50 protein-coding genes and 1 tRNA gene (1 of these 51 running past the window's edge) are annotated in these 56467 nt (G+C 67.3%); 25 read left to right on the forward strand and 26 right to left on the reverse strand.

The window, feature by feature from the left end; genetic code table 11:
* Window positions 1-24: 24 nt before the first annotated feature.
* Together B0920_RS08305 and B0920_RS08310 are read right to left on the reverse strand one after the other, a co-directional pair.
* Window positions 25-816, reverse strand: a complete 792-nt coding sequence (locus tag B0920_RS08305) for a LytTR family DNA-binding domain-containing protein (RefSeq protein WP_078032053.1) — start codon at window positions 814-816, stop codon at window positions 25-27.
* Window positions 809-2074, reverse strand: a complete 1266-nt coding sequence (locus B0920_RS08310) for a sensor histidine kinase (RefSeq protein ID WP_078032054.1) — start codon at window positions 2072-2074, stop codon at window positions 809-811. Before B0920_RS08310 ends, B0920_RS08305 begins: the two co-directional genes overlap by 8 nt.
* A gap of 169 nt (window positions 2075-2243) precedes the next feature.
* Between B0920_RS08310 and B0920_RS08315 the strand changes: the two genes are divergently transcribed.
* The 3 genes from B0920_RS08315 (at window position 2244) to B0920_RS08320 (ending at window position 4473) form a co-directional block, all read left to right on the forward strand.
* Window positions 2244-2915: a hypothetical protein gene (locus tag B0920_RS08315; protein ID WP_229455288.1), complete on the forward strand. Its 672-nt coding sequence runs from the start codon at window positions 2244-2246 to the stop codon at window positions 2913-2915.
* Between the two features lie 100 nt (window positions 2916-3015).
* Window positions 3016-3141 carry a hypothetical protein gene (locus B0920_RS26395; protein WP_267873362.1) on the forward strand — a complete coding sequence of 42 codons (126 nt, stop codon included), beginning with the start codon at window positions 3016-3018 and terminating at the stop codon, window positions 3139-3141.
* An 84-nt stretch (window positions 3142-3225) separates the two neighbouring features.
* Window positions 3226-4473 carry a DEAD/DEAH box helicase gene (locus B0920_RS08320; protein WP_078032055.1) on the forward strand — a complete coding sequence of 416 codons (1248 nt, stop codon included), beginning with the start codon at window positions 3226-3228 and terminating at the stop codon, window positions 4471-4473.
* A gap of 12 nt (window positions 4474-4485) precedes the next feature.
* Here B0920_RS08320 and B0920_RS08325 read toward each other — a convergent pair whose 3' ends face one another.
* The 3 genes from B0920_RS08325 to B0920_RS08335 all read right to left on the reverse strand — a co-directional run bounded on the left by B0920_RS08325 (window position 4486) and on the right by B0920_RS08335 (window position 8676).
* The gene (locus B0920_RS08325; RefSeq protein ID WP_078032056.1) at window positions 4486-5328 is read right to left on the reverse strand and encodes a DUF817 domain-containing protein; all 843 of its coding nucleotides are present in this window, start codon (window positions 5326-5328) and stop codon (window positions 4486-4488) included.
* 57 nt (window positions 5329-5385) lie between these two features.
* Entirely contained in the window at window positions 5386-8064 is a 2679-nt protein-coding gene (locus B0920_RS08330) for a bifunctional acetate--CoA ligase family protein/GNAT family N-acetyltransferase (protein WP_078032057.1), read from the reverse strand.
* Window positions 8065-8295: 231 nt separating this feature from the next.
* Complete coding sequence (locus tag B0920_RS08335) at window positions 8296-8676, reverse strand: hypothetical protein (RefSeq protein WP_143745677.1); 381 nt, start codon at window positions 8674-8676, stop codon at window positions 8296-8298.
* 120 nt (window positions 8677-8796) lie between these two features.
* On the opposite strand from B0920_RS08335, the gene B0920_RS08340 reads away from it, so the two are divergent.
* A complete protein-coding gene (locus tag B0920_RS08340; protein ID WP_078032059.1) occupies window positions 8797-9225 on the forward strand; it encodes a hypothetical protein in 429 nt (142 codons plus the stop codon).
* 68 nt (window positions 9226-9293) lie between these two features.
* On the opposite strand, the gene B0920_RS25920 is transcribed toward B0920_RS08340, so the two are convergent.
* Window positions 9294-9860: a hypothetical protein gene (locus tag B0920_RS25920; protein WP_179119119.1), complete on the reverse strand. Its 567-nt coding sequence runs from the start codon at window positions 9858-9860 to the stop codon at window positions 9294-9296.
* Window positions 9861-9865: 5 nt separating this feature from the next.
* Here B0920_RS25920 and B0920_RS08350 point away from each other — a divergent pair, with 5 nt between their 5' ends.
* Together B0920_RS08350 and B0920_RS08355 are read left to right on the forward strand one after the other, a co-directional pair.
* The gene (locus B0920_RS08350; protein ID WP_078032061.1) at window positions 9866-11248 is read left to right on the forward strand and encodes a TolC family protein; all 1383 of its coding nucleotides are present in this window, start codon (window positions 9866-9868) and stop codon (window positions 11246-11248) included.
* Complete coding sequence (locus B0920_RS08355) at window positions 11245-12621, forward strand: multicopper oxidase family protein (protein WP_078032062.1); 1377 nt, start codon at window positions 11245-11247, stop codon at window positions 12619-12621. Before B0920_RS08350 ends, B0920_RS08355 begins: the two co-directional genes overlap by 4 nt.
* A 104-nt stretch (window positions 12622-12725) precedes the next feature.
* Here B0920_RS08355 and B0920_RS08360 read toward each other — a convergent pair whose 3' ends face one another.
* Together B0920_RS08360 and B0920_RS08365 are read right to left on the reverse strand one after the other, a co-directional pair.
* Window positions 12726-13694, reverse strand: coding sequence for an IS1595 family transposase (locus tag B0920_RS08360; protein ID WP_078032063.1), 969 nt, complete (start codon window positions 13692-13694; stop codon window positions 12726-12728).
* A gap of 125 nt (window positions 13695-13819) precedes the next feature.
* Window positions 13820-16282, reverse strand: a complete 2463-nt coding sequence (locus B0920_RS08365) for a heavy metal translocating P-type ATPase (protein ID WP_078032064.1) — start codon at window positions 16280-16282, stop codon at window positions 13820-13822.
* 336 nt (window positions 16283-16618) lie between these two features.
* On the opposite strand from B0920_RS08365, the gene B0920_RS08370 reads away from it, so the two are divergent.
* Window positions 16619-17143 carry a nuclear transport factor 2 family protein gene (locus B0920_RS08370; protein WP_078032065.1) on the forward strand — a complete coding sequence of 175 codons (525 nt, stop codon included), beginning with the start codon at window positions 16619-16621 and terminating at the stop codon, window positions 17141-17143.
* 29 nt (window positions 17144-17172) lie between these two features.
* Here B0920_RS08370 and B0920_RS08375 read toward each other — a convergent pair whose 3' ends face one another.
* From B0920_RS08375 to B0920_RS08385, 3 genes are all read right to left on the reverse strand, one after another.
* Window positions 17173-19923, reverse strand: coding sequence for a winged helix-turn-helix domain-containing protein (locus B0920_RS08375; protein WP_078032066.1), 2751 nt, complete (start codon window positions 19921-19923; stop codon window positions 17173-17175).
* A gap of 97 nt (window positions 19924-20020) precedes the next feature.
* Window positions 20021-20890, reverse strand: a complete 870-nt coding sequence (locus tag B0920_RS08380; protein WP_078032067.1) for an alpha/beta fold hydrolase — start codon at window positions 20888-20890, stop codon at window positions 20021-20023.
* Between the two features lie 87 nt (window positions 20891-20977).
* Complete coding sequence (locus B0920_RS08385) at window positions 20978-21439, reverse strand: DoxX family protein (protein WP_078032068.1); 462 nt, start codon at window positions 21437-21439, stop codon at window positions 20978-20980.
* Window positions 21440-21622: 183 nt separating this feature from the next.
* On the opposite strand from B0920_RS08385, the gene B0920_RS08390 reads away from it, so the two are divergent.
* The gene (locus B0920_RS08390) at window positions 21623-22915 is read left to right on the forward strand and encodes an aspartyl/asparaginyl beta-hydroxylase domain-containing protein (RefSeq protein ID WP_078032069.1); all 1293 of its coding nucleotides are present in this window, start codon (window positions 21623-21625) and stop codon (window positions 22913-22915) included.
* Window positions 22916-22955: 40 nt separating this feature from the next.
* On the opposite strand, the gene B0920_RS08395 is transcribed toward B0920_RS08390, so the two are convergent.
* Window positions 22956-24263 carry an aminotransferase class V-fold PLP-dependent enzyme gene (locus B0920_RS08395; RefSeq protein ID WP_078032070.1) on the reverse strand — a complete coding sequence of 436 codons (1308 nt, stop codon included), beginning with the start codon at window positions 24261-24263 and terminating at the stop codon, window positions 22956-22958.
* A gap of 131 nt (window positions 24264-24394) precedes the next feature.
* On the opposite strand from B0920_RS08395, the gene B0920_RS08400 reads away from it, so the two are divergent.
* Complete coding sequence (locus tag B0920_RS08400) at window positions 24395-25351, forward strand: LysR substrate-binding domain-containing protein (protein ID WP_078032071.1); 957 nt, start codon at window positions 24395-24397, stop codon at window positions 25349-25351.
* 4 nt (window positions 25352-25355) lie between these two features.
* On the opposite strand, the gene B0920_RS08405 is transcribed toward B0920_RS08400, so the two are convergent.
* Genes B0920_RS08405 through B0920_RS08415 form a run of 3 tightly spaced genes read right to left on the reverse strand, consistent with a single transcriptional unit; the run spans window position 25356 to window position 27056 of the window.
* Window positions 25356-26432, reverse strand: a complete 1077-nt coding sequence (locus B0920_RS08405) for an acyl-CoA dehydrogenase family protein (RefSeq protein ID WP_078032072.1) — start codon at window positions 26430-26432, stop codon at window positions 25356-25358.
* Complete coding sequence (locus B0920_RS08410) at window positions 26432-26623, reverse strand: DUF2970 domain-containing protein (RefSeq protein WP_373887875.1); 192 nt, start codon at window positions 26621-26623, stop codon at window positions 26432-26434. The genes B0920_RS08405 and B0920_RS08410 overlap by 1 nt, the downstream gene beginning before the upstream one ends.
* A gap of 25 nt (window positions 26624-26648) precedes the next feature.
* Window positions 26649-27056 carry a hypothetical protein gene (locus B0920_RS08415; protein WP_078032074.1) on the reverse strand — a complete coding sequence of 136 codons (408 nt, stop codon included), beginning with the start codon at window positions 27054-27056 and terminating at the stop codon, window positions 26649-26651.
* A 138-nt stretch (window positions 27057-27194) separates the two neighbouring features.
* Between B0920_RS08415 and B0920_RS08420 the strand changes: the two genes are divergently transcribed.
* Entirely contained in the window at window positions 27195-28595 is a 1401-nt protein-coding gene (locus B0920_RS08420) for a PLP-dependent aminotransferase family protein (protein ID WP_078032075.1), read from the forward strand.
* A gap of 15 nt (window positions 28596-28610) precedes the next feature.
* On the opposite strand, the gene B0920_RS08425 is transcribed toward B0920_RS08420, so the two are convergent.
* On the reverse strand, window positions 28611-29192 hold the full coding sequence (locus B0920_RS08425) for an ABATE domain-containing protein (protein ID WP_078032076.1): 582 nt from the start codon (window positions 29190-29192) through the stop codon (window positions 28611-28613).
* Between the two features lie 161 nt (window positions 29193-29353).
* Here B0920_RS08425 and B0920_RS08430 point away from each other — a divergent pair, with 161 nt between their 5' ends.
* Window positions 29354-30280, forward strand: a complete 927-nt coding sequence (locus tag B0920_RS08430) for an alpha/beta fold hydrolase (protein WP_229455578.1) — start codon at window positions 29354-29356, stop codon at window positions 30278-30280.
* A 19-nt stretch (window positions 30281-30299) separates the two neighbouring features.
* Here the strand turns inward: B0920_RS08430 and B0920_RS08435 are convergent, their stop codons facing one another.
* The 3 genes from B0920_RS08435 to B0920_RS08445 form a co-directional block, all read right to left on the reverse strand.
* On the reverse strand, window positions 30300-31598 hold the full coding sequence (locus B0920_RS08435; RefSeq protein WP_078032078.1) for a hemolysin family protein: 1299 nt from the start codon (window positions 31596-31598) through the stop codon (window positions 30300-30302).
* Between the two features lie 319 nt (window positions 31599-31917).
* Window positions 31918-34803: a hypothetical protein gene (locus B0920_RS25520; protein ID WP_143745678.1), complete on the reverse strand. Its 2886-nt coding sequence runs from the start codon at window positions 34801-34803 to the stop codon at window positions 31918-31920.
* On the reverse strand, window positions 34796-35386 hold the full coding sequence (locus tag B0920_RS08445; RefSeq protein WP_143745679.1) for a hypothetical protein: 591 nt from the start codon (window positions 35384-35386) through the stop codon (window positions 34796-34798). Before B0920_RS08445 ends, B0920_RS25520 begins: the two co-directional genes overlap by 8 nt.
* A gap of 894 nt (window positions 35387-36280) precedes the next feature.
* Between B0920_RS08445 and B0920_RS08450 the strand changes: the two genes are divergently transcribed.
* Entirely contained in the window at window positions 36281-37030 is a 750-nt protein-coding gene (locus tag B0920_RS08450) for an SDR family NAD(P)-dependent oxidoreductase (protein ID WP_078032081.1), read from the forward strand.
* Here the strand turns inward: B0920_RS08450 and B0920_RS08455 are convergent.
* Complete coding sequence (locus B0920_RS08455) at window positions 37027-38046, reverse strand: LysR substrate-binding domain-containing protein (RefSeq protein ID WP_078032082.1); 1020 nt, start codon at window positions 38044-38046, stop codon at window positions 37027-37029. The genes B0920_RS08450 and B0920_RS08455 overlap by 4 nt on opposite strands.
* A 70-nt stretch (window positions 38047-38116) precedes the next feature.
* On the opposite strand from B0920_RS08455, the gene B0920_RS08460 reads away from it, so the two are divergent.
* From B0920_RS08460 to B0920_RS08475, 4 genes are all read left to right on the forward strand, one after another.
* Window positions 38117-38974 carry a transketolase gene (locus tag B0920_RS08460; protein ID WP_078032083.1) on the forward strand — a complete coding sequence of 286 codons (858 nt, stop codon included), beginning with the start codon at window positions 38117-38119 and terminating at the stop codon, window positions 38972-38974.
* A complete protein-coding gene (locus B0920_RS08465) occupies window positions 38971-39972 on the forward strand; it encodes a transketolase family protein (protein ID WP_078032084.1) in 1002 nt (333 codons plus the stop codon). Before B0920_RS08460 ends, B0920_RS08465 begins: the two co-directional genes overlap by 4 nt.
* 114 nt (window positions 39973-40086) lie before the next feature.
* A complete protein-coding gene (locus tag B0920_RS08470) occupies window positions 40087-41403 on the forward strand; it encodes an MFS transporter (RefSeq protein ID WP_078032085.1) in 1317 nt (438 codons plus the stop codon).
* 138 nt (window positions 41404-41541) lie between these two features.
* Window positions 41542-42624, forward strand: coding sequence for a porin (locus tag B0920_RS08475; protein WP_078032086.1), 1083 nt, complete (start codon window positions 41542-41544; stop codon window positions 42622-42624).
* Window positions 42625-43099: 475 nt separating this feature from the next.
* On the opposite strand, the gene B0920_RS08480 is transcribed toward B0920_RS08475, so the two are convergent.
* The 6 genes from B0920_RS08480 to cysS all read right to left on the reverse strand — a co-directional run bounded on the left by B0920_RS08480 (window position 43100) and on the right by cysS (window position 49256).
* Window positions 43100-43193, reverse strand: a tRNA-Ser gene (locus B0920_RS08480).
* Window positions 43194-43289: 96 nt separating this feature from the next.
* Complete coding sequence (locus tag B0920_RS08485; RefSeq protein WP_078032087.1) at window positions 43290-44537, reverse strand: aspartate kinase; 1248 nt, start codon at window positions 44535-44537, stop codon at window positions 43290-43292.
* Window positions 44538-44672: 135 nt separating this feature from the next.
* Complete coding sequence (gene tilS / locus B0920_RS08490) at window positions 44673-46082, reverse strand: tRNA lysidine(34) synthetase TilS (RefSeq protein WP_373887876.1); 1410 nt, start codon at window positions 46080-46082, stop codon at window positions 44673-44675.
* Window positions 46079-47056 carry an acetyl-CoA carboxylase carboxyltransferase subunit alpha gene (locus tag B0920_RS08495; protein WP_078032088.1) on the reverse strand — a complete coding sequence of 326 codons (978 nt, stop codon included), beginning with the start codon at window positions 47054-47056 and terminating at the stop codon, window positions 46079-46081. Before B0920_RS08495 ends, tilS begins: the two co-directional genes overlap by 4 nt.
* 89 nt (window positions 47057-47145) lie before the next feature.
* Window positions 47146-47862: a DNA-3-methyladenine glycosylase gene (locus B0920_RS08500; protein ID WP_078032089.1), complete on the reverse strand. Its 717-nt coding sequence runs from the start codon at window positions 47860-47862 to the stop codon at window positions 47146-47148.
* Window positions 47862-49256, reverse strand: a complete 1395-nt coding sequence (gene cysS, locus B0920_RS08505; protein WP_078032090.1) for a cysteine--tRNA ligase — start codon at window positions 49254-49256, stop codon at window positions 47862-47864. The genes B0920_RS08500 and cysS overlap by 1 nt, the downstream gene beginning before the upstream one ends.
* Before the next feature lie 252 nt (window positions 49257-49508).
* Between cysS and B0920_RS08510 the strand changes: the two genes are divergently transcribed.
* From B0920_RS08510 to B0920_RS08550, 9 genes are all read left to right on the forward strand, one after another.
* Window positions 49509-50147 carry a peptidylprolyl isomerase gene (locus tag B0920_RS08510; protein ID WP_078032091.1) on the forward strand — a complete coding sequence of 213 codons (639 nt, stop codon included), beginning with the start codon at window positions 49509-49511 and terminating at the stop codon, window positions 50145-50147.
* A gap of 20 nt (window positions 50148-50167) precedes the next feature.
* Entirely contained in the window at window positions 50168-50659 is a 492-nt protein-coding gene (locus B0920_RS08515) for a peptidylprolyl isomerase (protein WP_078032092.1), read from the forward strand.
* A gap of 49 nt (window positions 50660-50708) precedes the next feature.
* A complete protein-coding gene (locus B0920_RS08520) occupies window positions 50709-51452 on the forward strand; it encodes a UDP-2,3-diacylglucosamine diphosphatase (protein WP_078032093.1) in 744 nt (247 codons plus the stop codon).
* Window positions 51453-51456: 4 nt separating this feature from the next.
* Complete coding sequence (locus B0920_RS08525; protein WP_078032094.1) at window positions 51457-51786, forward strand: hypothetical protein; 330 nt, start codon at window positions 51457-51459, stop codon at window positions 51784-51786.
* 116 nt (window positions 51787-51902) lie between these two features.
* Window positions 51903-53471: a TerC family protein gene (locus B0920_RS08530; protein ID WP_078032095.1), complete on the forward strand. Its 1569-nt coding sequence runs from the start codon at window positions 51903-51905 to the stop codon at window positions 53469-53471.
* A gap of 223 nt (window positions 53472-53694) precedes the next feature.
* Window positions 53695-54075: a GntR family transcriptional regulator gene (locus tag B0920_RS08535; protein ID WP_078032096.1), complete on the forward strand. Its 381-nt coding sequence runs from the start codon at window positions 53695-53697 to the stop codon at window positions 54073-54075.
* A complete protein-coding gene (locus tag B0920_RS08540) occupies window positions 54072-54941 on the forward strand; it encodes an ABC transporter ATP-binding protein (RefSeq protein ID WP_078032097.1) in 870 nt (289 codons plus the stop codon). The genes B0920_RS08535 and B0920_RS08540 overlap by 4 nt, the downstream gene beginning before the upstream one ends.
* On the forward strand, window positions 54938-55918 hold the full coding sequence (locus B0920_RS08545; RefSeq protein ID WP_179119120.1) for a hypothetical protein: 981 nt from the start codon (window positions 54938-54940) through the stop codon (window positions 55916-55918). Before B0920_RS08540 ends, B0920_RS08545 begins: the two co-directional genes overlap by 4 nt.
* 4 nt (window positions 55919-55922) lie before the next feature.
* A protein-coding gene (locus tag B0920_RS08550; protein ID WP_078032098.1) for a hypothetical protein crosses the window boundary here: on the forward strand, window positions 55923-56467 show its 5' portion. 232 nt of this gene lie beyond the right edge of the window; the window shows 545 of its 777 coding nt (coding positions 1-545); it begins with the start codon at window positions 55923-55925; its stop codon lies beyond the right edge, outside the window.

Below are 56467 nucleotides of genomic sequence, written 5' to 3' on the forward strand. Positions count from 1 at the left end.
GTCTGTGCGTGTTCTCACATTTGCTTACATATGACGGAACAAATGCATGAAAGGCTGGCTCACCGGCAACTGCTCTGGCCGGTTCTTCAGGCGGATGATGCCGCGCCCGCTTTCATCACGGGTCACGGCCGCCACCGCGCGCAGGTTGACGATGGTCGAGCGGTGCACCTGCTTGAACATGCTCGGGTCGATCACTTCGAGCAGGTCGCGGATCGGCTTGCGCAGCAGCGACTCGCCCTCAGCCGTCATCACCACCGTGTACTTGGAGTCGGCCTGGAAGTAGGCGACGTCGTCGACCAGAATGAGGCGCGTCTCTACCCCGCGGCTGGCGGTCAGCCAGACCAGGGGCTCGGCGCGCGGCGCCGGCGGCGCCACCTGGGCCAGGCGCTCCAACAGGGCTGCCAGTTGGGCCCCGTCCACGCCGCCGCGCCCAAGGCGCTCGCGGACCCGGGCCAGGGTCGCCGCCAGGCGCTCGCGCGCCACCGGCTTGAGCAGGTAGTCCACGGCGCCGCGCTCGAAGGCCTCGACCGCGTACTGGTCGTAGGCGGTGACGAACACCACCTCGGTCTTCAGGCCGGCGTCGAGCATGGCGGACGCGACCTCCAACCCGCTCAGGCCCGGCATGCGAATGTCGAGGAAGGCCAGGTCGGGGCGCTCGCTGGCGATGGCGTCCAGGGCGCTGCCGCCGTCCTCGCACACGGCCACGATCTCGAGTTCCGGCCAGGCTTCGCGCAGCAACTGGACCAGGGCGTCGCGCAGCAGGGCCTCGTCCTCGGCCACCACGCAGCGGAAAGTAGTACGCATCGGCTCAGGCATGCTGCTTCCCTCCTCCCTGGAGCGCCAGCGGGACCGTGATGGTGGCCGCCACCCCGCTCGGGAAATTCGACACGATCGAGAACGAGGCGGCGCTGCCGTAGGCCAGGCGCAGGCGCTCGCGCACGTTGCGCAGGCCGATCCCGGTGCCGCCGCCCTCGGCGCTGAAGCCGCGACCGTCGTCCGCCACCGTCACCGACAGCGTGCTGTCGAGCGCGCGCGCCAGGATCCAGACCGTGCCGCCGCCCGGCTTGGGCTCGATGCCGTGCTTGATCGCGTTTTCCACCAGGGTCTGCAACATCATGGTCGGGAACAGCGCCTTGTTCAAGGCCTCGGGCAGGTCGACCTGCAGGTTCAGGCGCGGTCCCATGCGGATCTTGAGGATGTCGAGGTAGTTGCGCGCCCTTTCCAGCTCTTCGCCCAGGGTCGAGGGCGCGTCCTCGGTGCGCGGCAGCGAATGGCGCAGGTAGGAGATCAGGTTGCCCAGCATTTCGTCGGCGCGCGCCGGGTCGCTGCGGGTCAAGAGCTGGGCGCTGGCCAGGGTGTTGTACAGGAAATGGGGCTCGACCTGGGCGTGCAGCAGGTTCAGGCGGGCCACCGTCAGCTCCTTCTCGGTGACGGTGTCGCGCACCTGAGCCTGCTCGCAGCGGCGGCGCTCGGCCACCCGGCGGGTGATGGCGCGCACGATGGCCTCGGCGTTCTCGAGGTTGGTGCCGTGGTCGACCAGGAACCAGTCGGTCCAGGCCGGCCCTTCCGGCTCGCAGATCAGGGTCACGCTGCCGGCGTCGTCGCCGTTGGGCGTGACGGTGGCCAGGATCTGGTTGTTGGGGGTGGACAGGTGTTCCAGCGCCCAGCCGTAGGCCGAGTGGGCGCCGTAGGGATTGATGCGCCTGATCTTGGCGCGCACCTGCAGGCTGTCGCGGGCGCTGTCGGCCACCACCGAGCCGGGCAGTTCGCGGATGGCGGCGTCGATCATGTCGAAGGCTTCGCCGGCCTCGAAGGGGACCTCGATGCGGCGGCGCTGGCGGTTCGAGAGGGTGCTGCGGTTGAGCTCACCCGCCACCAGGCGCACCCGGCGCACGTGCGAAAAGGCCACCGACAGCACCCAGGCCCCCAGAAGGAAGGCGAGCAGGACGATGTAGCCCTCCGGGTGCACGTCGATGTACTCGAGCCAGGTTTCGTTGAGCGTGATCGCGACCGCCATGTAGACGGCGATCCAGGCCGCCAGCAGCCGGCCGAGATGGAAAGTACTTGCGAGCATGATGGTCCTTCGATGGTCATTGGTATGGCCAGCATAGCCACGCCATGCCTTGCTAGTCAGCATTATGCGACGGATGCCGCCATTCGCCGACGAAACCGGGGCCGGGGCCGACAAAAAAGTCCGGCGCTGCGAGTACAATCTCGGGTTTTCCCGCTAGAAAGGTTTCAAGATGTTGCACAACAAGACCGCCGTCTTCCTCGCCGCCGCCCTGGCCGCCGGCGGGGCCCAGGCCCAGATCGGCGTCAGCGCCGACCTCGGCACCACCGGCGCCGGCCTGCACCTCGTGCTGCCGATGGAGAGCTATCTCAACGGCCGCTTCGGCATCAACTACTTCAAGCACGACACCACGCTGCGCTCCGGCGGCGTCGACTACAAGGTGGACGCCAAGCTGCAGACCTACGACCTGCTGTTCGACTGGTATGTGCGCCCGGGCAGCGCCTTCCGCCTGACCGGCGGCGTGGTCTACAACGGCAGCAAGCTCGACGCGCACGCCACCCCGGCGGGCGACGGCCTCTATACGATCAACGGGCGGCGCTATTCGGCGGCCACGGTGGGCAATCTGCGCGGCCGGGTCGATTTCCGCAAGGCCGCGCCCTACCTGGGCATCGGCTGGGGCAACGCCCTGACCCCGAACAAGGGCTGGAACCTGGGCGCGGACCTGGGCGTGATCTACCACGGCAATCCCCACCTCAAGCTGGCCAGCACCGGCTGCCAGGCAGCGGCGGCCGCCTGCATCGTGCTGGCGCGCGACGTCGCGGCCGAACAGGCCCGCCTGGAAGAGGACCTGAAGGACTACAAGTTCTTCCCGGTGTTGCGCGCCAGCGTCTCCTACCAGTTCTGAGCGGCGTTGCCGCAGGCGGCGGATCGGGAAAAAGCTGTCGATCCGCTCACAAATCGCGGGGCGGAAGGCGTATGATGGAGCCTTCCCTGAGGACTCCATCATGCAACCGCGCATTTATCTTGCCGCCGCCCTCGCCATCGTCTTCCTCCTGGTGGCCGGCTGCCGTGAGCACAACGAGCCGGTCAAGCCGACGGTCGACCTGTCGCTCATGCTCGACGCCGACTGAGCCGGCGCCCTCCGCCACACCCTGCCCGCCCGGGCAAGGTAAACTACGGCTTGTCTATTTTCTAGCCGCAAGGTTTATTTTTCCATGTCGTTTGCTTCCCTCGGCCTGATCGATCCGATCCTCGCCACCCTCGACACGCTCGCCTACCAGACCCCGACCGCCGTCCAGCAGCAGGCAATTCCCGCCGTGCTGGCCGGCAAGGACGTGATGGCCGCGGCCCAGACCGGCACCGGCAAGACCGCCGGATTCACCCTGCCCCTGCTCCAGCGGCTGGTGAAAAGCGGGGCCAAGGTGTCCAGCAATGCGGCGCGCGCGCTGATCCTGGTGCCCACCCGCGAGCTGGCCGAGCAGGTGCACGAGAGCGTGAAAGCCTACGGCGCCGGGCTCGAGCTGCGCACCCTGGCCGCCTACGGCGGGGTCAGCATCAATCCGCAGATGATGGCCCTGCGCAAGGGCATCGACGTGCTGGTGGCCACCCCGGGGCGCCTGCTCGACCTGCAGCGCCAGAACGCGGTGCGATTCAACGAAGTCAAGGTGCTGGTGCTGGACGAGGCCGACCGCATGCTCGACCTCGGCTTCTCGCGCGAGCTCGACCAGCTGTTCGCCCTGCTGCCCAAGAAGCGCCAGACCCTGCTGTTCTCGGCCACCTTCTCCGATCCGATCCGCGCCATGGCCAACCGCCTGCTGGTCAGCCCGGTGCGCATCGAGGCGACGCCGCGCAACAGCACCGTCAAGGCCATCACCCAGTGGCTGGTCCCGGTCGACAAGAAGCGCAAGCCCGAGCTTTTCGTCCACCTGCTCAAGCGCCATGCCTGGACCCAGGTGCTGGCCTTCGCCCGCACCCGCAAGGGCGTCGACGAGCTGGTCGGCCTGCTGGAAGCCAAGCGCATCACGGCCGATTCGATCCACGGCGACAAGCCGCAGCCGGCGCGCCTGCGCGCGCTGGAGCGCTTCAAGGCCGGCGAGGTGCGGGTGCTGGTGGCCACCGACGTCGCCGCGCGCGGCCTCGACATCCAGGACCTGCCGGCGGTGATCAACGTCGACCTGCCGATCGTGGCCGAGGACTACGTGCACCGCACCGGCCGCACCGGGCGCGCCGGCGCCTCGGGCGAGGCGGTGTCGCTGGTGGCGGCCGACGAGGTCGAACTGCTGGCCGCGATCGAGGGCCTGACCAGCCAGGTGATCAAGCGCGTCGAGGAACCCGGCTTCGCGCCCGAGCACCGGGTGCCCGAGACCACGGCCGGCGGCCAGATCGTCAAGAAACCCAAGAAGCCCAAGAAGCCCAAGGGCGAAGCGGCGGTGGTCAGCGAGGACGTGCGCTTCCGGCGCTGAGCGGCTTCCCGCTCAGGGCCCGGGCACGTGGATCTTTTCCTTGATGTGCTTGAGGCTGGCGACGATGGTGAAGGTCATGATCACCAGTAGCGACCACGAGCTCCACTTGCTCAGGTGGACCACCGACCAGGCGCCCAGCTGGTTCGGGTAGCGCCACACGCCCCAGAAGGTGCCGATGTTCTCGGCCAGCCAGATGAAGAAGCCGATCAGCACGAAGGCCAGCAGCAGCGGCATCTGTCGGTCGCGGTCGAGCGGCCGGAAGGTGACCATGGTGCGCGAGTATAGGCCGAGGGCGCAGGCGGCCAGGTACCAGCGGTAGTCGCCGATGTAATGGTGAGTGAAAAAATTGGCGTAGATCAGGATGGCGATGGTGGCCGCCATCCAGTAAGGCGGATGGTGGCGCACGCGCAGGTCGAGCAGGCGCCAGGACTGGATCATGTAGCTGCCGATGGTGGCGTACATGAAGCCCGAGAACAGCGGCACCCCGAACAGCTTGGTGTAGGCGAAATCGGGGTAGCTCCAGGACTGGATGCTGGACGAGACCTTGAAGGCCTCGAGCGCGAAGCCCACCACGTGAAACAGGCAGACGGCCTTCAGCTCGTCCCAGGTCTCGAGCCTGGCCCAGACCATCCACAGTTGCAGGCCGACCGCCACCACCAGCAGCACGTCGTAGCGCGGGATGCCCAGCACCCCGGCGCGCGGCGTGACCAGCATCGCCACCATGAACAGGCCGACGAACAGGCAGGCGCGCGCCTCCTTGACGCCGAAGTAGAGGAATTCCAGGGCCCAGCGGCGCAGGCTTTCGATCTGCCGCGGCCGGGTGTCCAGCAAATGCTTGTCGATCGCTGTCAGCATGGGGTCCTTGTCGAAGCGCGCTCCACGGGCTCGCCGCGCCAAGGATAGCATCGGCCGCTAGCGCAGCGCCAGCCGCATGTGGCGGATGCCCTCCTCCCCGATGCTGACCTCGAAGCCCAGCTTCCTGACCATGGCGACGATGCGCGCGTTCTGCGGCAGCGCCTCGCCCACGATCTCGCGCGTGCCGCGCAGGCGGCAGTAGGCGATCAGCTTTTCCATCATGATCCGGCCCAGGCCCATGCCCTTGAGGTCGGAGCGCACCGTGACCGCGAATTCGGCGCTCACGTTGTCGGGGTCGGCCACCACCCGGCCCACGGCCAGGGTCTCGGGCACGCCCTCCCCGTTCGGACGTGTCGCGATGAAGGCCATCTCGCGGTCGTAGTCGATCTGGGTGAAGCGCGCCAGCTGCGAGGGCTGGAGCTCGCGGATGCGCACGAACATGCGGTAGCGGATGTCGTCCGGCGTGAGCGCGTCGAAGAAGGCCAGGTGGGCGGGGCCGTCCTCCGGCCGGATCGGGCGCAGCAGCAGCTTGCCGCCGTTCCAGTCTATCGTTTCTTCCAGCTCGCGCGGATACGGGCGGATCGCCAGCCGGTCGAGGGTGCTGCCTGACTTGTCGGCCAGGGCCAGGCGCATGCGCGCGTCCAGCACCACCGCGCCCTGGCTGTCGGCCACCAGAGGATTGAGGTCCAGCTCGACGATCTCGGGAATGTCGCAGACCATGCGCGAGACCTGGATCAGGGCCGCCATCACCGCGTCCAGGTTGGCGGCGGGACGGTTGCGGTAGCCGGCCAGCAGGCGCGCCACCCGGGTGCGGTCGATCAGGTCGCGCGCCAGCACCAGGTTCAGGGGCGGCAGGCCGACCGAATGGTCGTCCATCACCTCCACCGAGACCCCGCCCTGCCCGAACACGATCACCGGCCCGAACACCGGATCGAGGGCGGCGCCGACGATCAGCTCGTGGGCGTGCGAGCGGCGGCACATGGCCTGCACCGAATAGCCCTCGAAGCGCGCCTCGGGAAAGACCTCGCCCAGGCGCCGCCGCATGCGCCGCGCGGCGGCGCGCACCGCCTCTTCCGAGTCGAGGTCGAGCGCCACCCCGCCGAAGTCCGACTTGTGCATCACGTCCGGGGTCAGGATCTTGAGCGCCACCGGGAAGCCGATCGCGCGCGCGCCGGCCACCGCGGCCTCGACGTCCTGGGCGGCGCGGGTCTCCACCAGCGCCATGCCGTAGGCGCGCAGGATGGCCTTGGTCTCCGGATCGGACAGCAGGTAGCGGCCGGCCTGGATCGCTTCGCGCACCAGGGCCCTGGCCGCGGCGCGGTCGGGGGCCACCGTGCCGATCAGGGAGGGCGGCACTTCCATCAGCAGGTTCTGGTTGCGGCGGAAATTCACCAGTTGCAGGAAGCCGGCCACCGCGTCCTCGGGGGTGCGGTAGTTCGGCAGCCGCGCGCTGGAAGCGATGGCGCGCGCTTCCAGCACCGAGGCCCCGCCCAGCCAGCACGAGAGCACGGTGCGCGAAGCCTGGCGCGCCACCGGGGCGATCGCCTCGGCCACCTCGCGGCTGTCGACGCCGGCGGTCGGCGAATGCACCACCAGCACCGCGTCCAGCTGCGGGTCGCGCAGCAGGATCTCGAGCGTGTCGCGGTAGCGCTGCGGCGGGGCGCCGCCGAACAGGTTGACCGGATTGCCCCCGCCCCAGCCGGAGGGCAGCAGCGCGTCCAGCGCCTCCCTGGTCGCCGGCGACAGGGTCGCCGCGACGCCGCCGCCATGGGTCAGGGCGTCGCGCGCCAGGATGCCCGGCCCGGCGCCGTTGCTGACGATGGCCAGGCGCTCCCCGTGCAGCGGCCGGGCGTAGGCCAGGGTCTCGACCGCTGCGAACAGCTGCTCGGTGCTGTAGACGCGCAGCATGCCGGCGCGCCGGATGGCGGCGTCGAACACGTCGTCCGGGCTGGCCAGGGCGCCGCTCTCGCTGGCGGCCGGGCGCGGCCCCTCCTCGTCGCGCCTGGCCTTGAGCACCAGCACCGGCTTGCTGCGCGCCGCCGCGCGCACCGCCGACATGAACTTGCGCGCGTAGCGCAGGCTCTCCACGTACAGCAGGATCGCGCCGGTGCCGCCGTCGCTGGCCAGGAAGTCGAGCACGTCGCCCAGGTCGACGTCGGCCGAATCGCCCAGCGCGATGAAGTGGGAAAAGCCGATGCCGCGCGTGCGCGCCCAGTCCAGCACCCCGGTCATCAGGGAACCCGATTGCGAGACGAAGGCGATCCGTCCCGGCAGCGCGCCGCTGTGCGCCACGCTCGCGTTCAGGCCGATGGCGGGGGCCAGCAAACCGGCGCTGTTCGGCCCGAGCAGGCGCAGCAGGTAGGGATTCGCGGCATCCAGCATCGCCTGGCGCAGGCTGCGCCCGCGCAGGTCGCGCGCCTGGTGCAAGCCGGCGGTGAGCACCACCGCCGCCCGCGTGCCCAGCTCGCCGAGCTGGCGCACCAGCTGGGGCACGGTCGGCGGCGGGGTGCAGATCACCGCCAGGTCGGGCGCGGCAGGCAGCTCGCCCACGCCGGCGTAGCAACGCCGCCCGGCCAGCTGCTCGTACTTGGGGTTGAGCAGGTAGAGCTGGCCGCGGAACTCCGCCTCGAGCAGGTTGCGCAGCAGGGTCGCGCCCAGGCTGCCCTCGCGCTCGGAGGCGCCGATCAGCACCACCGAACGCGGCGCGAACAGCTTGTCCAGGTTGCGCACGCTCATGCCGGGCTCCTGGACGCCGGAACGCCCAACTGGGCGGAGCGGGCTGAATGGGCCGAATGTGCCGAATCGGCCGGACAGGACGGGCGGGCCGCGGGACAAACGACGGGGCGGACGGCGGCGCTGGGCATGGACGGGACCTTTCCTTGGCTGGGCTGGCTTGGCGGGAAGCCGGCGGCCGGCAGGCCGCGCCACGCAAGCATAGCGCCGCTTCGAGGCCCGGCGCGCACCGGATCAGTGCAGGGTGCGCCTCGGCGGCAGGGCGCGCAGCGCGGGCGAGCGCGCCAGCAGCTCGCGCATCAGACCCTCGACCAGCAGGGGGACGAAGCGGGAAACGGCCGTGGCGTCGAGGCCGACGTCGTCGACATAGGCGCGCAGCACCAGGGCCTCGGGCAGTTCGCGCAAGGGCACGATGGCGAAAGGCGGGGCGCCGGCGGGCGCGGTCACGGCGAAGAAGCGCAGGCGCAGGCGGGCGTCGAGCATCATGCTGCCATTCAGGAAGCGGTCGATGCCGATGTCGTACAGGACGTGCTCGACGACCTCGGCGGCCCGGCCGGCGATCTCCTGCTGGTTGCGGCGCCGGCGTGGCGCGAACAGGCGAGAGAGCAATTGCACGGCGTTTCCCCCCCTCATTGAGATTAACTAAATGTTATCAAAAAGCTTGTAAGTTGGCAAAGAAAAACGACCAACAAGCGGTCGCTGGTGTTGCGCGCGCGCCATGCTAGAATTCCCCCCGTGAAGACGCTTGCCCGCACCCTGCTCCTGTGGCTGATGCTGATCGCGGTTCCCTTCCAGGGATTCGCCTCGGCAGCCATGCTGGCGTGCGCGCACCGCACGACGCAGGGGGCGCCGGCCGCCGATGCGCCTGATGCCGGCCACGATGCGATGCACGCGGCCCACCACGGCCACGGCGCGGCGCCGCTTGGCCAGGCCGCGTCAGGCCACCACGACATGCACGACCCGGGCGCGCAAAGCCCCTCCGACCACCACGCGCAATGCGGTTCCTGCGCGGCCTGCTGCTTCGGCGCGGCCATGGCGCCGGCGACCATTCCGGCCGCCAGCGCCGATCCCCTGCCCGTGCCGCGTGCCCCCGCCGGCGCCAGCCGCCTGGCGGCGGTCGACCTCGACCTGCCGGAACGACCTCCCCGCTTCCCGTTCGCCTGATCCCGGCGCGCCGCCCTTTCACGCGGCGCGCGAAGTCCGCGCGCCCTGCGCGGCCGATACACGCACATTCATCGAACGAGCACATCATGCATATGAAGCATCCTGCCATCTGCAGCATGGCCGCCCTTGCCCTGGCCGCCCTGGCCGCCCTCGCGCCCGCCGGCGCGCAGCAGCGCGGCCCCGAGGACCCGCGCGCGGCGGTTCCCGAGACCCGCTACCATCCGGCCCACCCCTACCGGCCGGCGCTTGAAGCCGCCACCACCCCCGACCGCCAGTGGCGCGCGCTCAACGAGACCGTCGCCGGACTGGACTCGATGTCCCTGACCATGCCGGACGCCCACGCCGGGCATGGCGCGCCGGCGCCGCAGGCGCCATCGGGCAAGGAGCAGGGCCAGCACGATCAACACGGTCAGCATGGCCAACACGGTCAGCACGGCCAGCACAGCCAGCACAGCCAGCACAGCCAGCAACACGGCCAACATGGCCAACACGGTCAGCACGGTCAACACGGTCAACACGGTCAGCACGGTCAGCACGGTCAGCATGGCCAGCATGGCCAGCACGGTCAGCACGGCCAGCAACACGGCCAGCAACACGGCCAGCACGGCCAGCACGAGGGCCACGCGAAAGGACATCACTGATGGCGGCGCCACGACTTTGCGCGGCAATGGCCGCGGCCTTCGCGCTGGCCGGTTGCGCGAGCATCACCCCCGACCGCGGCCTGGAAGCGGCATCGCAACTGGCGCACGAGCGCACCGGCGTCGACGCCCGCCTGCTGCGCGGCGAGGACGAGCTGCGCGCCCTCGACGCCCACATCGACGCGCTGCTGCGCGAGCCGCTCGGCATGGACGCCGCCGTGCGCATCGCCCTGCTGCGCCACCCCGGCCTCCAGGCGACCTACTGGGAGCTCGGCATCGCCCAGTCCGACCTGGTCCAGGCCTCGCGCCTGCCCAATCCTTCGCTCGGCTTCTCGCGCCTGCACAATGCGCACTACACCGAGATCGAACGCAGCCTGTCCTTCGACCTCGCCGGCCTGCTGACCCTGCCGCTGCGCCAGCGCATGGAGGCGCGCCGCTACGAGCAGGCCAAGCTGACGGCGGCGGCCGCGATGGAGCGTCACGCCCTCGAGACCCGCCGCGCCTGGGTCGAGGCGGTGGCGGCGCGCCAGGCCGTGGCCTATGCGCGCCAGGTGGCCGAGGCGCACGAGGCGGCGGCGGAGCTGACCGGGCGCATGGCCCAGGCCGGCAACGCCAGCCAGCTCGACCTGGCGCGCGAGCGCGCCGCCTACGCCGAAGCCGGCGCCGACGTCCTGCGCGCCCAGCGCGCCGCCGACGGCGCGCGCGAAACCCTGACCCGCCAGCTCGGGTTGTGGGGAAAACAGGCCGGCTATACCTTGCCCGAGCGCCTGCCCGATCTGCCGGCCGCGCCGGCCGAACCGGAGCAGATCGAACGCCTTGCCCTGGAACGCCGCTTCGACGTGCGCGCGGCGCGCGAGCAGGCCGCCGCCACCGCGGCCGACCTCGGCCTGACCCGCAGCACCCGCTTCGTCAACGTGCTGGAGCTCGGGGTCGCCAACAAGAGCGAGACCGGCGAGCCGCGCGCCAAGGGCTACGAGGTCGGCCTCGAACTGCCGCTGTTCGACTGGGGCGGCGCGCGCGTGGCGAAGGCGGAAGCGGTCTACATGCAGGCCCTGAACCGGGTCGCCGAGACCGCCATCACCGCCCGCAGCGAGGCGCGCGAGCACTACCTGGGCTACCGCGCCAGCTACGACATCGCGCAGCGCTACCGCGACGAGATTATCCCGCAACGCAAGAAGATCGCCGACGAGACCCTGCTGCGCTACAACGGCATGCTGGCCAGCACCTTCGAGCTGCTGGCCGACGCCCGCGAACAGGTCGGCGCCGTCAACGGCTATCTCGACGCCCTCAAGGACTTCTGGCTCGCCCACGCCGCCCTTGAGGGCGCGCTCGGCGGCCGCGTGGGCCACGCGCCCGCGCACACCAACAAGGAACACCAGCAATGAGCAACCGCAGATCCTTCCTCACCGGCGCCGGCGTCTCGATGCTGGGCGCCACCCTGGTCAGCCGGGCCGGCGCCGCCGGCCTGCCCGAAGCCCCGGTCCAGTCCTCGTCCGCCACCGCGCCGCCGCTGGCGCCGCCCAACGGGCGTCCCTACAACCCGGTCGTGACCCTGAATGGCTGGTCCCTGCCCTGGCGCATGAAGGACGGCGTCAAGGAATTCCACCTGGTGGCCGAACCGGTGGTGCGCGAGCTCGCGCCCGGCATGAAGGCCAACCTGTGGGGCTACAACGGCCAGAGCCCGGGCCCGACCATCGAGGTGGTCGAGGGCGACCGGGTGCGCATCTTCGTGACCAACAAGCTGCCCGAGCACACCAGCATCCACTGGCACGGCCAGATCCTGCCGAGCGGGATGGACGGAGTGACCGGCCTGAACCAGCCCGGGATCGCGCCCGGCAAGACCTTCGTCTACGAGTTCGTGGCGCGCCACGCCGGCACCTTCATGTACCACCCGCACGCGGACGAGATGAACCAGATGGCGATGGGCATGATGGGCTTCTGGGTGACCCACCCCAAGGACCCGCGCAAGCATGCGGTCGACCGCGACTACGTGCTGCTGCTCTCGTCCTACGACATCGAGCCGGGCAGCTACACGCCGCGCACCAACACCATGCTCGACTTCAACCTGTGGACCTTCAACAGCCGCGTGTTCCCGGGCATCGACCCGATGGTGGCGCGCCTGAACGAGAAGGTGCGCATCCGGGTCGGCAACCTGACCATGACCAACCACCCGATCCACATCCACGGCCACCGCTTCGAGGTGGCCGGCACCGATGGCGGCTGGGTGCCGCCTTCGGCGCGCTGGCCGGAAGTGACCACCGACGTGGCGGTGGGCCAGATGCGGGCGATCGAGTTCGTGGCCGACAATCCGGGCGACTGGGCCTTCCACTGCCACAAGTCGCACCACACCATGAACGCCATGGGGCACGAGGTGCCGAACCTGATCGGCGTCGACCACCGCGGCGTGGCGCAGAAGATCAACAAGCTGGTGCCGGGCTACATGGTCATGGGCGACAAGGGCGGCTCGATGGGGGACATGGAGATGGAACTGCCCGCCAACACCCTGCCGATGATGACCGGGCGCGGACCTTTCGGGAACCTGGAGATGGGCGGGATGTTCACCGTCTTCAAGGTGCGGGCGGACCAGAAGCGCGGCGACTACCGCGACCCGGGCTGGTACCGCAATCCGCCGGGCACGGTGGCGAGCGAATGGACCGGGGAGCTGCCGGCGCCGCACAGCGCGCCGGATGCGGCGCCCGGCAAGGCGCCGAAGGGCGAAGCCATGAATGCGCGCAAACCCGGCTCGCATCGCCACTGAGCCAGCACTCCGCCGGCGGCTTGCACGGCCGCCGGCGGCTTGCGCGCAGGCGTGCATGCAATGAAAAAGGCGCCGATCCCGCGAACGGAACGGCGCTGTCATCGTTACCTGTTGATGACTCCGAGTGCGATGCGCAGGAGTTGCTCGACAGTATTGATCCGTCCACCATCGAGCGCCCAGCGCCAACCCAGGTAGTTCGGCAGGTAGCGCGAGGCCACGCCGTGAAAGCGGGCCAGCCAGCCCCGGAATCGGTGGTGATAGGCATTGACGTTCTGCACGTGGATGGCGCCGGAAACGCCGGCCCGCACCCGCACGCCGGCGCGCAGGTTCACCGCCTCATGCGCGATGCCATGCTGGCGAGAAAAGGCCCGGTAGGCGGCGTTTGAATCGGTGACCAGGAGCGCCTGCGGGTCGAGCTTTGGCAGGAGATGTCGCTCGAGTTGCCGTGCGCTTAAAGCGCCGCGTCCGGTGACGGCATCGATGGTCTGGCCGCCACGATCGCGCGCGACCAGAATACAGTCGAGCTCGCGCGAAATTCCCCGCCTGCTGGCCGCGCCGCCCCGCTTGCGCGGCGGCCGGTCGAGCTTGCGCGCCCCCTTCTGTGATTCGAGCAGGAACATTTCATCGGCTTCGACGATGCCGCTCAAGCGCGCCGGCCGGTCGTGCTTGACCTGGTCCAGGAAGCGGTGACGCCAGCGAAAGGCGGTGTTGCGGTGAACGCCGACCTCACTTGCCGCCGCCCGCACGGGCCGTGAGGCCAGCAGCGCCTGCAGATAATCGAGCCATTTACCGCGCAGCCTCAGGCGCGCCAGCGGCGTGCCGCTCAGGTCGTTGTACGTGCGGCCGCACTGGCGGCAACGGTAACGTTGCAGATCATTGGCGTGACCATGGCGGTGCCACAATGGGCTGGCGCAACGCGGACAGCGCCGGTCCGCCGCGCGGAGTGCCGTGAGCAGCACGACGATCTGGGCCAGCCCGGCCGCCGGCCGCAGCGCCGCGAGCACGCGCAAACGCTGCGGCTGGTTCAGCGAGGGCAGCTTGTCGAACCACTTCTGGAACCCCGGCGCCTTCATGATCGCTCCTGTCGAGAGGTGACAGGACTTGGACCACGGAGAAGCTCAGCAGTTCAGTACTCATCCATAGCCAACGGTGACAGCGCCAACGGAACCGGCGCCCTGTTCGGGACGCGGTATCGGGTTCAGGCCGCCGAGCGCGCGCTCACCGGATATCCGGCCTCGTCGATCGCCGCCGCGATCGCGTCCAGGTCGGCGCCGCTCTCGATCTTCACCTTCTTGGTCGGCAGGTCGATCGTGACCTTGGCGTCCTGGTCGACGCCCTGCACCGACTTGGTGACGCGGCCGACGCAGTGGCCGCAGCTCATGCCTTCCACGGTCAGTTCATACATGGTGTTTCCTCCTGGTTCGCGGGGCGTCTGTGCCCCAGTGGTTGAAATGCTTGTCTGTTCATCGGTCCGGGCGCCGGCCGCCGGCGCCCAGCGCCGCAGCAGCAGCGCGTTGGCCACCACGCTCACCGAGCTCAGGGCCATCGCCGCTCCCGCCAGCACCGGATTGAGCAGCCCGAAGGCCGCCAGCGGAATGCCGACCACGTTGTAGACGAAGGCCCAGCCAAGGTTCTGGCGGATCTTGCGGTAGGTGCGCTGCGAGACCGCGATCGCGTCCGGCACCAGGCCGGGATCGCCGCGCATCAGGGTCACGCCGGCGGTGTGCATGGCGACGTCGGTGCCGCCCGCCATCGCGATGCCGACGTCGGCCGCCGCCAGCGCCGGGGCGTCGTTGATGCCGTCGCCCACCATGCCCACGCTGCGCCCCTGCGCGCGCAGCGCCTCTACCACCCGCGCCTTGTCCCCCGGCAGCACCTCGGCATGGAAGTCGGCGATGCCCAGTTCCGCAGCCACGGCGCGGGCGGCGCCGGCATTGTCGCCGGTCAGCATCACCGGCTCCACGCCCATCGCCCGCAGGCGCGCCACCGCCGCCGCCGCGCCCGGCTTGACGCGGTCGCCGAAGGCCAGCAGGCCCAGCACCCGCACCCGGCCCGCGCGCTCCTCGGCCAGCCAGGACACGGTGCGGCCGGCTTGCTCGTGGGCGGCGGCGCCGTCCAGCACGGGCACGCCGAGCTCCTCCATCAGGCGGCGGTTGCCGAGGTAGAGCGTGGCGCCCTCGACCTCGGCGCGCACGCCGCGCCCGGGCAAGGCCGCGGCGCCCTCGGCGCGCGGCAGGGCCAGGCCGCGTGCGGCGGCCGCCTCGGCCACCGCCCTGGCCAGCGGGTGGGCGCTGTACTGCTGCACCGCCCAGGCCAGTTGCAGCAGCCGCGACGCGTCGCCGCCCTCGACCGCCACCACCTGGGGCCGGCCCTCGGTCAGGGTGCCGGTCTTGTCGAACACCACCACCTGCAGCGCATGGGCGGTTTCCAGGGCCTCGGCGTCCTTGATCAAAATACCGTGGCGCGCCGCCGCGCCGGTCCCGACCATGATCGCGGTCGGCGTGGCCAAGCCCAGGGCGCAGGGGCAGGCGATCACCTGCACCGCCACCGCATTGAGCAGCGCCGCCTGCCAGTCGCCAGTGGCCAGGCCCCAGCCGAGCAGGGTCAGGAGCGAAATCAGGAGCACCACCGGCACGAACACCGCGCTTACCTTGTCGACCAGGCGCTGGATCGGCGCCTTCACCGCCTGCGCGTCCTCGACCATGCGGATGATCTGCGACAGCATCGACTCCGCCCCCACCGCGGTCGCCTCGACCAGCAGCAGGCCTTCGCCGTTGACCGCGCCGCCGGTCACCTTGTCGCCGGGCTTGCGCGCCACCGGCAGGCTTTCGCCGGTGAGCAGGGATTCGTCCAGGTGGCTGGAACCCTCGAGCACGCGGCCGTCGGCCGGCACGCGCTCGCCCGGCAGCACGACCATCAGGTCGCCGCGCGCCAGCTCGGCCAGCGGCACGCGCAGCTCGCGGCCGCCGCGCCGGACCAGGGCATCGCTGCTGCGCAGCGCTTCCAGGGCGCGGATCGCGCCCACGGTCTGGCGCTTGGCCCGGCCCTCCAGCCACTTGCCCAACAGGACCAGGGTGATCACCACCGCCGAGGACTCGAAATACAGGTGGCGGCTGCCGTGGCCCTGCCCGGTGAGCAGCAGGTAGACCGACAGCCCATAGGCGGCGCTGGTGCCGATCGCGACCAGCAGGTCCATGTTGCCGCTGAGCGCGCGCGCGGCCTTCCATCCGGCGCGGTAGAAGCGCGCGCCGAGCCAGAACTGGACCGGGGTCGCCAGCGCCCATTGCAGCCAGCCGGGCAACATCCAGTCGATGCCGAAGGGCTGGCCCAGCATCGGCGCCACCAGGGGCGCGCTCAGCAGGGCCGCCACCGCCACCGGCCACCAGGACGGCAAGCCGCCCTCCTCCGCCGGCGCAGGCGCGCCGGGCGCCGCGGGCAGGTCGAGCGCGGCCTCGTAGCCGGCCTTGCGCACCGCCTCGACCAGGGCGTCGGCCGTGGCGCTGCCCCGCACGCTGGCCTTCTCGGTGGCCAGGTTGACGCTGGCGCTGTCGATGCCGGGCACCGCCTGCAGGGCCTTCTCGACCCGCGCCACGCAGGACGCGCAGGTCATGCCTTCGATGCGCAGCGTGGTGTCGCCTGCGCTGGGGGAAATGGGGTTCATCGTCGTGCTCCTCGATTGACTACCCGAAGCATATTCCTTCCCACGATGGGAAGGTCAAGCCGTGTCCCAGCTTTTTTCCTGCGCGCCGCTGTGTGGCCCGGCCGGCCGCGCCTGCGCGTCAGCCAGGGCGCCCGCCTGCCACACTGCCTTCACCGGGCGGCCGCCCAGTGCCGGCCCGACCAGCCGCGCGGGCTCCCTGCCGCCGGCGGCGGGCGGCGGGCGGCGGGCCCACGGACAACAGAAATTGTCCGATTGTGAAGGCAATTGGTACAGTTCGTTACATTCTTACTGAAAAGAATTTATATACTGTCTGGATATCTCACTGCCCACGTTTCCATGCGCTTGTTACCGGTCCTTCTGCTTGCCGCCCTCTCCTCCTGCCTTCCTGCCCCAGCCCATGCCGACGCGGCCGGCGGCGGCGTCGGCGCCAGCGTGGCGTCGCGGGAGGTATCGGCCATCCGCGACGCCGAGCACAAGCGCGCCATGGCCGTCGCCGGCCGTGACGTCGAGGCCTTGCGCAACCTGATCGGCGGCGAGTACTACCATGTGGAAAGCAATGGCCGGGTGCGCACCAAGACCGAATTCCTGCAGGCCCTGGCCCGCGATGAATTCCGCCTATCCAACTACGGTGTCGACGAGATGGAGATCACCCTGGTCGGCGGCGGCCGCGCCGCTGTTGTGACCGGGCGCTTCCACGCCCATATGCAGACCCTGCATATGGTGCGCCAGTTCCGTGGCCGCTACGTGCGGATCTGGACCCTGCACCCCGAAGGCTGGCGCAACACCCTGCACCAGAGCACCGAGATCCGCCCGGCGACGACCGTGCCGGCGGGCGAGCCGCGCAACCTGCCGCTCCAGTAAAGGCTTCCCGGCCGGGATGCGCCGCGGCCCTAGTTTTGCGCGAGGCGCTCGCACAGCATGGCGGCGTAGCGCAAGTCGCGGCCGGGCCGGCCCGGCGGGCAGCGCCGCACCACCGCCGCCAGCATGGCGCCGGCCTCTTCCTTCCGGCCGTCCTCGAGCCACAGCAGCGCGCGCGTGCTGGCCACCCGCAGGCTCCAGGCCAGCGCCCCCTGCTTGTCGGCCAGTTCCGCGGCCCGGGCCAGCAGCGCTTCCGCCGCCGCGATGGCGCCGCCCTCGCGGCGCAGGGCCAGGGCTTGCAGGCGCAGCAGTTCCGGCGCGCACCAGCCCGCCATTCCCTGGCCCGGCTTGGCGAAGTCGGCCGGGCCGGCCAGATCGGGCGCCAGCGTGTACAGGGTTTCCACGAGCGGCCCCGGCGGCAATTGCAGCGCGGCCGCGCTCCCCAGGCGCTCGCCCTCGCACACCGCGCCCAGGTAGCGCGCCCAGGCCTGCCACTGCGGCAGCGCGTGCTTGTGCGCGCATTCGCCCAGCAGTCCGAGGTAGCGCGTCGCCTCGTCCATCTCGCCATTCCACAGCGCCACCGTGCAGCCGGCCACCGCCAGGGTGTAGCACAGCGAGATCGGGTGGTCGATCGCCAGCGCGCGTTCGGCCGCTTCCGCCGCCAGCTGCAGCGCCTGCTCGCCATAGCCCTCCAGCCAGCGGATGCGCGCCAGCAGGCTGGTGGCCGCCACATGCTGGTCGTACTGGACCCCGCTGTTGCGGGTATTGCGCAAGGTGCTGCGCGGCGCCCTGTAGACCCGTTCGGCATGGAAGCGCGCCTGCCGCTGCTGGCCGCAGAAATGCAGGGTCAGGCCCATCATGCGGTGGTAGATCAGGTGCGCCACCGGCTCGTGCGCCCGGTGCCGGTAGGGCGCGAACACGTGGCCCAGGGCCAGGGCCTGGGGGTAGCGCCCCTCGATCAGGTAGTGCGCGCACAGCCCGCTGTAGGCGCGCGCCAGTTCCGCCGTGTTGCCGAGCGCGCGCGCCAGCTCGTAGGCGCGGGTGAAGGCCGCCGCGGCCTGCTCGCGCGGCCCGTTCAGGTGGTAGAGCGCATTGCCGAGCGCGGCCTGCAGCGCCAGCTCGGCCGCCGGCTCGCGCGCATGCGGCAGCGCGCGCTCGACCGCCATGCGCTGCTCGTCGAGCTGGGACAGCTCGATCCACAACAGGCTGGAGGCGCTCGCCAGGCTGACGCCGAGCGCGGGGTCGCCGCCGCCCAGGCACCAGTCGAGGGCCGCGCGCAGGTCCGCCACGCGGTGCGCGTAGCGCGCATGCCAGCGCGGCGCGTCCAGCAGCTCCCAGTCCTGCTGGGCCTGGGAGGCCAGCTCGAGGCAGCGCAGGGCGTGGGCGCGCAGCACGGCCTCGCGCTCCGGCGCGCGCGCCAGCCGGTCGGCCGCATAGCTGCGGGTGGTCTCCAGCATGCGGTAGCGCACCTCGCCGCCCTCGCATTCGCAGGCCAGCAGCGACTTGGCGGCCAGGTTGAACAGCAGCTCGGCATGCGGGCCGCCGGCGCCCTCGCTCAGGGCGGCGCCGACCGCGCGCGCGCAATCGAGGGTGAAGGGGCCGCGGTACACGGCCAGGCATTCGAGCAGGCGCTGCTCGCCCGGGGCCAGCAACGCGTAGCTCCAGTCCAGCACCGCGCGCAGGGTCTGGTGGCGCGGGTCGCCGCCGCCGCGATGGCGCGACAGCAGGGCCAGGCAGTCGTCCAGCCCCTTGGCCAGGCCGTGCAGGCCGAGCACCTCGGCGCGCGCGGCCGCCAGTTCGATCGACAGCGGCAAACCGTCCAGGCGGCGGCAGATCTGGGCGATCAGGCGCAGCTGCTCCGGCTGCGGGCGGGCCGGGTCGACCGCGCCGCCGGCGCGCTCGGCGAACAGCGCCAGCGCGCCATAGGCCTCGAGCGCGTCCGCGCCCAGGTCCTGGTCGTCCTCGGGCAGGGCCAGCGGCGGCAGGCGCACGACCCGCTCGTAGGGCAGCCCGATCGATTCGCGGCTGGTGGCCAGGATGCGCAGGCCGGGGGCGCAGGCCAGCAGCTCGTCGGCCAGTCCGGCCACCGCATCGGCCACGTGCTCGCAGTTGTCCAGCACCAGCAGCAGCTCGCGCCGCTTCAGGTGCAGGCGCACCGCCGCCAGCGGATCATGGGCGACGGCCGGCACGCGCAGGGTCGAGGCGAGTGCGCCCGGCACCTGGCGCGGGTCGCGCACCAGGGTCAGGTCGAGGGTGACGGCGCCGTCGGGAAAGCCCGGCCCCACCTGCTCGGCCAGGGCGCCGGCCACGCTGGTCTTGCCGATGCCGCCCGGCCCCACCACGGTGAGCAGGCGGCGCTCGCCCAGTTCGGCCCCGATGGTCTCGAGCACCTCGGCGCGTCCGATCAGGCGGGTGGCGCCGCGCCGGGACGCCGCGGCCGCAGGCGCGGCGGCGACGCCGTGGCGCGCCACCGGCGCCACGAAGGAATAACCGCGCCCGGCGACGTTCTCGATGAAGCGCGGCTGGCCGGCCTGTTCGCCCAGCGCCTTGCGCAGCGCGCTGACGTGCACGCGCAGGTTGGATTCCTCGACCACCACGCGCGGCCAGGCATGCGCCATCAGCTCGCGCTTGCTGACCACCTCGCCCGCCCTCTCCACCAGCAGGGCCAGCAGGTCGAAGGCGCGCCCGCCCAGGGCCACCGGAGCCCCGGCGCGCGCCAGGGCGCGGCGCGCCGGCTGCAGGCGGAAGGGGCCGAATTCATAGGTGGGCGTGTCGTCGGTCATGCGCAAAGCCTGTCTTTACTGATGCGTCACAGTGTAGCCCCGCATTGTCGAGCGCACAAATATACTCAGGTTTAATAGCGCCCGCCGGCGCAAGCGGCTAGGCCGGCGGCGCGGGCGCCGCGCTGCGGGCGAAGGTGGCGATGTAGCTGGCCGCCGCTTCGGGGTACTGGTGGTGGGGGCCGTGGCCGGCCGAGGGGAAGGTCAGGAGCTGCAGGGTCGGCAAGTGGCCGCTCAGGGCATACCAGTTCTCGACCGGGAAGGCGGCGTCCTGGTCGGCCCCGATATGGAGCAGCGGCAGGCCGGTGCGCTTCAGGGCCGCCAGCACCGCCTCGTCGGCGAAGGCCGGATTGCGCGGCGCCGCGCCGAGCAGGGCCGCCGCCAGGCTGGCCGGCGCCTCGGGGCTGCGTCCGCTGGCGCGCAGCGCCAGGCGCCCGCGCGAGCGCAGGTGGGCGGCCCGGCTGGCCGCCGAACGCGGCGCGAAATACAGCAGGGCCTCGTCCTCGAGCGTGTGCTCGGGCAGCGCCACGGTGTCGAAGAAGCGCTGTTCGCCCGTCTTGACCAGGGGGCCGGGCGGCGCGGTCGCGATCAGCACCGCGTGCGAGATCCGTTCCGGGTAGCGGGCCAGCACCGCCTGCGCCGCCAGCCCGCCCAGCGACCAGCCGCCGATGACGGCGTCGCGCAGGTCGAGCGCTTCCATCAAGTCGCGGGCGTCGCGCGCCAGGTCGAAGGGGTCGCGCGCCGGCGCGCCGCTGGAATAGCCGGAGCCGCTGTAGTCGAAGGTCAGCACGCGCAGGCCGTTGGCGGCCAGCGCGTCCAGGAATGCCGGATCCCAGCTATCCATGCTGCCCCGGCAGCGGGCGCACAGCAGGATCGGCTTGCCGCTGCCGATCGAACGGTAGGCCAGCCTGCGTCCGCCCACCTCGGCCCAGCGGTTGGCCGCGTGCACGGACCGGAACTGTTCGCTCATTGCGCTCACTTTGCGCTCACCTCGCGCTCCCTCGGCTGACAAGGGCGGGAGTGTAAGAGCGCTGGCCGCGCGCCGGCAAGTTAATCCTTATAAAACGCGTCTCCCGGCGCCGCTTCCCGCTTCACGGGCCGCGCCCCGTGCGCGCAGGTCGAGCCAGGCCACCAGCAGGAAGGCGCCGGCCAGGCCCAGGTGCTCGAAGAAGCCGTTCTCGACCATGCGGCGCGCCGGCCCCTCGATTTCCCAGAAGCGGTTCGCGACCAGGTTGGCCATCAGGGTGAAGCCGGCCAGGTAGAGCGCGCCGAGCCAGCGCCACCAGCCGCCCACCACCAGCACCGAGGCGCCCAGCTCGCCGACGATGACGGCCAGCGCCAGCGGCGCCTCCGGCGCCAGGCCGAAATGCCGCATTTCGGCCACCGCGCCGGGAAAGTCGAGCGCCTTCTCGATGCCGCCCTGGAGGTAGGCGGCGCACAGCAGCAGCAGGCAGAGCCGCACCACCAGGCCGGTGCCGGAGGCTGCCGGCTGCAGGTATATCCGTTGGGGAAACGCCATCGTGTCATCCAGTGCGAGATCGAAACGGGCACATCCTAGGCGAGCCGCCCGCCTGGCGAAAGACACGAATGGGTGGTGCGCTTGCCACACCCTCGGCCGGGGCGCGCTGGCTACAAATAAATACAACTTGCCAATATGCATATGTATGCACAAAAATGTATGTACATGATTTAGGGTGAGAAGATGCAGACCACGACGGACAAGAACGAGATCGCGGCCCTCGAGCAGCAAGCCCTGCAGGCGGCGGCACGCGGCGACAACGGACGCGCGCTGCGCCTGTGGGAAACCCTGCTGGCGCGCGCCCCCGACCACCCGCGCGCCCTGCGCTCGCTGTCGCACGAGGCCTTCGCCGCCGGCCAGCTGGGACGCGCGCGCGAACTGCTGCAGCGCCTGGTCGAGGTCGACGGCCGCGACAAGCAGCAATGGCTGAACCTGTCCGTGGTCTGCCTGGCCCAGAAGGACGAGGAAGGCGAAGAAGCGGCCCTGCGCGGCGCGCTGGCGGTCGACCCTTACGACCTGGTGGCCCTGGTGCTGCGCAGCCGGCTGTACATCCGCCAGGGCAAGCGACAGGCCGCGGCCGGCGCATGCGCCGCGGTGGCGGCGGTGGCCCCGCCCCTGCATACCCTGCCGCCCGACCTGCAGCCGGCCGTGCGCGAGGCCCTGGCCTGGTACGACGGCTACAACCGCGAGTTCGGGGACTACCTCGACGATTTCCTCGCGCCCTACCTGCGCGAGCTGCAGGGCGAGAACCTGAAGCGCTTCCGCGACTCGGTCGACATCATGACCGGCCGCAAGCGCCGCTACGACTCCCAGCCCGCCCTCTTCCACTACCAGGGCCTGGCCCCGGTGAGCTTCTTCGAGCGCGAGGAGTTTCCCTGGCTGGACGCGATCGAGGCTGCGACGGCCGACATCCGCGCCGAATTCCTGGCGGTCGCCGCCCAGGACCAGGGCTTCACGCCCTACATCAACTATGGCGAGGACCAGCCGCTGGCCCAGTGGGCGGAGCTGAACAAGTCGCTGAGCTGGAGCGCCTTCCGCCTGATCGACAACGGCGCCGTGGTCGAGGAGAACGCCGCGCGCTGCCCGCGCACCATGTCCGCCCTGCGCGGCGCGCCCCAGCCCGACCAGCCGGGCCGCACTCCGAGCGCCATGTTCTCGGTGCTCAAGCCGCACACCCGCATCCCGCCGCACACCGGCGTCAGCAACGTGCGCCTGGTCACCCACCTGCCCCTGATCGTGCCGCCCGGCTGCGGCTTCCGGGTCGGGAACGACGTGCGCGAGTGGGTCGAGGGCAAAGCCTGGGTGTTCGACGACACCATCGACCACGAGGCCTGGAACGACAGCGACCAGTTGCGCGTGGTCCTGATCTTCGACGTCTGGCACCCCCAGCTGTCGCAGGCCGAGCGCGCGATGATCACGGCCATGACGGCCGGGATTAACCGCTTCACCGAGAGCGCGGGCGGGTTCGGGCTCTAGGCTGACCCTGGGTGCATCTTGGGCCCATCCTGGGCGCGGTCTAGGCCCTGGCCAGGCTGCGGATCCCCGCCACCAGGCGGTCGAGGTCGGCCGTGCGCGTGAAGTAGGAGGGCGTGACGCGGATGCAGCTGCCGCCCGCCGGTCCGCTGCGCGCCACCGTGAACACCCCGAACTCGTCGGCCAGGCGGCGCGACAGGGCCACGTTGGCCTCGAAACTGGTCCGTCCCTTGAGCCGGAACGAGGTCACCGCGCCGTACATGGCCGGATCCTGGGGCGTGAGGACCTGCACCTGGGGCTCGTCCAGCACCCGCTCCACCCAGTAGTCGCGCAGCGAACGCAGGCGCGCGCTGCGCTCCGCCAGCGGGATGCGCGCGTGAAAGCGCAGCGCCGCCGGAATCGTCATCACGGCCGCGAAGTTCACGGTCCCCGCGTGCACCCGCGAGCGGATGTCGTCCTGCGGGAACAGGGTGCTGCCCCTTTCGGGCGCGATGTCCTGCAGGCGGCCGCTGCGGATGTAGAGGAAGCCCAGCCCGAGCGGCGCGCCGACCCACTTGTGCAGGTTGGCGCCGACGAAGTCGGCCCCGAAATCCGGAATCTTGTAATCCAGCTGGCCCCAGGAGTGGGCCACGTCGACGATCACGTCGACCTGGCGCTCCTTCGCGATGCGCACGATCTCGGCCACCGGCAGCACCAGCCCGGTGCGGTGGCTGATGTGGGTCAGCAGCAGCAGGCGGGTGCGCGGGTGGGCGCGCAGGGCGCGCTCGTAGGCCTCGATCACGTTCTGGCGGGTGGGCGGCTCGGGCACCTCCACCTTGACGACCTCGGCGCCCTCGCGCGCCGCCTTGGCGTGCATGGCGTCGATCATGATGTCGTAGTCGAGGTTGCCGAGCATGACCGCGTCGCCCGGCTTGAGCAGGCGGTAGTTCGAGATCAGGTTCTGCAGCGACTCGGTGGCGCTGCGGGTGATGGCGATCTCGCTTTTCGACGCGCCGGCATGAAGGGCCAGTTCTGCGCGGATGGTCTCGATGTCTTCGCGGTCGAAATGGCGGCGCAGGTGCCAGGAATTCCAGCGGTTCAGGTAGTCGATGTTGCGCTTGAACTCCTCCGCCACCGGGCGCGCCATGATGCCGTAGTAGCCGTTCTCGAGGTTGGCGAACTCGCTCGCCACCTCGTATTCGGACGCCAGCGTATCCCACTGCGGGCCGGTGGGCTTGGCCTCGGCCTTGGCTTCGGCCTTGGCTTCGGCCTTGGCTTGCGTCTCGGCGTCGGCGCGCATGGCCGCTCCTCCCAGCGCCAGTCCCGCAGCGCTGCGCAAGAGCTTGCGGCGGTGTTCCTGGAATCCCTTCATGGTCGCTCCTTTCGTCGATGAGATGGATCAAGTGTAGGGGCGCGCGACCCCCTTGGCGCGCCGGCCCGCTGATGACCCCATAAGCGCCATTGATGGGTACAATCGAGCCGGTCCAACCCCTAATCACGTCCATGCTCAGCCGCGATATCGACATCTTCCGGGTCGTCATGACCTCGGGCTCGGCCACCCGCGCCGGCAAACTCCTGGGCCTGTCGCAGTCGGCCGTCAGCATGGCCCTGCGCCGCCTCGAGGAGCAGGCCGGCCTGGCCCTGTTCCAGCGCACCGGCGGCAAGCTGCTGCCCACCGAAGAGGCCCAGGCCCTGCTGGCCGAGGTCCAGCAGCATTTCATTGGGATGGAAGTCATCGAGCACCGCATGCGCAGCCTGCGCCAGTTCGGCGCCGGGCGGGTGCGCATCGCCAGCTTTCCCGGCCTGGGGGTGGGCTTCGTGCCGCGCGTGCTGGCCGACCTGAAGGCCGAGCGCGAGCGCACCCTGGTCTCGCTCCAGGTCATGGGCTCGCCCGAGGTACGCACCCGGGTGCTGCGCGGCGAGGTGGAACTCGGCCTGGTGGCCGACAGCGTGGCGCTCGACGGCCTCGAACATGCGCTGTTCGCCCAGTATTTCGGCGTCGTCGCCCTGCCCGCCGGCCATCCGCTGGCGCGTCACGCCGTCCTCACGCCGAAGCAGCTATCCAGATATCCTTTCGTCGCCCTGAATCCGGACGACGTCACCAGCATGCGCCTGGACGCGATCTGCCGCGCCCACGGCGTGCAGCTGCAAACCGTGGTCGAGAGCTCCTATACCATCAGCCTGTGCGAACTGGTGCGCCACGGGGTCGGGATCGGCATCGTCAACCCGATCACGGCCTTCGATTACCTGGGCGCCGGCCTGGTGTTCCGGCCGTTCTCCGAGCGCCTGGACTTCGCTGCGCTGACGGTGTGGCCCGCGGACCGGCCGCTGGCCGGCTTCGCCAGAAACATGCTGGTGGCGATGCGCAAGCGCCTGGAGCGCGACATGGCGGCGCTGCGCGAACAGATGCCGGCGGCGGCGCGCGCGGTGGAACTGCACCGCTTCCACCGCGGAGACTGAGGCCTCAGGCGGCCCTGGCCGGCGCCGGCATGCGCGCCAGGTCGGTCTTGAGCTGCACCAGGGTGGGGGTCAGGATGGGCAGGAAGGCCGCTTCGCGCAGGCGGCGCGCGAAGCCGTTGCCATTGCCGCGCGCATAGGCCTGGGCGCCGAGCGCCTGCAGCTCGAGCTGCACCGCGTCGTTCGCCAGCTGCACCATGCGGATGCGCATGCCGATCAGCTCGGCCGGACTGGCGCCCAGGCCGCCCCCGGCCAGTCCGGTGGCCAGGCGGCGCTCCAGCAGCGCCACGGCCGCGTCCAGCCAGACGATCTCGGGTGACAGGACGGAATGCTTCGGCGTATGCCGACGCGCGCTGTCCAGGCTGGCGCGCGCCAGGCCGATGCCCAGACCGCATTGCAGCGCCAGCATGAAGGGACGCAGCGCCGGCAGGAAGCTAGCGGCCTGCGGATGCAGGCGCCATTCCTCGCCCAGCGCCACGCCCTCGAAGCGCAAGGCCGCGGTATGGGTGGCGCGCAGCGCCAGCATCTCGTGGTCGCCCTCGCGCTGCACGCCCGGCGCATCGTGCGGCACCGCGTAGATCGCGGCCTCGCCGCCGGCGTGTTCGGCGGCCACCACGGCGACGAAGCCGGCGCGGCGCAGGTTGCTGGCGCGCGGGATGCCGCCGTCCAGCAGCACCCCGTCGCCCTGCGGGCTGACGCGGTTCTGCATGCGGCCCAGGCCGCTCAGCGCGCGCATCGCGTTCGACAGGCCGGGGGCGCCCGCCAGCTCGCCCGCCAGCAGGCGCGGCAGCAGGCGCGCGACCAGCGCCTGGTTGGGACTGGCCAGTACGCACTCGATCACGACGCGCTGGGCCCAGTACACGAAGGCGGCGGACAGCGAATGTTCGGCGATGGCGGCGGTCACGGCGAGCGCCTCGCCCGGGGCGCCGCCCCGCCCTCCCTGCTGCGCCGGCACGCCCGCGCCCAGCAGGCCGGCGCCCGCCAGCGCCGGCAGCACCGCGTCGGCGTGATGCGGCACGCTGTCCAGGGCCTCGGCCATCCCGGCCAGCCAGGCGCTGAATTCCTGGTCGAGGACGGCGCTCATTACACCGCCATCCGGACCGCGAACAGCAGCGCGCCGATGAAGATCGCCACGCCGATTAGGGCGGCGGCGACCACGTACAGCGGATTGAAGGCGCCATCGGCGTCGACCTCGAAATCGCGCTTGCGGCGCAGGCCGACGAAGGACCAGGCGATCGCGCCCAGGGTGGCGAGGAAAGAGCGTTTGGTAGTCACGGTGAGACCTCCGGTGAAAGACGGGCTATGCCCGCGACGGCTGGGCATGGACCCCTGCCTGCACGGAGCTGGTCGTGCCCGCGTCCGCATGCTGCATGACCCACAACGACGCGCCGATCACGCTGGCGGTCACGATCAGGAAGGCGATGCCGGCGTAGGCCACGATCGGTTCCATGCCTCCCTTGCGCTTGCCGGGCTGCAGGGACCAGACCTTCTGCACCAGCAGCCAGGCCGCGCACAGGACCAGCAGGGCCGGCAGCAGCAACTGCCCCGGCTGGTGCTCGCTCGTCATGACGTTGAGGGTGGCCAGGATCAGGCCGGCCGATACCGTCAGGACGCCCGCCTCGGCGGCGCGGGCCTGGGTAGCGGGCAGGAAGGCCGTCCAGCGGCCAGCTTTGTCCGGTTCGCCGGAACCAGCATGGTGTTTGCTCATCGCAGTTCTCTCGCCAGGGGCGCAGGCCGCTTGGCCCTACGCCCGGATGGATGGTGGCGTGAGGAGCTTCAGTTGGATGGAGCTCGCTCACGATTGGGCTCATACTAGCGAGAAGCAAATTCCATACATTAAGACAAAATGTCCAAGGCAAACTCCATACAAGAGGCTGACGTCGAGCTCGGCTGGATCGACCTCCTCGACCGCAACAAGGGTCCGCACTACCTGCAGATCGCCGACGCGCTGGAGCGGGCCATGATCGACGGCCGCCTCAAGCCGGGCGAGCGCCTGCCGACCCAGCGCCGCCTGGCGGCCGGGCTCGGGGTCGATCTGACCACCGTGACCCGCGCCTACGACGAGGCCAGGCGGCGCCATCTGCTGGAGGGGCGCGGCGCGCGCGGCACCTATGTGGCGGCGCCCAAGGTGGAGCTGGCGCCGGTGCTGGACCTGAGCATGAACACCCCGCCGCCGCCCGAGGGCGTGGACTTCGGCGACCTGCTGCGCCAAGGCTTGTCGCAGGTGCTGCTGCGCGCCGACAACGAGCTGCTGATGACCTACCACCTGGGTGGCGGCGGCGCGGCCGACCGCGCCGCCGGCGCGCGCTGGCTGGAAGCGATGTTCGGGCGGGTCGACCCCGAGCACGTGGTGGTCTGCCCGGGCGCCCAGGCCGCCCTCGCCGCCCTGGTGCTGAGCCTGTCCGAGCCGGGCGACACCATCCTGGCCGAGCCCCTGGTCTATCCGGGACTGCGCGCGGCGGCCACCCAGTTCGGGCGGCGTTTGCAGGCGGTCGAGACCGACGCCCACGGCATGCTGCCGGAGGCGCTCGAACGCGCCGCCCTGTCGGGGGCGCGCCTGCTCTACCTGAACCCCACCCTGCAGAATCCGACCGGCGCCACCATGCCGGCCCAGCGGCGGCGCGAGATCGCCGCCCTCGCCAGCCGGCTCGGCCTGCGCATCATCGAGGACGATCCCTACTGGCTGTTCGAGGACAATGCGCCGGCCCCGCTCGCCAGCCATGCGCCGGCCAACGCCTACTACGTCTCGACCTTGTCGAAATGCCTGACGCCGGGGCTGCGGGTGGCCTTCGTGCTGGCGCCCGGCGCGGCCGAGCGCAGCCGCTTCCTGGCGGCGCTGCGCTCCTTCGCCCTGATGCCGGCGCCGCTGACGGCCGCGCTGGCGACCCAATGGATCTTCGACGGCGACGCCGCGCGCCTGCTGGACGGCGTGAGGAAGGAAGCGCAGGCGCGCCAGGACCTGGCGCAGGGCCTGCTGGCCGGCCGCGATCAGCCGGCTCGACGCGGCCTGCACATCTGGCTGCCGCTGCCGGCCTATTGGTCGGCTACCGAACTGGCGCGGGCGGCGGCCGCCGAAGGCCTCGCGGTGACGCCCGCGGCCGGCTTCAGCGCGCAGCCGCCGGCGCCGAATGCGATCCGCATCTCGCTGGGCAGCGTGACCGAGCGCAAGCGCCTGGCCGGCGGCCTGCGCCGGCTGTCCCAACTGCTGGCGCGCAAACCGGCGCCGCCCGTCCTGCCCCTGGTCTGAAGGGCGGCGGCCCGCTCAGGCCGCGCCGCCGCTGCGGCGGCGGAACTGCTCGGCCTTGTGGCGGTTGCCGCACACCGCCATGCTGCACCAACGGCGCCGATGCGACTTGGTGCGGTCGTAGAACCAGAGCACGCAATCGCGGTGCTCGCACTGGCGCACCAGCTCGAACTCGCCTTCGCTCAAGAGCCTGGCCACGGCTTCGGCGAGCACGCCCAGCGGCTGCAGCGGCGATCCCCCCGTGTAACGCCGCCCGAGCCGCGGACCGTCCTCCGCCCATTCCAGCACCGGGCGCGACTCCAGCACCGCCAGCCAGGCGTTGAGCGGGGCCGGGTCGCCACGCCGGCCCTCCTTGCGCGCTGCGACCAGTTCGCGCGCGATGGCGCGCAGCTCCCTGGCGCCCGCCAGCAGCGCTTCCTCGTCCACCACCCCGGCGGTGTCGATGCCGGCCTGCGCCAGCCAGCGCAGGAGCTGGCGGCCGTCTTGCCAGAAATCGTGCCAACCCTCTCCCGCGCGCGCTTCCGTGTTCAGCATGTCGAGCGCCAGGTGATCCGCCAGGAACAGCGGGTCGGTCGGGGCCGCGTCTTGTCGATCGGACATCGTCGTCTCCTCATACAAAAAAATTTTCGTAACCATCAAAATTATACTTGAAAGGTTAGCGGACATGGCGCATACTGCGATAACCGTTAAGAGATATCTTTAACGGTTACTACAACCACGAACAAGGAGAAGTCATGAAATTCGGAATCCAGCCCTTCCTGATGGCCGCCGCCCTTGCCACCGGCGCCGGCGCCGCCCAAGCCACCGAGCCGGTCCAGGCGCCGGTGGTGCGCCACGCCAGCCTCGAGGTCGATGGGGTCAAGGTGTTCTACCGCGAGGCCGGCCCGGCCGACGCGCCGGCGGTGCTGCTGCTGCATGGTTTCGGCGCCTCCTCGCACATGTTCCGCGACCTGATCCCGGCGCTGGCCGGCAGCTACCGCGTGGTCGCCCCCGACCTGCCGGGTTTCGGGATGACCGAGGCCGGTCCCTCCTTCAAGTACAGCTTCGACAACCTGGCCGGCGTGATCGACAAGTTCACCGTCGCCAAGGGGTTGAACCGCTACGCGATCTACGTGTTCGACTACGGCGCGCCGGTCGGCTGGCGCCTGGCGGTGCGCAATCCGCAGAAAATCAGCGCCGTCATCAGCCAGAACGGCAACGCCTATGAAGAGGGCTTGAGCGCGGGCTGGGCGCCGATGCGCGAGGCGTGGGCCAATCCCACGGCGGAGAACCGCGCCGCGCTGCGCAAGTTCAATTCGCTGGAGATGCTGAAGTGGCAGTACCTGGAAGGCGTGAAGGACCCGTCGCGGGTCGCGCCGGACGGCTGGCTGCTGGCCCACGAGGCGGTGCAGCGGATCGGCGTCGAGCCCCAGGTCGACCTGCTGACCGACTATGGCCAGAACGTGAAGCAGTACCCGCAGGTGCACGCCTTCTTCCGCCGCTACCAGCCGCCGACCCTGGCGATCTGGGGCAAGAACGATCCCTTCTTCCTGCCCCCGGGCGCCGAGGCCTACAAGCGCGACAACCCGAAAGCCGAGGTGCGCTTCCTCGACACCGGCCACTTCGCGCTCGAGACCCACGGTCCGGAAATCACGCGCGAGATCAAGGCTTTCCTGGACCGCCACCTGGGCGCCGCGGCCAAGCAGTAAGCCTCGGGCCGGGCGGGCGCTAGGCGCCGTCGCCCGGCTTCAGGAGTCGCACCAGGATCTGGTCGATGCGGTAGTGGTCGACGTCCAGGACCTCGAACTTGAGGCCCTGGTACTCGACGCTGTCGGTGCGCTTGGGGACCTTGCGCAGCATGTACATCATGAAGCCGGCCGCGGTCTCGTAGTTCTCTTCCTCGGGCAGGCTCTCAAGGCCGATGGTGCGCTTGACGTCGCCGATCGGCGTCATGCCGTCGATCAGCCAGGAGCCGTCCTCGCGCTGCATGATCTGCTCGTCCTGGTCGAGCGGGCTGCCCCAACTGCCCATCACGGTCAGCATGATGTCGCTGAGCGTGATCACGCCCATCACCAGCGCGTACTCGTTGATCACCACCGCGAAGGTCTCCTTCGTCGCGCGGAACTTGTCGAGCAGCTCGGACAGGGTGAGCGTGTCGGGGATGATCAGGACGGTGCGGATGCTGGAATCGTTCAGCTGGGACAGCGAGCCCTTGTTCAACAGGCGCACCAACATGTCGCGCGTGTCCACGTAGCCGATCACGCGGTCGATCACGCCGTCGCAGACCGGGAACTTCGAATGGCTAGCGAGCTTGGAGCGGATCGCCTCCTCGCTTTCGTTGAGGTTGAAGTAGACGATGTTGTCGCGCGTGGTCATGGCCGAGGCCACCGAGCGCGATTCGAGTTCGAACACGTTCTCGATGAAATGCTGCTCCTGCTTCTGCAGCACGCCGGCCTGGGCCCCCGCCTCGACTGCGGCCGAGATTTCGTCGAAGGTGATGCTGTCTTCGCGCCGGGTGTCGACCTTGAAGATGCGGAAGATCAGGTTGGCCACCAGGTTGAGCGCCCATGCCAGCGGCTTGCAGACGCGGATGAAGAGCTGCACCGGCCCGATGACAGCGACCGCGATGCGCTCGGGCGCGAGCATCGCGAGGCGCTTGGGCATCAGGTCGGCGAACAGGATGAACAGGACGGTCACGAACAGGAAGGACAGCGCGAAGCCGATCTCGTCCAGTGCTGGTCCGGCATAGAAGGCCGATATCCACTCGATGAAGAAAGGCCGCAGCGCGCCCTCGCCCAGGATGCCGCCGAGGATGGATATGGCGTTCAGGCCGATCTGGGAGGCGGCGAAGAACTCGGCCGACTGCTCCTGCAGGGCCATGACCTTGAGCGCGCGCTCGTCACCGGCCTCGGCCAGGAGCTTGAGCTTGATCTTGCGGGCGCCGGCGAAAGCGATTTCGGTCAGGGACAGGAAACCTGCGGCCATCACCAGGCCGACCAGTAACGCGACATGTTGGAACAAACTCACGGGGCACCTTGCTTAAGCGTTCGTCGGAACTTGCTCCTTGCAGTATACGTTTTTGCAATTACCGGTGGCAACGATCTGCGCCTGCCGCTATTCCTCGCGCCATCGCCACGAGAGGCGGGACCGTAGCGCGGCGGATGCGTGCAGCCGGGGTGCTGGCCGCCTCGTCCGAGGCAGTCGCGGACAAAGAAAAGCCACCCGGTGGAGCCTACGTCCACCGGACGGCCGCAGCGGCTAAGTTAGACTGTCTCTTACAGACCTGCCCGAAAGAGCGTCAAGTGATGGCCCTGTTCGACAGGACTTTTTGGATTTGACAAAGTCTTCATTGGGTCGGTGCAAACAGGATTCGGCCGATGCAGTTGTTTGTCGTGTATGTTGCAGAGAAATTTCCGGAGCCAGGTACCACTCCCACGCGGCAAGTCGTTGTCGTGCCATCAGAGAATAGTCGGGTTTGGTATTCCCAATCTAACGTGATGGAGCCCGAGAACGCGACCGCTCGACCGGTAGCATTAATCCAGAGCTTGACCTGCGGGCCAATGGCGCCGGGGATGGCAAGGTTCTTATACGCTACAAAACTTGAGCAATTTCTGCGATTAATGCCAGGAAAAATCTGGGCAGGCACGTTGCTCGAGTTCGAGGCCCCGAAGAATACAGCGTCGGCGTCGACGGTACTGCTGAAAATGGGGCCACCACGCTCGCCAAACTGGCATGAATTGTTACCAAATGCCTGGAATCGGGAAATCGATACAGCCTGCAGAGTATCGACCTGGGCTGTGCCGGGCATTCCTGTCCAGCCAAGCAAGGAATCGGACAGTGTAATGGTAGCGGCTACGGGCGAGGCGCAGGTGACTCTCGCGCGACCAGCGGTTTCCCGCACGACCTTCAATTGTTCCTCGAACGCACCTAAGCTGCCCTGTGAGAAAAATTTGCTATTGACGTAGTAGCACAAAACTTCAAAGTCCGATACTTGCGCCTCGTCCACTCGCAACGGAAATGCATTTTGCGCCGAGGTGAGGATCGAGTATGTACTCCTCCCTTGAGCGTCGTAAGACATGTCCAGATTGAGAGCTGCAGTCTTGGGCCCGCCAGTAAAGCCGTCGCCATTCAAATCATATCGAGAATAATCTGCCGTTTGACCCGCGATCGGAGCGAAGATAGCATCGAGGAACACTTGCGTGTCCTGATCGTCAAATTTTCCGTCCTCATTCACATCCAGCATCGCTTCGCGAGCAGGATTGTTATTCGACGTGAAGCCCTCGTCCGCGCTCAGGATCGTCGCGTAGGCGTCGACTACAGGGGTATTCGAGAAATCACCCGTACAGGAGACAGGAACAACGTGAGCCTTAATGCGCTCCGCAAGCTCTTGTCCGGTCAAATCAGGCCGTAAAGTCCACAGATAAATTGCCAAGCCGGCTACCTGGGGCGTCGACATTGATGTTCCCAAGCTGGCACCGGCTTGCGTAGGTCCTGCGTCAAGATACGACCATACGCCAGCTACCGAGTCGGCACGAGATCCGATCCCCGCGACATGCCCGCCGGAATACGAGGCGCCATAGTGTGGATTCACCACTCCGTTGGTACCAGTGACTGCGGTACCGAGATAGGTACAGTCCGGTCTGGCCGCTGACGCCGCCGGTGCTGGAAGGCTAGGCGCGACCTTGCGGTTTTCTACAACCACTGTATTCGTAAGCGCCGGGCCGCCCAGCTCCGCATCGGAATACAAGCTGGCCGCCGTCCAGGAAGCTGCAAATTTGCCCACCCTCTTCGCAGGCGCGTCGACAATTCCGGCGACTGGTTTCTCGAACCCGCCACAAGTGTTGTTTGCCGCAGCTGCCGCATGAAAAAAGCGGGCTTCAAATGGAGAAGGCTGGGCGATATTGCCTCCCCGAAGCAAGCGGAGCCAGAAACGTCCATGTGCAATCGCCAGCGCATCGTCAACCTGGGGATCGCATTTGAGGCGTTCCGACATGCTGGTGTTGATGACTATTCGACCGCTGATGTTCTCGAGCGCTCTCCTCATCTGCGTCTTTTGGCCCGTCCAGACGGTCCAACGATCGATGGCATAGCCGTCGACAACCGTGCTGATCATGCCTCCCGACGGGTACATCCCAGTCACTTGACCTATATTGCCCGTACCACCGAAATTTCCCAACGCGATCCCCGTGACATGGTAGGCATGCTGGCAATCCGTCGTATCCTCGTCGATTGTCGGGGTGCTCGGGTCGTCCAGCTGAAACGGATTACAGCTTGTGCTGAATCCGGTCCCCGCACCGAGTTTCCAGTTCACTTGGCTGAAATCAGCTTGCGGCGCCCCGTTGCCGAATGTGTCATAGATGAGAAACGACGGCGGCTGCGAGCCGCTAGCAATTAAGGCTTTCCGCGCGTTCCAAGCGGCCGCACCTCGAATCGCCAAATGATGGTCGAGTAAGGACAATGTGTTTGCTGAATAGCCTTCCTGAGGCAAGGATTCTGGCTCGGCAATATCGTCCGGCAAGACGATCTCGATCTCCGGGCGCTTTCTGAGGTTGTCGATTAGCGCATATAGCGCCGGCAGACCGCCCGGGTCCGGAATGCCAACCGAGACGGCGCCATTGCCTGCGAAGCTCGACAGGATACGACCATTAATCGAGTTCAATACCGCGTTGACGTCGGAGACGGTGGACTCCTGCCGAAACACGATGTATAGGGCCGTCCTGATGATCCGATAACCCGAACTCGAGTCCACGCTGATTTCAGACGCAGGCACCACGCGCGAAGAATCGTGATTAGGCATCGCATCGCCGATTTTGGCCGTCGGGTTTCCCGGAACAAGAATGCCCGGCGGCGGGTTGCCTTCGGGGGGCACTTCGGTTCCCGTGAAGATCCAAGTTACAGCAGCCTGAGAAAATGGCAGAACGCGATCATGACGCAGAGTGACCGTATCGGCCGCTACGATCTGCTGGTTGGCCGCGAGATCCCCCACTGTGACAGCACCATCCTGAACGGAAGTGCCGGCGCCCACAGCCCCTACCTGCACTGCGACATTACGGCGGGTGCTGCCGTCATTCTGAATGGTCAGGCGGTAGGTGTAGTCGAACACAGTCCGCGAAACGCGCTTCTCGCCGATGAGTTGCATACCCATGACGGTGGGCGCGGCGTGGAGGACGGCATTCGGGACCAACGCTAGCATCGCAAGGGCACCCCGCCCGAGTTTGAGAAGATTACGCATGTTGGCCACCGTGGGGAGTGGTTTCGCCACGCGTGAATGGCGTGACGTGGCTCTTGTGGCCGCATTTCCTAGTCACCAGCGTAAGCGCCCCGGCTAGGAACAATAACAATCCATGCGGCTCGGGGACTGTATTGCCGGGCATCTCGCGCAACGTCGACCCGGTGCCGATCACGTTGAATTCATTGTCCAGAACGTCGAATGCCTGGGCGCCAGGAGCCCCCTGCCCGAGATAAGTAAAGCGCACAACGAATCCGCCGGCAGTCTTCCCGGGAGCGATGCCGTCGACCATTGCCAGCGCGTCAAAAAATCCGTTTGCAGGAATCCCCGGATCTGCTTGAACGACAAGCGTATCCCAACCCACCGGCGTTGCTTCGATTGACAAGTTGCTGTAAAACTGGCGATCGAAATAGATGGTAATCTCGCTGACATCTTCACCGGGAAGATCATTAGTCGCCGTATATCGGTAACGCCAGTCGGTCCCTCCGATGAATTCCGCCGAGTAAGTGATTAACATTGCTTGAGCGGAGCCCATGAACGCGAGAACCAGTATGAGTCCTGCAATACATTTTAACTTTGCCATCATTTACTCCTCTTCCAAAGTTGATGTCGTTACCTTGACGAGTTCGTACTGGTCTACACTCGTACAGACTGCTAAGCACAATATGTACCCAGTAGTTTTTATCGTTTAACAACAGTGTTTTACAATGGTTGAGCGAATGGAACTGTAAAGTTATTCGACGCCTGTCGAGTGGATCGACACGTTCGTTTTCGTTTAGCGATAGCAACACAGGTGGGCGTTTAGCCCATACATGATGTTTTAGAATTTCAATGAGGTGCGGGCAACACTGAAGCGTCGCTTTGAGAGCAATTGGAAGCGAAATGTGGCGAATCAGGTCTGCCCAGTGATGTTAATAATTAAGACCACCAGATCTTCTATCGGCGACACTGGAGATCCAACAAATGAAAACCCCGCCGCTCTCGACGAACTGCGAGTTTTTCGATGGTTGAAGATTCCTTCGAAGGAATTGCTCTGGCGGAGGCGGTGTCAGTAGAACTTAGAGACCGGAAAAACCGGCTCATATGCATCTATCCACCTTCTTATATCCTGAAGCTACAGTAACAATAGCGTTACGGTGAGTATCCTCAACTCTCCCTCGCATTCGTCAGGCTTCGCAATGCTCACGCGCCAAGCGGGCATGACCAAGCACCTACTTGCCAACAAATTCTGCCGGATGGCAAGACAAGTGTGCTTTAGATGTTGGCCGGTTCGGGCAAAGCGTGACATCAATCGGCATCGAGGGCATCGCGCCGCTCTGTCCCCTACTGTGTCGTGCAAAAAGTCGGCGGAACGAGAGACGCCATATACCGATAGCCAGTGGCATGAATTGAATTTGCGATTCGCTGAGATTTCCTCGTTTGTCACCGAAGCAGCAATCCCCGAACATGCCTCCACTAACAACACGCAAGGAGACGGAACATGTTACTCAAGGATCGCGTCGCAATCGTCACCGGCGGGGCCGGCTTCAATGGCCTGGGCTTTGCCACGGCGCGCCTGCTGGCCGCGCACGGCGCCCAGGTCGTCATCACCGACCTCGCTGCCGCCAACCCAGCCGCTGCCGCGGCTGAACTGGGGCCGCAGCACCTCGGCCTGGTGGCCGACGTCACCAATGAGGAACAGTGCCAGGCTGCAGCCCGAGCAGTGCTGGAACGCTACGGGCGTATCGACGTCCTGTTCAACAACGCCGGCATCACCCAGGCGCGCAAGACGCTCGACATCTCGGCCTCGGATTATGACGCGGTGCTGGACGTGAGCCTGCGGGGAACGCTCCTGATGTCACAGGCAGTGCTGCCTGCGATGCAGGCACAGAAAAGCGGCAGCATCATCTCCACCTCGTCGGTCTCGGCCCAGCGCGGCGGCGGCATCCTGGGCGGCCCGCACTATTCGGCGGCAAAAGCCGGCGTGCTTGGCCTGACCCGGGCCATGGCGCGGGAATTCGGCCCTGACAACATCCGTGTCAATGCAATCACCCCGGGTCTGATTGCCACCGACATCATCAAGGGCAAGCTGACCGAAGAACGCAAGGGCGAGATCGCCGAAACCATTCCGCTGGCGCGCCTGGGCCGCGCGGACGACATCGCTGGCGCCGTGGTCTTCCTGGCCAGCGACCTGTCCGCCTACTGCACCGGCATCACGCTCGACGTCAACGGCGGCATGCTCATTCACTAAACCGCTGTACCGGGCTGCCCTGCTTCAGGCGCAGCCCGTTCGTACGTCGCCGCGTCGAAGTCGGCGAAGCCCCTGATCCACTCCACCACGCTGCCCACCGCCTGCAGCCTCTCTTTGCTCTTTGGTACCGACAGATAGTGCGCGGTCGCCTCGATCGCCAACTCCCCGAACGGACACACCAGCTTGCCCTGCTCCAGATATTCGTGGATCAGCACCGTGCTCTCGATGCACATCCCCAATCCATTTTCGGCGGCGCTCAGCGTCATGAACGCGCGGTCCAGGCGCAGGCCGCGGATCGGGTTGCCGCACTCTGGAGCGAAGCGAGCAATCCATTCATCCCACGAGGTCAGCGAGACGTCGTTCTGGATCAAGTAAAAATTTTCGATATCGCCTGGCGGCAGGGGCAGCGTCCATCCTTCCACCAGCTTCGGGCTGCACACCGGCAGGTAGCGCTCGCGCGTTGACACCGGCATGGCCGAGATGCCGGCCGATGCGGCCGGCCGGCCGTAGGTCACCGCCACGTCGACGCCGCTGTGCGAGAAGTCCGGAGCCTGGTGCACCGCCCACAGACGCACATCGATCCCCGGATTGGCGCGCAGGAAGGCCGGCAGGCGCGGCATGATCCAGATCGCCGCAAAGCTCGGTGCGCTTTGGATCGTCACCACTTGCTGCTTGCTGCTGCGGTCCAGGATGGTGCGCAGTTCGTCATCGATATCGCTGAATGACCGGCGAATCACGTCGTACAGGCGAGCCCCCGCCTCTGTCGGCACCACGCCGCGCCGCGCGCGCTCGAACAGCAGCGTGCCGAGTGCCTCTTCGAGAGTCTGGATCGCATGACTCACAGCCGACGCCGTGATCGACAGCTCCTGCGCCGCATTGGCAAAGGAGCCGTGCATATAGGCTGCCTCGAAGGCCTGCAAGCCCTTGAGGGATGCCTTGCGCAAGGCGCGGTATCGCTGAACTGGTTTCATGTATCCGCAAATATTACTCGCTATACGGACCAGATGTCGATCCATACACTGGTCTTATCGAAGGACCAAGCGCTGACAGAGACGCGCGAACGATCAACCAACCGGAGACAATCAGATGGAGCATGCACACTCCCCAGCGTCCCTCACCGCGCTGAAGAGCGCGGCCTACCGCATCCGCCGCTATGCACTGCGCATGGGCGAAGTCCAGGGCCAGGGCTACGTCGGCCAGGCGCTCGGCATGGCCGACATCCTGGCCGTTGCTTACCGCCACGCGCTGAACTACCGCGCCGACGAACCTGAATGGGAAGGCCGCGACCGCTTTCTGCTCTCGCACGGCCACTACGCCATCGCCCTCTACGCCGCCCTGTTCGAGGCCGGCATCCTGCCGGAACACGAACTGGAAACCTACGGCAGCGACGACAGCCGCCTGCCGATGTCGGGCATGGCCACCTACACGCCGGGCATGGAAATCTCGGGCGGCTCGCTCGGCCAGGGTCTCACGATCGCTGTGGGCATGGCGCTCGGCCTGCGCCAGAAGAACAATCCCGCTTTCGTCTACAACTCGATGTCCGATGGCGAGCTCGACGAAGGCTCCACCTGGGAAGCGGCCATGTCCGCCGCCCACTATGGCCTCGGTAACCTGATCACCCTGGTCGACATCAACAACCAACAGGCCGACGGCCCGTCAGGCAAGGTGCTCGGCTTCGAACCGCTGGCCGACAAATGGCAAGCCTTCGGCTGGTTCGTGCAGCGCGTGAACGGCAACAACATTGCCGCCGTGCGCGACGCTTTCGACGCCGCCCGCAAGCACCCCGATCCGCAGCCGCGGGTCATCCTGTGCGACACCCTGATGGGCACCGGCGTGCCCTTCCTGGAGCAGCGCGACAAGAACCACTTCATCCGGGTCGAAGCCGACGAATGGCAGCAGGCCATCGCCATCCTGGATGCCGACAACGCAGGGGACAAGAAATGAGCACCGCAACCGCACAAAAGCCACGTTTGACCACCTCGGCGATGATCGCCTCGATCGCCGGCGAAGGCCAGCGCACCAAAGCTGCGCCCTTCGGCCACGCCCTGGTCCAGCTGGCCAGCCAGCGCCAGGATATCGTAGGCATGAGCGCCGACCTCGCCAAGTACACCGACCTGCACATCTTCGCCAAGGAGTTCCCGCAACGCTTCTTCCAGATGGGGATGGCCGAGCAGCTGCTGATGGGCGCCGCCGGCGGCATGGCGAAGGAAGGTTTCACGCCCTTCGTCACTACCTATGCGGTGTTTGCCTCGCGCCGCGCCTACGACTTCATCCACCAGGTGATCGCGGAAGAGAACCTGAACGTTAAGATCGCCTGCGCCCTGCCGGGCCTCACCACCGGCTATGGCCCCAGCCACCAGGCCACCGAGGACATCGCGATCTTCCGCGGCGTGCCGGGCCTGACCATCATCGACCCTTGCGATGCCCTCGATACCGAGCAGGCCGTGCACGCCATGGCCGAGCACAAGGGCCCGGTCTACATGCGCCTGCTGCGCGGCCAGGTGCCGCTGGTGCTCGACGAATACGATTACAAATTCGAACTCGGCAAGGCGAAGCTGCTGCGCGACGGCCGCGACGTGCTGGTCATCTCGAGCGGCATCATGACCATGCGCGCGCTCGAAGTGGCGGAAAGCCTCAAGGCCGACAATGTCGGGGTGGCGGTGCTGCACGCGCCCACCATCAAGCCGCTCGACACTGAGACCATCGTGCGCGAAGCTTCGCGCAGCGGCCGGCTGGTGGTGGTGGCCGAGAACCATTCGGAAGTCGGCGGCCTAGGGGAAGCGGTAGCGGCAAGCTTGCTGCGCGCGGGCGTGGCCCCGGCCTTCCGCCAGATCGCCCTGCCGGACGCCTTCCTGGACGCCGGTGCGCTACCGACCCTGCACCAGCGCTACGGCATCTCGACGGAAGCGATGGTAGCCAGCATCAGGTCCTGGCTGAAATAAGCCTGGCTGAACCAAACACGGCAATACAAGCGGACAGAGGGCGCCAAGATTCTCCCGCTTCGCGACACGCCGCGTGTTCGACGGCGGCGCCTACAATACATTATGGAGACACCCATGGAATCGCAAACCGTCACATCCGGGGCAGGCGCATTCGCGCCGGCTGCCGACCTGGAATCGCGCGCCTACGCCAAAGTGGTGCGCCGCCTCGTTCCCTTCCTGATGCTATGCTATCTTGGCGCCTACCTTGACCGGGTCAACGTCGGCTTCGCCAAGCTCCAGATGATGAGCGACCTGCAGTGGAGCAACACCGTCTACGGACTCGGCGCCGGCGTCTTCTTCATCGGCTACTTCCTGTTCGAGGTTCCCAGCAACATGATCTTGCACCGCTTCGGCGCACGCCGCTGGCTGGCGCGGATCATGATCACCTGGGCCATGATTTCAGCCAGCTTCAGCGTCGTCGAATCGGCGACCGCCTTTTACGCGCTGCGCTTCCTGCTCGGCGTGGCCGAAGCCGGCTTCGCTCCCGGGGTCATCCTCTACATCACCTACTGGTTCCCGTCGGCGCGACGCGCCAAGGTGATGGCGATCTTCTTCATGGCGATCCCGCTGGCAAGCATCGTCGGCGCCCCGCTGTCTGGCTGGATCATGGATGCCTTCGCCGGCGTGCAGGGGCTGCGCGGCTGGCAGTGGCTGTTCGTCCTCGAAGCCCTGCCCTCGCTACTGCTGGGGATCGCGATCCTGTTCTACCTCGACGACGGAATTTCGTCGGCAAAATGGCTCACGCCTGAAGAAAAAGCCATCCTGCAGCGAAACATCGCCGACGAGGAAGGCGGCAAGGTAGCGCACCATTCCGCAAAGGACTTCCTGGCGGACCGCCGTCTATGGCTGCTGACCGGCATCTACTTCTTCATCGTAATGGGACAGTATGGCATCACCTTCTGGCTACCAACCATCGTCAAGAATGCCGGCGTATACGACTTGACCAAGGTGGGCCTGCTGGCCGGCATCCCCTATGCCGTGGCCCTCATCACGCTACCGTTCGTCGGCCGCAGTTCGGATCGCACGCTGGCGCGCCGTCTGCATTGCGGGGGGCCGATGCTGGTAGCGGCGGCCGCATTGTTCGCCTTGCCTTTCACGGATGGCATCGGCATGGCGCTTGCCCTGCTGAGTGTGGCGGCGGCAGGCGCCATCTGTGCCACCGCGCAGTTCTGGGCACTGCCGACCGCCCTCCTGGGAGGCATGACTGCGGCGGCGGGTATCGCCACCATCAATTGCATCGCCAACCTCGCAGGTTTCTTCTCTCCTTCCCTGGTGGGCTGGCTCAACGACGTCACAGGCCAGCAAGGCGCGGGGCTGTGGCTGACCTCGGGCGCTCTTCTGCTTGGCACCCTGTTACTGACCCTGGTGCCAAAGCAGATGGTCGACCGCTGAGCGGTTTCTCCTCTCGATACACCAATGCCCGACTGACACTCCGCGTCCGCAACGCGGAGAAAGGGCTCGCTTTGCCACACCAGGTGGCATCGCCTGGCTTTGTCGCACTGCCCGGCCCTGTCAATGTGGAGATGAGAGATGAAGCATAGTAATCTGATAATTGGGCTGATCGGCGCAACGTGCACCGTGAGTGCCGCTACGGTCAGCGCTCAAAGCGCGGTCACACCCTACGGATTGATCGACATGGCCATCGTCCGCGAAAGTGGCGGCAGCGCCGGTTCGGTAACCAAGCTTACCAGCGGTGTCAGCGTAGGATCGCGCCTCGGCTTCAGGGGAACGGAAGACCTCGGGAATGGATTGTCCGCAGTATTTGTCCTGGAAAACGGCTTCCACGGCGACACTGGTACGATTGGCCAAGGCGGCGTACTGTTCGGCCGGCTGGCCTATGTCGGCCTGCGTGGCAGATTCGGCTCAGTACTGGTAGGTCGTCAGTACACGCCAGAATATGTTGTCGTCGCCTTCGCGGATCCATTTGGATCCGGCTATGTAGCAGACAGCAAGAACATTGTCGCTACCAGTGGCAATGCGTTCAGCCGAATGGACAACACGATCAAATATCTGTCGCCGACGGTCGCCGGGCTAACCGTAGAACTTGCTGCCGCGCCCGGGGAAATTTCGGGTGACAACAGTGCAGGTCGACAAATTGGCGGGTCGATTGCTTACGCGCTGGGGCCGTTGCAAGTACGAATCGGGTATCACAACCGTCACAACGATACCGCTACGCTGAAGAATGAGGGAAGCGCCCGCAACGCGGTCGTGGCTGCCGTCTATGAATTTAGCGTGATCAAGGCGCATGTGCTGTACGGCGTCAACCGTGGGTTGAACAGTTCAGTGCTGCGGAATACCGCCAATCCATTCGGTCAGGCTACCGCCCCAGTGGCGTCGACCGACAGCCGTGACATGCTCGTAGGCTTGACCGTGCCCTTAGGACCGCACACACTGCTTGCCTCGTACATCCAGAAGGATGATCGGACAAGGCACAACCAGGATGCGAATCAGCTAGCGATCGGCTACCGCTATACCGTGTCGAAGCGCACCAGCGTCTATGCAGTCCATGCCCGCATCGAGAACAAGAACGGTGCTGGCTACACATCCGGTAACGCCAGCGAATCCGGCACCGGTAACCGCGGCACGACCATTGGCATAAGTCACACATTCTAAGTGCAGCATCTACTGGCACGATCGCAGCGGTCGATAGACGCCTCACGGTGAGCCTGAATTCCGCATGACGAAAGCCGGTGGACTTGGCTGGACAATGGGCGGGCGATGGTCATACAGCGGAAAAGAAAAAAGCCACCTTGCGGTGGCTTTTTTCATCAAACTTGGCGCAGGCGCAGGGATTCGCCTACATCCCGCAGGCCGCGGCATCGCGAGTACGCGATGCCCTTCGGATCCCACCCGCAGGGCGCGCAGGGCCCTGCTCGCCTGTCGGGCCAACAAAGAAAAAAGCCACCTTGCGGTGGCTTTTTTCATCAAACTTGGCGGAGGCGAAGGGATTCGCCTACATCCTGCAGGCCGCGGCATCGCGAGTACGCGATGCCCTTCGAATCCCACCCGCAGGGCGCGCAGGCGCCCTGCTCGCCTGTCGGGCCAACAAAGAAAAAAGCCACCTTGCGGTGGCTTTTTTCATCTAACTTGGCGGAGGCGGTGGGATTCGAACCCACGATACAGGTTTAAGCCCGTATGCTTCCTTAGCAGGGAAGTGCCTTCGGCCACTCGGCCACGCCTCCTTTCAGTACCAGCAAGCATCGCTAGCACTGAGAGCACGCATATTAATGGTCGGTGCTCGTTTGGTCAAGAAAACACGACCAAAATTTTGAAAAAAGTTAAGCTTGCTCGAGGTTAAATGCCTTGTGGAGCGCGCGCACGGCCAGCTCCATGTATTTCTCGTCGATCAGCACCGAAATCTTGATCTCCGAAGTCGAGATCATCAGGATGTTGATGCCCTCTTCCGACAGGGTGCGGAACATCTGCGAGGCCACACCGACGTGGCTGCGCATGCCCACGCCCACGGCCGAGACTTTCGAGACCTTGGCGTCGCCGATGACCTTGGTCGCGCCCAGGGCTTCCTTCTGGCCCTCGAGCACGTTCATCGCCTTGACGTAGTCGTTGCGCGAGACCGTGAAGGTGAAATCGGTCTTGCCGTCCACCGACTGGTTCTGGATGATCATGTCGACTTCGATGTTGGCGTCGGCGATCGGGCCCAGGATGTGGAAGGCGACGCCCGGCTTGTCCGGCACGCCCAGGATGGTGATCTTTGCTTCGTCGCGATTGAACGCGATGCCGGAGATGACGGCTTGTTCCATGTTGCTCTCTTCCTCAAACGAAATCAGGGTACCGGAGTTGGCTTCTTCTTCCAGCGACATCAGGGGATCGGTCAGCGACGACAGCACGCGCGTCGGCACCTGGTAATTACCCGCGAATTCGACCGAACGGGTCTGCAGAACCTTCGAGCCCAGCGAGGCCAGTTCGAGCATCTCCTCGAAGGTGATCTTCGAGAGACGGCGCGCCTCGTGCACCACGCGCGGGTCGGTGGTGTAGACGCCGTCGACGTCGGTGTAGATCAGGCACTCGTCCGCCTTCAGCGCGGCCGCGATCGCCACCGCCGAGGTGTCCGAGCCGCCCCGGCCAAGAGTCGAGATATTGCCATCTTCGTCCATGCCCTGGAAGCCCGTGATGATCACGATCTTGCCGGCATCCAGGTCGCCGCGCACGCGGGTGTCGTCGATCGACTGGATGCGCGCCTTGGTGAAGGAGGAATCGGTGCGGATACCCGCCTGCCAGCCGGTGTAGGACACCGCATCCTTGCCGATCGCCAGCAGGGCCATGGCCAGCAGGCCCACCGACACCTGCTCGCCGGTCGAGGCGATCATGTCCAGTTCGCGCGGGTCCGGCTGCGGCATGATTTCCTTGGCCAGGCCAATCAGGCGGTTGGTCTCGCCAGCCATTGCGGAGGGCACGACCACGATCTGGTGACCCGCGTCATGCCACTTGGCCACCCGGGCCGCGACATTCTTGATGCGTTCCGTCGAGCCCATCGACGTCCCGCCGTATTTGTGGACAATTAAAGCCATATCAGGAAGAGTTCCAGCTTGTAGAAAGATCAAAGGGGACTCTTACTCTAGCATGCTGCAGCGCGCCATCACAAGGCTCGGAAGCTAAAAAGCTATACGAAAAGAAAATAAAGTAATACCTTTATCGCATAGAAACTATGCGGGATTCGCTTCCCAGCGCAGGGCCACCAGCCCTTCCCCGCCTCTAGCCTGAAGATGGCAATCCATGCCGATGCCCGCCGCGAACAGGAGGTCCAGGCCGCGCTTGACCACCGGCAGGCGCTCGCGCTCCCAGGCTGGCACGCCCAGGGCCTGGAAATGGGCCTTGAGGCTGCGGGTGGGCCGGTTGGGCGCCGGCTTGAGGCGCTCGCCGCCGCTGCGAAAATCGATCGTCAAGTCCTGCGCCTTCAGCCAGGCCGGGTCGAAACCGGTTTCCCCGATATCGAAATGCAGCACGCCGCCATAGGCGGGAAAGGCGATCGCCGCCTGTCCGGTCCAGCGGAAGTGCTCGCCATCGCGCTGCAGCACGCCGATGTCGTCCGGGTCGCGCATGCCGGCCAGGTCGGGCAGGCGCGGGGTGAGGTGGAGCTTGCCGCGATGACGGCGGATGTGGCAGCCCGGATGGGTCACCTTGAGTTGGGCGTCCTCGCGCGCCGAGAACAGCTGGGCCACCATCTCTTCCAGCCAGGCGGTCGAGGGCATGGCCAGGCCGCGCACGGCGAACAGGTGGCGCAGCAGGTTGTGGATGCGGTCCGGGCTGAAGTGGGCGATGCGCCCCAGGTCGAGGGCTTCGCCGTCGAGGCTGGCCGCCAGGTCCTGGGCCGCCAGCTCGTCCAGCAGGCGCTGGCTGGACGCCGCGTGCGCCGCGCTGCGCGCGATCCGCTCCTGGAAGCCCGGGAAGGCCGACGCCAGGGCCGGCATCACCTGATGGCGTAATGCGTTGCGCGCATAACGCGGATCGAGATTCGATTCATCCTCGACCCAGGCCAGGGCCGAGGCGGCGGCATAGGCTTCGAGCGCGGCCCGGCTCTGCGTCAGCAGCGGGCGCGCCATCACGAGTTCCTCGCTTCCCAGGAGGCCGGGCGCGCGATTGGCGGCGTCCATGCCGGATAGTCCGGCGGGGCCCGAGCCGCGCAGCAGTTGCAGCAACACGGTCTCGGCCTGGTCGTCGAGGTGGTGGGCCGTCAGCAGCAGGCCGGCGCCATGCAGGCGGCACATCTCGCCCAGCGCCGCGTAGCGCAGGCGGCGGGCGGCGGCCTCGAGGCCGGACTTGTCCCTGGTGACGTTCACGCGGCGGTGATCGAAGGCGACCCCGAGCGCGGCGCAGGCGCGCTCGCAATGCGCCAGCCAGGCATCGGCATGCGGGCTGATCCCGTGGTGGACGTGGAAGGCGGACAGCGCGACGCCCTGCTCCGCCGCCCAGGCATGGGCGAGCCGCAGCAGGACCATGGAATCGAGTCCGCCGCTCAGGGCGATCGCAGGGGAAGCATCGGGATACTGCGCGCGCAGGCCGTGCATGGCCTGCGCGAAAGCGGCCGGCAGGGCGCCGGCGGTGGAACGGCTCACTCTTCGCGGGCCAGCGTTTCCTTGAACTTACCGTAGCTCATCAGCTTGGCGTGACGGGCGTCTAGCAGGTCCTTGGTCTTCATGCCCTGGAACTGGCGCAGGGTGTCGGCCAGGGCGCGCTTGAGCAGCTGGGCCATCTGGGCCGGGTCGCGGTGGGCGCCGCCCAGCGGTTCGTTGACGATCTTGTCGATCAGGCCCATGGCCTTGAGGCGGTGGGCGGTCAGGCCCAGGGCGTCGGCCGCATCGGCGGCGCGCTCCGAGGTCTTCCACAGGATCGAGGCGCAGCCTTCCGGCGAGATCACCGAATAGGTGGCGTATTGCAGCATCAGCACCGCGTCGCCGACGGCGATCGCCAGCGCGCCGCCCGAACCGCCTTCGCCGATGATGGTGGCGATCAGCGGCACCTTCAGCTCGGCCATGACGTAGAGGTTGTGGCCGATCGCTTCCGACTGGCCGCGCTCCTCGGCGTCGATGCCGGGGAATGCGCCCGGGGTGTCGACGAAGGTGAAGATCGGCAGGCCGAACTTCTCGGCCAGCTTCATCAGGCGCATGGCCTTGCGGTAGCCTTCCGGCTTGGGCATGCCGAAGTTGCGCATGGCGCGCTCTTTGGTGTCGCGGCCCTTCTGGTGACCGATGACCATGCAGGCCTGGCCGTTGAAGCGGGCCAGGCCGCCGATGATCGACTGGTCGTCCGCAAAGCTGCGGTCGCCGTGCAGTTCATGGAAATCGGTGAAGATCGCGTTCACGTAGTCCATGGTGTAGGGACGCTGCGGATGACGCGCGATCTGGGAAACCTGCCACGGAGTCAGTTTGGCGTAGATGTCCTTGGTCAGTTGTTGGCTCTTTTTGGCCAGGCGGTCGATCTCTTCGGAGATGTCGACGGCGGAGTCGTCCTGCACGAACCGCAGCTCTTCAATTTTGGAATCCAGCTCGGCGATCGGCTGCTCAAAACTGAGGAAAGTTGTTTTAGTCATTGTACCTCCGGGTTGTTTCGTGGCCGCAGCGTTTCCGTGCGCGCGGCGAATCGGGCGCTATTTTACCGTAACGGGCGCTGCGGCGACTATCAGTTGGCCGCCGAGGCCGGGTCGAGACTACGCCATAAGTACCAAGTGGCCACCGTACGCCAGGGTTCCCAGTTGGCCGCCACCTCGCGCGCATCGCTGCGCGAAACAGGTTCACCGGAGAAATAATTCTGGCTGATACCCTGGATCAGGCCGGGGTCGTCGAGGGGCAGGACGTTCGGCCGGAGCAGATTAAATATCAAAAACATCTCCGCTGTCCAGCGGGTAATGCCGCGAATCTGCACCAGCTCTGCGATGACGGCCTCGTCTTCCATCTGCGACCACAGGTCGGCGTGGACCCGTTTGGCCTTGAAATGGTCGGCCAGGTCGAGGATGTATTCAGTCTTGCGCTTGGACAGGCCGCAGCCGGCCAGCTGGACGGCGCCAACCTTGATCACCTGGCTGGGCGCGAGCTTGGGGCACAGGGCCAGCAGCTTGCCCCAGGCCAGGTCGGCCGCCTTCGGGCTCACCTGCTGGCCCACGATCGAGCGCGCCAGGGTGGTGAAGGGATCGGGATGGCCACGCAGGTGCAGGTCGCCGAACTGGGGGATGAGCTTGTTCATGATGCGGTCGCGCTGCATCAGTTCGAGCTTGGCCTCGGCCCAGTAGGCGGGCACGGACAACACGCCGGGCGCGGCCGCCTCGGCGCCGCCCGCGGGAGCCGCCGATGCCGGGGCGTCCGGCACGGCGCCGGCCGTCTTGTCCTTGTTCGCTGCCATTACGCGCGGCGCCAGCTCGTGCCGTCCGGCTTGTCTTCCAGGACGATCCCGGCAGCCGTCAGTTCGGCACGGATCTTGTCCGCTTCGGCGAAGTCGCGCGCCTTCTTGGCGGCGGCGCGGCGGGCGATGGCGTCCAGGATGGCCTCCTCCGACAGCCCGCCCTCCTGCTGGCCGCCCGACTGCAGGAACTGCTGGGGCGAACGCTCCAGCAGGCCCAGCACGCCGGCCAGGGCCTTGAGCTGGCGCGCAGCGGCCACCGATTTGGTGCGGTTGACTTCGCCCGCCAGGTCGAACAGCTCGGCCACGGCCAGCGGGGTATTGAAGTCGTCGTCCATGGCCTCGCGGAAGCGCCGGGCGCGGGTCTCGTCCCAGTCCACGGCCGGGGTGTCCGCGCCCAGCTCGACGTCGGCCAGGGCCGTGTACAGGCGGGTCAGCGCGCCCTTGGCGTCGTCGATGTGGACGTCGGAATAGTTGAGCGGGCTGCGGTAGTGGGCGCGCAGGATGAAGAAGCGCACCACTTCGGCGTCGTACTTCTTGAGCACGTCGCGGATGGTGAAGAAGTTGCCCAGGGACTTGGACATCTTTTCGTTATCCACGCGCACGAAGCCGTTATGGATCCAGTAGTTGACCATCGGGCCGCCGAAGGCGCCCTCGGATTGCGCGATCTCGTTCTCGTGGTGGGGGAACTGCAGGTCGGCGCCGCCGCCGTGGATGTCGAAATGTTCGCCCAGGGTGGCGCAGGACATGGCCGAGCACTCGATGTGCCAGCCCGGACGGCCCTGGCCCCACTTCGAGTCCCACTTGGCTTCCGCCGGTTCGCTGTCCTTGGCGGCCTTCCAGAGCACGAAGTCGAGCGGGTCGCGCTTGGTGCTGTTGACGTCGACGCGCTCGCCGGCGCGCAGGTCGTCGAGCGACTTGCCCGACAGCTTGCCATAGCCTTCGAAGCCGCGCACGGCGTAGTTGACGTCGCCGTCCTCGCTGCGGTAGGCCAGGCCCTTCTGTTCGAGCTTCTCGATGATGGACAGCATCTGCGGCACGTACTGGGTGGCGTGCGGCACCACGCTCGGGGGCAGGATGCCCAGGGCGGCGGTGTCCTCGTCCATGTATTTTTCGAAGCGCGACACCAGCGATCCGATGGTTTCGCCATTCTCGACGGCGCGCTTGATGATCTTGTCGTCGATGTCCGTCACGTTGCGGACATAGGTGACCTCGTAACCCGAGGCGCGCAGCCAGCGGTAAATGACGTCGAAGGCCATCATCATCCGCGCGTGCCCGACGTGGCAGTAATCGTAGACCGTCATCCCGCACACATACATGCCGACCTTGCCGGAGACCTTGGGTACGAACACCTGCTTGTCACGCGCGAGCGTGTTGTAAATCTTGAGTTGGCTCATCGAATATCGTTTCGGAGAGGAAGACGAGCCGGCAATGCCGGGGCCGGGCGTGGGCGCCATGAAAGGCGCACGCCGGGCGGGGCCTGCGTCGGGTTCGTCTTGATCCTCGGTGTTGTTCTTATTTGATAGAATGGGACGTTCTGCGCAAAGTATAGCATTGATAAAATCCTGTCTGGCCGCATATGGCCCAGCTTTTATTTTTCGGGAAAACCCTTGACAGTACCTTGCGCCATGTCCACCAGAGGAAGCCAGATGCCCATCACCGCACCGTCCCGCCGTTCCGTCCTCGTTCGCCTCGCCGCCGCCGCTTGCGGCCTGCTCCTGTCCGGGGCCGTGCTGGCCGCCGACAATCCCCAGGTCTCGATCAAGACCAGCATGGGCGAGATCGTGGTCGAACTGGACCAGGAAAAGGCGCCCAAGACGGTCGCGAATTTCATGGCTTACGTGAAATCGGGTTTTTACAAGGGCACTATCTTCCACCGCGTGATCGACGGCTTCATGATCCAGGCCGGCGGCATGAACGAGAAATTTGAAGGCCGCAAGACCCGCAAGCCGGTGCAGAACGAATCGAACAACGGGCTGTCGAACCAGCCGTACACCATCTCCATGGCGCGCGAAAACCATCCCGATACCGCCACCTCGCAATTCTTCATCAACGTCGCCGACAATTCGGGCATCGATTACCCCAACGTGAACGGCAGCGGCTATACGGTATTCGGCAAGGTCGTGAAGGGCCAGGAAGTGGTGGACAAGATCAAGGCCGTGGTCGTGGACGACGTGCGCGGCATGGAAAACGTGCCGGTCACGCCGATCTTCATTAAGTCCGCTACCCAACTAAAAGGCGACAAGCTTGTAAAATACGCGCCACAACCGGAAGCGTCTCAACAATAACCAACTGAACAGGACACACCATGACCACCGTACTCATGACCACCAACAAGGGCAACATCACCATCGAACTGGACGCCGAGAAAGCGCCCAAGACCGTTGCCAACTTCGTGGACTACATCAACAAGGGTCACTTCAGCAACACCATCTTCCACCGCGTCATCAAGGACTTCATGATCCAGGGCGGCGGTTTCGAGCCGGGCATGAAGCAGAAAGCCACCGACGCCACCGTCGAGAACGAAGCCAAGAACGGCCTGAAGAACGACAAGTACACGATCGCCATGGCCCGCACCTCGGCCCCGCACTCGGCCTCGGCCCAGTTCTTCATCAACACCAAGGACAACGCCTTCCTGAACTACCCGGGCCAGGACGGCTGGGGCTATGCCGTGTTCGGCAAGGTGACCTCGGGCCAGGAAGTCGTGGACGAGATCAACAACGTCAAGACCACCCGCAGCGGCATGCACTCGGACGTGCCGGTCGACCCGGTCGTCATCGAGAAAGTCGAGATCGTCTGATGACGCCAGCGTCGAGTCTGCGCTGGCACCAGCTGCACCTGTCGATCCGATGACGATGCCCGCGCCCTTGGCGCTCTTCATTTCCGATCTGCACCTGCAGGGATCGCACCCGCGCACGGCCGAAGCCTTCTTCCGCTTCCTGGCCGAGCGCGCCGTGCATGCCGAGCGGCTCTACCTGCTCGGCGACATCTTCGAATACTGGGCCGGCGACGACGACCTGGCCGAGCCCTTCCACCAGCGCGTGATCGCGGCCATCCGCGCCGTCGCCGATGCCGGCGTGGCCGTGTACTGGCTGGCGGGCAATCGCGACTTCCTGGTCGGGCCGGGCTTCGCCGAAGCCGCCGGCTTGCGCCTGCTGGAAGAACCCCACCTGATCGAGGCCGGCGGCCGCCGCTACGCCCTGGTGCATGGCGACGCCCAGTGCACCCGCGACACCAAGTACATGGCCTTCCGCACCCAGGTGCGCGATCCGGCCTGGCAGCGCCAGTTCCTGGCCATGCCGCTGGCCCAGCGCAAGGCCATCATCGCCGGCCTGCGCGAAGGCAGCCGCGAGGCCCAGGCCGGCAAGGCCTACGAGATCATGGACGTCTCGCCGGAGGCGGTGCAGGCCCTGTTCGACGTTACCGGTGCCGACGCCATCATCCACGGCCACACCCATCGGCCGGCGCTGCACGAGACCGGCGGCAAGCTGCGCTACGTGCTGCCGGACTGGGAGCTGGACGCCGAACCGCGGCGCGGCGGCTGGCTCGCGCTCGCCCACGACGGCACGATCACCCGCCACGAGGCCCTCTAGCCTCATGCGGCGCCTCTTCCTCGTCTTCCTGATCCTGCTCTTCCCCCTGAACCTGGTGGCGCTCGCGAGCTCCGCCAGCGCGGCGCACGGCGTCGCCCTGGAGGCGGCCGGGCAACCGGCGCTCGCGGACCTCGGCGCGGCCGACTTCGACTGCGACCAGCGCTGCGAGCTCGATCCCGACGAGCCGCCTTCCACGGGCGACCTCTACGATTCCGCGCACGAGCCGCGCCAGTCCGGCGTCCGTTTCCAGCCGACCTGGGCCGCGCCCTCCTACCTGCGCCCGCTGCGGGCCAATCCCGCCTTCCCGCCCATCAAGCCCCCGCCCGCCCGCTAGGACGCCGCGCCCTTCCGGTCCCGCCCTGCCCGTCCCATGCGGACGCGCCGCGCCGGTCCTGGAGGCATCCGCCCGCATCGCCGGGCTCCCTGTTCTTACACGTACGAGGTTTTACAATGGAATGGCTGTTCGACCCCACCATCTGGGTGGGTCTGTTTACATTGGTGCTGCTGGAAATCGTCCTCGGCATCGACAATCTGATTTTCATCGCCATCCTGGCCGACAAGCTGCCGCCGCACCAGCGCGACAAGGCGCGCCTGATCGGCCTGTCGCTGGCGATGGGGATGCGCCTGGGCCTCCTGACCATCGTGTCCTGGCTGGTGACCCTGACCACGCCGCTGTTCACGCTCGGCTCACTGAGTTTCTCCGGACGCGACCTGATCTTGCTGGTCGGCGGCCTGTTCCTGCTGTTCAAGGCCACGATGGAATTGCACGAGCGCCTGGAAGGCGTGGTGCACGCTCCCAGCAATTCGCGGGCCTACGCCGGCTTCGGCGCCGTGGTGGCCCAGATCGTGGTGCTGGACGCCGTGTTCTCGCTCGACGCGGTGATCACGGCGGTCGGCATGGTGGACGAACTGGGCGTCATGATGGCGGCCGTCGTCATCTCGATCGGCGTCATGATCCTGGCGTCCAAGCCGCTGACCCGCTTCGTCAACGCCCACCCGACCGTGGTGGTCCTGTGCCTGAGCTTCCTGCTCATGATCGGCCTGAGCCTGGTCGCCGAAGGCCTGGGCTTCCACATCCCCAAGGGCTACCTGTACGCGGCGATCGGCTTCTCGATCATGATCGAAACCCTGAACCAGTTCGCGCGCCGTAATTTCCTGAAGAACCAGGCGCGCACACCCCTGCGCGAGCGCACGGCCGACGCCGTGCTGCGCCTGCTGGGCAGGGAGGGCCGCAGCGCCGCCGCACCCGAGGGCGAGGATGCGCCCTCGCCACAGCGCGAGGCCTTCGCCGCCGAGGAGCGCAACATGGTCAGCGGCGTGCTGACCCTGGCGGACCGCTCGATCCGCTCGATCATGACCCCGCGCGCCGACATGTCCTGGGTGAACCTGAACGACGCGCCCGACGCCATCCTGCGCCAGTTGCAGGAGTCGCCCCATGGCCAGATGCCGGTCTGCCGCGGGCAGGTCGACGAGCTGCTCGGCGTGGCGCGCACCAAGGACCTGATCGCCGGCCTGATGCTGCACGGCCGGATCGACGACCAGGGCCGCGACGGCCCCCTGCGCCAGCCCATCGTGCTGCCCGAGGCGGCCGGGGTGCTGAAGGCCATCGAGACCCTCAAGCGCGCCCGCGGCCAGCTGGTGCTGGTCACCGACGAATACGGCGGCGTCCAAGGCCTGCTGACGCCGATCGACGTACTGGAAGCGATCGCCGGCGAATTCCCGGACGAGGACGAGCAGCCGGCCGTGCAGCGCCTCGCGCCCGGATTGTGGGAAGCCGACGGCGCGGCGGACCTGCACCAGCTCGAGCAGTTGCTGGAAACCGACAGCCTGGTCGGCGAGGACGACGAGTACAGCTCGCTGGCCGGCTTCCTGCTGGCCCAGTTCGAGAGCATGCCCGCGCGCGGCCAGGCGCTGGAGCGTGACGGCTGGCGCTTCGAGATCGCCGCCGCCGACGACCGGCGCATCGCGCGCGTGCTGATCCGACGCATCGACGCTGAAAAGGCCGAGACGGGCGCCTGAAGCCGGAGTCCGCCCGTGGCCCTGGCTTGGCCGTGAGCACGGCTGAGCATTCGACCCTGCCGGGGCATCCGCCCCGGCCTTCCCTCCCCCTAAAGAGTTGACGTATGCATGTTGACAATGACAAGACCACTGTTATACTTCACTACAACACCACTTCATCACATCACCAACATGGAGGCAGGGATGGAAACCACGCTGCGCCGCAAGACCAGGGAGGCCCGCGATGTCAGTCGGCTGGAACGATAACACCCCCATTTACCGCCAGCTCAAGGAGCGGGTGGTCGGCATGATGCTCGACGGCGTACTCAAGGCCGGCGACGCCCTGCCCTCGGTGCGCCAGATCGCGGCCGAGTACCAACTCAATCCGATCACCGTATCGAAGGCTTACCAGGAACTGGTCGACGAGAACTTAGTGGAAAAGCGAAGGGGAATAGGCATGTACGTCACCGAAGGAGCAAGCGAGAAACTGCTGGCCAGCGAGCGCGAACGGTTCATCCGCGAGGACTGGCCGGCCATGGTCGAACGCATCCGCCGCCTGGGCCTGAGCGTCGAGCAGCTGCTGCGCGCCGCCGAGCAGGCGCCGGGAACCGGAGGTGCCGCATGAGCAGCATCATTTCCGCACGGGGTCTCACCAAGCGCTACGGCAAGCGGGTCGCGGTCGACGGCATCGACTTCGACATCCCCGCCGGGCGCATCGTCGGCCTGATCGGCCCCAACGGTTCCGGCAAGACCACCACCCTCAAGGCGGCCCTGGGCCTGGTGCCCTTCGAAGGCCAACTCTCGGTGCTGGGCTACGACCCGCGCACCCAGCGCGACGAGCTGATGCGCGAGGTCTGCTTCATCGCCGACGTCGCCATCCTGCCGCGCTGGCTGCGCGTGCAGGACGCGGTCGACTTCGTGGCCGGCGTGCATCCGCGCTTCGACCGCAGCAAGGCCGAGCGCTACATCGCCAGCACCAAGCTGAAACCGAGCATGAAGGTCAAGGAGATGAGCAAGGGCATGATCGTCCAGCTCCACCTGGCCCTGGTGATGGCCATCGACGCCCGCCTGCTGGTGCTGGACGAGCCGACCCTGGGCCTGGACATCATGTACCGCAAGCAGTTCTATCAGAACCTGCTGGAAGACTACTTCGACGAGCAGAAGACCATCGTCATCACCACCCACCAGGTGGAGGAAGTGGAGCACATCCTGACCGACCTGCTGTTCATCCGCGAAGGCAAGATCGTGCTCTCGGCCTCGATGGAGGAAATCGGCGAGCGCTACATGGAAGTGATGGTCCAGCCCGAGAAAGTCAGCGCCGCCAACGCCCTGCAGCCGCTCGACCAGCGCACCGTGTTCGGCAAATCGGTCATGCTGTTCGACGCCAACCGCACCGGCGTCTCGCGCGAGCAACTGGCCGCCCTCGGTGAAACCCGCAACCCCAGCGTGGCCGACCTGTTCGTCGCCACCATGAAAGGAACCTACGCATGAACACCCGCGTGAACACGATGAAATGGCTGCTCCGGCGCGAGTTCTGGGAGCACAAGGGCGCCTTCTTCTGGGCGCCGGTGGTGATCGGCGCGGCCCTGGTGGCGATGCTGGGCGGCGGCTTCCTGTACAGCATGGCCGTCACTTCCGGCCTGGACATGCAGGTCGACGGCCACCACGTGGTCGCCGTCAACGGCATCCCGCACACCCTGCGCCACAAGCTGGCCGACATCGTGGCTTCGAGCTACATGGCGGTCTCGGCGCCGCTGTTCCTGGTGCTGCCGGTGGTGGTCTTCTTCTACTGCCTGGCCGCGCTCTACGACGACCGTCGCGACCGCAGCATCCTGTTCTGGAAGTCGCTGCCCCTGTCGGACCAGGAGACCGTGCTGTCCAAGGCCGCCATGGCCCTGCTGGTGGCGCCACTGATCACCTTCGCGGTCGGCTGCGCGGCGTCGCTCGCCCTGCTCGCGATCGGCCTGGCCGGCTCCGCGCTTAAGGGCCTGAACCTGGTCGCGCCGGTGCTGGCGGACGGCAACCTCTACCTGTCGCCGCTTTACCTGCTGGGCTTCCTGCCGCTCTACATCCTGTTCGCCCTGCCGACCGTCGGCTGGCTGATGCTGGTGTCGAGCTGGGCGCGCTCGAAACCCTTCCTGTGGGCGGTGGGCACGCCGCTGGCCGCGATCGCGGTGCTCAAGTGGGTCGACTTCCTGCTCAGCCGCTTCGGCGGACTGCGCCTGCCGGCCGACTGGTTCATCGACGAAGTGGTGGCGCGCGGCCTGGGCGGCCTGGTGCCGGCGATCTGGCTGGCCGACATGGACAACAGCGTGCTGAGCCAGATGGACCGCGGCCTGGACGGCACCCTGCTGCTGGCGCATTCGTACAGTGCGCTGGCCAGCCCCGGGGTGTGGCTGGGCGCGATCGCCGGCGTCGCCATGCTGTTCGCCGCCTCCCGCCTGCGCCGCTGGCGCGACGAAGGTTGATGCGATGCGCGCCGTTTCCAGCTTCCTGATCGGCGCGACACTCTGCTGCGGCATGGCCGCCGCGGCAGAGCCCTCCCCACCCAGCAGTCCCGACACCATTCACGTCAGCGCCATGCGCGACCCCGAGGTGCGCAAGTACCAGGCGATCCTGGCCGGACTGGACGCCTTCGACCGGCATCACGCCCTTGCGCCCCAGGTCGACGCCCTGCGCTTCCGGGTCGAGCGCACGGCGCGCGCCACCGGCGACGGGCCGCTCGCCGCCCGGCTCGAAGGCGAGGATGGCTTCCTGCTGCCGCTCGCCATCGACGCGGCCGGGCTGCTGGAGGTGCCGCGCAGCGAAGCGGCCCTGGCGGCCGACAGCGAGCTGCTGCTGAACCAGAAGCGGCGTCATTACCGGATCGAGCCCCATGTGCGCACGCCGGGGCTGCCCGCCCATGTGCGGCGCCTGGGCGACCTGCGGCTCGAATGCAAGGTGAAGGTGGCGATCGCCAAGGAAGAGATCGGGCTGCTCAAGACCCTGACCGTGAACGCCCTGCTGCGCACCACCGA

The organism is Massilia sp. KIM, assembly GCF_002007115.1.
In the GTDB taxonomy this organism is placed as follows: Bacteria; Pseudomonadota; Gammaproteobacteria; order Burkholderiales; family Burkholderiaceae_D; genus Telluria.

What these genes read in the sequence shown, in the direction of transcription:
- B0920_RS08380 (WP_078032067.1), bottom strand. Translation starts at nt 20,890, where the DNA reads ATGAGCGAACAGTTCCGGTCCGTGCACGCGGCCAACCGCTGGGCCGAG.
- B0920_RS08540 (WP_078032097.1), top strand. Translation starts at nt 54,072, where the DNA reads ATGAGCAGCATCATTTCCGCACGGGGTCTCACCAAGCGCTACGGCAAG.
- B0920_RS08455 (WP_078032082.1), bottom strand. Translation starts at nt 38,046, where the DNA reads ATGGATCGACATCTGGTCCGTATAGCGAGTAATATTTGCGGATACATG.
- B0920_RS08325 (WP_078032056.1), bottom strand. Translation starts at nt 5,328, where the DNA reads ATGCTGACAGCGATCGACAAGCATTTGCTGGACACCCGGCCGCGGCAG.
- B0920_RS08465 (WP_078032084.1), top strand. Translation starts at nt 38,971, where the DNA reads ATGAGCACCGCAACCGCACAAAAGCCACGTTTGACCACCTCGGCGATG.
- B0920_RS26395 (WP_267873362.1), top strand. Translation starts at nt 3,016, where the DNA reads ATGCAACCGCGCATTTATCTTGCCGCCGCCCTCGCCATCGTCTTCCTC.
- B0920_RS08520 (WP_078032093.1), top strand. Translation starts at nt 50,709, where the DNA reads ATGACGATGCCCGCGCCCTTGGCGCTCTTCATTTCCGATCTGCACCTG.
- B0920_RS08310 (WP_078032054.1), bottom strand. Translation starts at nt 2,074, where the DNA reads ATGCTCGCAAGTACTTTCCATCTCGGCCGGCTGCTGGCGGCCTGGATC.
- B0920_RS08530 (WP_078032095.1), top strand. Translation starts at nt 51,903, where the DNA reads ATGGAATGGCTGTTCGACCCCACCATCTGGGTGGGTCTGTTTACATTG.
- B0920_RS08495 (WP_078032088.1), bottom strand. Translation starts at nt 47,056, where the DNA reads ATGACTAAAACAACTTTCCTCAGTTTTGAGCAGCCGATCGCCGAGCTG.
- B0920_RS08535 (WP_078032096.1), top strand. Translation starts at nt 53,695, where the DNA reads ATGTCAGTCGGCTGGAACGATAACACCCCCATTTACCGCCAGCTCAAG.
- B0920_RS08500 (WP_078032089.1), bottom strand. Translation starts at nt 47,862, where the DNA reads ATGGCAGCGAACAAGGACAAGACGGCCGGCGCCGTGCCGGACGCCCCG.
- B0920_RS08445 (WP_143745679.1), bottom strand. Translation starts at nt 35,386, where the DNA reads ATGATGGCAAAGTTAAAATGTATTGCAGGACTCATACTGGTTCTCGCG.
- B0920_RS08320 (WP_078032055.1), top strand. Translation starts at nt 3,226, where the DNA reads ATGTCGTTTGCTTCCCTCGGCCTGATCGATCCGATCCTCGCCACCCTC.
- B0920_RS08395 (WP_078032070.1), bottom strand. Translation starts at nt 24,263, where the DNA reads ATGAAGGGATTCCAGGAACACCGCCGCAAGCTCTTGCGCAGCGCTGCG.
- B0920_RS25520 (WP_143745678.1), bottom strand. Translation starts at nt 34,803, where the DNA reads ATGCGTAATCTTCTCAAACTCGGGCGGGGTGCCCTTGCGATGCTAGCG.
- B0920_RS08485 (WP_078032087.1), bottom strand. Translation starts at nt 44,537, where the DNA reads ATGGCTTTAATTGTCCACAAATACGGCGGGACGTCGATGGGCTCGACG.
- B0920_RS08415 (WP_078032074.1), bottom strand. Translation starts at nt 27,056, where the DNA reads ATGAGCAAACACCATGCTGGTTCCGGCGAACCGGACAAAGCTGGCCGC.
- B0920_RS08475 (WP_078032086.1), top strand. Translation starts at nt 41,542, where the DNA reads ATGAAGCATAGTAATCTGATAATTGGGCTGATCGGCGCAACGTGCACC.
- B0920_RS08350 (WP_078032061.1), top strand. Translation starts at nt 9,866, where the DNA reads ATGGCGGCGCCACGACTTTGCGCGGCAATGGCCGCGGCCTTCGCGCTG.
- B0920_RS08460 (WP_078032083.1), top strand. Translation starts at nt 38,117, where the DNA reads ATGGAGCATGCACACTCCCCAGCGTCCCTCACCGCGCTGAAGAGCGCG.
- B0920_RS08510 (WP_078032091.1), top strand. Translation starts at nt 49,509, where the DNA reads ATGCCCATCACCGCACCGTCCCGCCGTTCCGTCCTCGTTCGCCTCGCC.
- B0920_RS08470 (WP_078032085.1), top strand. Translation starts at nt 40,087, where the DNA reads ATGGAATCGCAAACCGTCACATCCGGGGCAGGCGCATTCGCGCCGGCT.
- B0920_RS08385 (WP_078032068.1), bottom strand. Translation starts at nt 21,439, where the DNA reads ATGGCGTTTCCCCAACGGATATACCTGCAGCCGGCAGCCTCCGGCACC.
- B0920_RS08405 (WP_078032072.1), bottom strand. Translation starts at nt 26,432, where the DNA reads ATGAGCGCCGTCCTCGACCAGGAATTCAGCGCCTGGCTGGCCGGGATG.
- B0920_RS08545 (WP_179119120.1), top strand. Translation starts at nt 54,938, where the DNA reads ATGAACACCCGCGTGAACACGATGAAATGGCTGCTCCGGCGCGAGTTC.
- B0920_RS08375 (WP_078032066.1), bottom strand. Translation starts at nt 19,923, where the DNA reads ATGACCGACGACACGCCCACCTATGAATTCGGCCCCTTCCGCCTGCAG.
- B0920_RS08360 (WP_078032063.1), bottom strand. Translation starts at nt 13,694, where the DNA reads ATGAAGGCGCCGGGGTTCCAGAAGTGGTTCGACAAGCTGCCCTCGCTG.
- B0920_RS08355 (WP_078032062.1), top strand. Translation starts at nt 11,245, where the DNA reads ATGAGCAACCGCAGATCCTTCCTCACCGGCGCCGGCGTCTCGATGCTG.
- B0920_RS08390 (WP_078032069.1), top strand. Translation starts at nt 21,623, where the DNA reads ATGCAGACCACGACGGACAAGAACGAGATCGCGGCCCTCGAGCAGCAA.
- B0920_RS08420 (WP_078032075.1), top strand. Translation starts at nt 27,195, where the DNA reads ATGTCCAAGGCAAACTCCATACAAGAGGCTGACGTCGAGCTCGGCTGG.
- B0920_RS08430 (WP_229455578.1), top strand. Translation starts at nt 29,354, where the DNA reads ATGGCCGCCGCCCTTGCCACCGGCGCCGGCGCCGCCCAAGCCACCGAG.
- B0920_RS08450 (WP_078032081.1), top strand. Translation starts at nt 36,281, where the DNA reads ATGTTACTCAAGGATCGCGTCGCAATCGTCACCGGCGGGGCCGGCTTC.
- B0920_RS08370 (WP_078032065.1), top strand. Translation starts at nt 16,619, where the DNA reads ATGCGCTTGTTACCGGTCCTTCTGCTTGCCGCCCTCTCCTCCTGCCTT.
- B0920_RS08400 (WP_078032071.1), top strand. Translation starts at nt 24,395, where the DNA reads ATGCTCAGCCGCGATATCGACATCTTCCGGGTCGTCATGACCTCGGGC.
- B0920_RS08525 (WP_078032094.1), top strand. Translation starts at nt 51,457, where the DNA reads ATGCGGCGCCTCTTCCTCGTCTTCCTGATCCTGCTCTTCCCCCTGAAC.
- B0920_RS08330 (WP_078032057.1), bottom strand. Translation starts at nt 8,064, where the DNA reads ATGAGCGTGCGCAACCTGGACAAGCTGTTCGCGCCGCGTTCGGTGGTG.
- cysS (WP_078032090.1), bottom strand. Translation starts at nt 49,256, where the DNA reads ATGAGCCAACTCAAGATTTACAACACGCTCGCGCGTGACAAGCAGGTG.
- B0920_RS25920 (WP_179119119.1), bottom strand. Translation starts at nt 9,860, where the DNA reads ATGTCCTTTCGCGTGGCCCTCGTGCTGGCCGTGCTGGCCGTGTTGCTG.
- B0920_RS08515 (WP_078032092.1), top strand. Translation starts at nt 50,168, where the DNA reads ATGACCACCGTACTCATGACCACCAACAAGGGCAACATCACCATCGAA.
- B0920_RS08315 (WP_229455288.1), top strand. Translation starts at nt 2,244, where the DNA reads ATGTTGCACAACAAGACCGCCGTCTTCCTCGCCGCCGCCCTGGCCGCC.
- B0920_RS08305 (WP_078032053.1), bottom strand. Translation starts at nt 816, where the DNA reads ATGCCTGAGCCGATGCGTACTACTTTCCGCTGCGTGGTGGCCGAGGAC.
- B0920_RS08425 (WP_078032076.1), bottom strand. Translation starts at nt 29,192, where the DNA reads ATGTCCGATCGACAAGACGCGGCCCCGACCGACCCGCTGTTCCTGGCG.
- B0920_RS08365 (WP_078032064.1), bottom strand. Translation starts at nt 16,282, where the DNA reads ATGAACCCCATTTCCCCCAGCGCAGGCGACACCACGCTGCGCATCGAA.